We start from the raw sequence: 49,275 nt of genomic DNA, 5'->3' as shown, positions 1-49,275 counted from the left end.
GGCTCCCAGTAGACGACTGGGTTGATAGGCCGGATATGGAAGCCCTGTGAGGGGTGGAGTTGACCGGTACTAATAGGCCGAGGGCTTGTCCTCAGTTGCTCGCGTCCACTGTGTTGTTCTGAAACAACGACCCCCACCGTCACGGGTGGGCGGTACACAGTTTCACCGTGTTTCGGTGGTCATAGCGTGAGGGAAACGCCCGGTTACATTCCGAACCCGGAAGCTAAGCCTCACAGCGCCGATGGTACTGCAGGGGGGACCCTGTGGGAGAGTAGGACGCCGCCGAACAATCTTTCAAGAAAGGGCTCCAGCCTCACGGCTGGGGCCCTTTCTGCATTTCCGGAACGGGACAGGACGGAATAGGCCGGCGGCAGCGGAGTATTGCCGGGTGGAGCGGTGCACGGCACACTGTGGCGTCATGGTCGTGGAGCAGGGCGAGGGGGCCGGTGGCAGAGCCGGGCGGGGCGACGACGACTTTCGGGCGTTCTACGAGGCGGCGTACGGGCAACTGGTGGCGCATCTGTACGCGCTGACGGGCGATCTGGGGGAGGCACAGGACGCGGCTCAAGAGGCGTTCGTCCGGGCCTGGAACCACTGGGGGCGGCTGGTGTCGCACGAGAATCCGGTGGCCTGGGTGCGGTTGACGGGGCAGCGGATCGCGATCAGCCGGTGGCGGCGGGCCCGGACGGCGTTGCAGAGCTGGATCCGGCACGGGGACGGGCAGTCGCCGGTCCCGGGGCCCGGGCCGGAGACGGTGGCGTTGGTGGAGGCGTTGCGGCGGTTGCCGGAGGCGCAGCGGTCGGCGTTGGTGTGGCACCACATGGGGGGTCGTTCGGTGGCGGAGATCGCCGCGGACGAGGGGGTGCCGGTGGGGACGGTGAAGGCGCGCCTGCACCGGGGGCGGCAGGCGTTGGCGGTGTTGTTGGGGGAAGAGCCGGCGGCGGTCGTCGAGGAGCCGGTGGTCGCGCCGCTGCGGCCGGTTCGGGCGGCTGCCGCGGGTGAGCGGGAGCAGCGGGTGGCGGGGGCCGGCCGTGCTGAAGGGGGGCCGGTCGCGGTGGAGTTGACGGAGGAACGGGCGCGGGTGGCGGAGGACTGCGGGTCGCATGTCTAGGTCCGAGGTACCGGAGGTGGACGAGACGGAGGACCGTCCGGCGATCGGGGCTGCCCGGTTGGAGGCGATGTTCGACGGGCTGCGGCGTGAGGTGGTGCTGGGGGTCCCGGTGCCGGAGAGCACGGAGGTGGCCCGGCGGGGGGCGCGGCGCAAGCGCCGGCGGCGGGCGGGTGCGGTGGCCGGGGCGGGGGCGCTGGGTGCCGCGGTGCTGTGGACGGCGGTGGCGCTGGTGCCGTTGCAGGGTGGGCACGGGGCGGCGGGGGTGCCGGTGGAGCAGTCGGCGTTGCCGCGTCCGAAGGAGACGGTGACGTTGGCGCTGCCGGTGCCGCCGCTGCCGTCGGCGAGCGGGAGCGCGAGCACGAGTGCGAGCACCAGTGCGGGTACGGGGGCGTCGGCTCCGGCCTGGGAACTGCTGTCGCTGGCGTCGGCGGAGCCGGAGGTACGGGCGTTGGCGCTGGGGGCGACGCGGATGCCGAGCGTGCTGGGCGGGTACGGCCCGTGGACGGCGGTGTCCCCGTCGGCGAGTGCCGCCGGTGCGTCGCCCTCCTCGTCCGCGCTGGCCTCCGCGTCCGCGTCCACCTACGCGTCCACCTCCGTGTCCGTCTCCCGACGGTCGCGCTCGGCACCGGCACCGGCGTCCGCGTCCGCGTCCGCTTCGGCGTCCGCGCAGTGGGGCGCGGGGTTCCGGGAGGGGTGTGTGTCGGGGCTGGTGGCGTCGGCGGGGGCGGTGCGGGTGTGGGGGGAGACGTACACGGACGGTGGGGACCTGGAGGCGTCGGCGCACCAGTACGTGCTGGGTTTCCGGACGGTGGCGGACGCGGAGGTCGCCGGTGCCCGGCTGTTGGCGGGTGGGGAGTGCGTGGGGTCGGGCGCGGGCTGGGCGGTGGAGGAGCGGTCGGTCGGGGTGGCGGCGTTGGGGCTGCGGCAGCCCTCGGTGCTCGCGGAGGAGGTCGCGGTGCACGTCCGGGGGTCGATGGTGGCGGTGCTGACGGTGTGTCGGGGCGGGCGCGGGGTGGTGCCGGAGGTGGGGTTGTCGCAGGCGTTCCGGGCCTCGGCGGCGGAGTTCCTGTCCTTGGGCGAGCCGGTGGCGGGGACGGGGACGACGATCGTGCCGGTCGGCTGAGCGGCAACAGCGGTGGTGGCGCCGGACGGACCGCGGGGAGAGGATGGGAGGTTTCGAAAAAAGTTCGGAACCCCGTGCAACCCCCCTGCTGCGGGCGGCGTTGGAGTGGTGGGGCCGTCACCGTGCGGGTGGCGGTCGCCGGGGGTGCCGGATCGGTCGGCCGGGGCGGAACAGGGGACCGCCCCGCCCGTCCGGTTCGGTGCCGGCCCGGCGGGACGAGGCCGTGCCGAGCCGTGGGGCTCCCGGGTCGAGGTCGGAGGGGAGCGGCGTGGGGGTCGAGGCGGTGGGCGTGGCGGCCGGGCCGGATTTCGCGGAGCTGCGCGGTCGGGCGGCCGAGCCCGGGCCGCCGCCCGTGGCGGGGACGGTGGTGTGCGAGGACCTGGTGCGCGTCCACCGTTCCGAGGGGGGCGAGGTGCGGGCCCGGCGGGGGCTGGACCTGGTGGTCGAGGACGGCGAGTTGATCGCGGTGGTCGGTGCCTCGGGTTCGGGGAAGTCGACGCTGCTGGGGATCCTCGCGGGGCCGGACGTGTCGACGGCGGGCAGGGCCCGGGTGGCGGGGCACGACCTGTTGGCGATGGGCGGGCGCGAGCGGTTGGACTTCCGGCGTCGGACGGTGGGCTTCGTGCGGCAGCAGACGGCGCGCGACCTGCTGCCGTACCTGACGGCGGTGGAGAACGTGATGCTGCCGATGGGGTACGCGGGCGTGCCGCGGCGGGACCGGCGGCGGCAGGCGGCGGAGTTGCTGGAGCTGCCGGGGGCCGGTCACCTGGCGGGGCGGCGTCCGGCCGAGACGTCGGGCGGTGAGCGGCCGCGGGTGGCGGTCGCGGTGGCGGACGCGAACTCCCCGACGCTGCTGCCGGCGGACGAGCCGACGGGCGAGCTGGACGGCGCGACCCGGCGAGGAGATCTTCGCGGCGCCGCGTTCGGTGAACGAGGAGCTGGGGTGACGGCGCTGATCGTCACCCATGACCTGACGGCGGCGCGGGGAGTGCGCCGGACCGTGCGGATCCGCAGCGGGCGGACCTCGACGGAGGTGCTGCGTCCCGAGCGGGGCGAGCCGGGCGTGGCGTACGCGGTGCTGGACCGGGTGGGCCGGTCGCAGCTGCCGGCGGACTCTGCGGAGGCGTTGCGACTCAGCCGCCGGGTGCGGTTGGCGTTGGAAGAGGACCACATCGCGGTGTGGCGGGCCGAGGAAGAGGTGCACGGATGAGTGGTGGCGCGATGGTGGTCGTGGAGGACGTGCACCGGACGTTCGGGGAGGGCGACCGGGCGGTGCACGCGGTGCGCGGGGTGTCGTTCACGGCGCGGGCCGGGGAGTTGACGGCGCTGCGCGGGCGGTCGGGTTCGGGCAAGACGACGTTGCTGAACCTGGTGGGCGGGCTGGACACGCCGTCCGCGGGGAGGATCAGCATCGCCGGGACGGACCTGGCGGGGCTGGACGAGGCGGGCCGGTTGGAGCTGCGGCGGGACCGGATCGGGTTCGTGTTCCAGTCGTTCGGCCTGATCTCGGTGCTGACGGCGGCGGAGAACGTCGGGGTGCCGATGCGGCTGCGCAGGGTGGCGGTGCGGGAGCGCGAGGAGCGGGTCCGGACGCTGCTGGCGATGGTGGGGCTGGCGGAGCACGCGGAGCAGCGGCCGACCGAGATGTCGGGCGGTCAGCAGCAGCGGGTGGCGGTGGCGCGGGCGTTGGCGAACGAGCCGGCGCTGCTGATCGCGGACGAGCCGACCGGGCAGCTGGACTCGGAGACCGGTCTGGCGATCATGCAGTTGCTGCGCGCGGTGGTGCGCAGCGAGGGGGTGACGGCGCTGGTGGCGACGCACGACCCGCAGTTGATGGAGCTGGCCGACCGGGTCCTGGAGCTGCGGGACGGCCGGATCGTGGAGTCGTAGGCCCGGAGGGGCGGAACATCCCCCCTCCGGGCCGTCGGCTCAGCTGGTCCAGAGGGCGCGGACCTGGTCGGCGATCCGGCGGCCCTGGGCCCGGCCGGCTTCGGCGGAGGGGGTGCGGACGGCGGTGTCGAGCGGGTTGGGGCCGGCCGCGGCGAGGGAGTCCTCGTCGGGGGAGACGGCGAGGACGCGCTGCCCGGCGGCTTCGAGGCGGGCGAGTTCGGAGCCGAGGAACAGGTCGACGACCGGGGCGAGGACCAGGACGGTCCGCTCGCCGGTCATCAGGTCGGCGTTGTTCGAGCTGCGGGTGCCGCCGTCCATGTAGGGGCGGCCGTCGATCTCGACGGTGGGCCAGATGCCGGGGACGGCGCAGCTGGCGGCGACCGCGTCGACCAGGGGGACGCCGCTGTGCCGGTCGAAGGTGCGGGGTTCGCCGGTGCCGGCGTCGACGGCGGTGAGGGTGAGCGGCCAGGCGGGCCAGTCGTGGCCGGGGAGGCGGCCGGCGATGACGGCGAGCCGGTCGGCGGCCGGGACGGTGTCGGCGGCGAGGGCGAACTCGCCGACGCGGCGGCGGAGTTCGGCGGGGTCGGTGATCTCGGTGACCAGCTGGTGGAAGGTCTCGAAGAGCGCGCCGACGGTCTCGGCGGGCGGGACGAGCTCGTGGTTCTGGGCGGCCGGGTCGGCCTGGCGGCGGTAGAGCTCGGCGAGCGGGAGGCCGGAGGCGAGCTGTCCGGCGACGGTGGCGCCGGCCGAGGTGCCGAGGACGTGGTCGGCGGTGGCGGGGAGGTCGAGTCCGGCTTCGGCGAGGCCGTGCAGCAGGCCGGTCTCCCAGGAGATGCCGGCGAGGCCGCCGCCGCCGAGTACGAGTCCGCGCATGGTGGTTCCCCCTCGGGTCGTCCGCTGTCCCCGGCATTGTGACCCGATCGGCGGCGGTGGGCGTCAAGAAGTCGTCAATTCTCCGTCCGGACCCGTCTGATCAGCGGATATTGCGATCGCGGACCGTAGGCTCGGAGCATGGTGCACACGGCCCGCGGCAGGCTGCGGATCTACCTCGGGGCGGCCCCGGGCGTCGGCAAGACCTACGCCATGCTGGCCGAGGCGCACCGCCGGACCGGCCGCGGCGCGGACGTGGTGGTCGGCTTCGTGGAGACCCACGGCCGGGCCCGCACCGCCGCGTTGCTGGACGGGCTGGAGACCGTCCCGCGCCGGACGGCGACCCACCGCGGCGCCGAGTTCACCGAGCTGGACCTGGACGCGGTGCTGGCCCGCGACCCGGCAGTCGCGCTGGTCGACGAGCTCGCGCACACCAACGTCCCGGGCTCGCGCAACGCCAAGCGCTGGCAGGACGTCGAGGAGCTGCTGGCGGCCGGGATCGACGTGGTCTCCACCGTCAACATCCAGCACCTGGAGTCGCTGGGGGACGTGGTCGAGGGCATCACCGGCGTCCGGCAGCGGGAGACCGTCCCGGACGAGGTGGTGCGGCGGGCCGAGCAGATCGAGCTGGTCGACATGTCCCCGCAGGCGCTGCGCCGCCGGCTGGCGCACGGCAACGTGTACGCGCCGGAGAAGGTGGACGCGGCGCTCGCGCACTACTTCCGGCCCGGGAACCTGACCGCGCTGCGCGAGCTGGCGCTGCTGTGGACGGCCGACCGGGTCGACGAGTACCTCCAGCGCTACCGGGCCGAGCAGGGCATCCAGGGCACCTGGCAGGCCCGGGAGCGGATCGTGGTCGGCCTGACCGGCGGCCCGGAGGGCGCCACGCTGATCCGCCGGGCGGCCCGGATCGCGGCCCGCAACAGCGCCGGCGAGCTGCTGGCGGTGCACATCTCGCGCTCCGACGGGCTGTCCGGCTCCTCCCCGCGGGCGCTGATCGAGCAGCGGGCGCTGGTGGAGAGCCTGGGCGGTAGCTTCCACCCGGTGCTCGGCGACGACCCGGCGGCCGGGCTGCTGGACTTCGCGCGCGGCGTCAACGCCACCCAGATCGTGATCGGTACCAGCCGCCGCAAGGTCTGGCAGTACGTGTACGGGCCTGGCGTGGGCTACACGGTGACCCGGGACTCCGGGGACATCGACGTCCACATGGTCAACCACGAGCACGCGGCGCGCGGCCGGGGCCGGATCCCGATCCGCCGGGTGACCGACCTGGGCCGGACCAGGACGGTCGCGGGCTGGGTGATCGGGGTGGCCGGGCCGCCGCTGCTGGCGCTGGCGCTGACCCGCACCGGCGGGCCGGGGCTGTCCACCGAGATGCTGCTGTTCCTATCGCTGACGGTGGGCGCGGCGCTGGTGGGCGGGCTGTTCCCGGCGATCGCCTCCGCGCTGGTCTCCTCCTCGGCGCTCAACTACTACTTCGCGCCCCCCGTGCACACCTTCACCATCGCCCAGCCGGAGAACATCGCCGCGGTGGTGATCTTCGCCGCGGTCGGCATCGCGGTCGCCACCGTGGTCGACCTGGCCGCCCGGCGCAGCCACCTCGCGGCCCGGGCCCAGGCCGAGGCGCAGACGCTGTCCGCGCTGGCCGGCACGGTGCTGCGCGGCGCGCCCAGCGGCGAGGGGGTGCTGACGGCGCTGCTGGAGCAGGTCCGGGAGACCTTCCAGCAGGAGGCGGTGGCGCTGCTGGAGCGCACCGACCCGCCCGGCCCGCACGGCCGGTGGCAGGCCGCCGCCGCGGTCGGGCCGCGGCCGCCCGCCGGGCCGGAGCAGGGCGACGTGGACGTCCCGGTCGGCGAGCGGCTCGCGCTGGTGCTGCGCGGCCGGGTGCTGCCCGCCGGGGACCGGCGGATGCTCGGCGCGTTCGCCAACCAGGCGGCCGTCCTGCTGGAGCGCCGCCGACTGGCGGGGGAGGCCGCGGCGGCCCGCCGGGAGGCGGAGGGCAACCGGATCCGCACCGCGCTGCTGGCCGCCGTCTCGCACGACCTGCGCACCCCGCTGGCCGGGATCAAGGCCGCGGTCTCCTCGCTGCGCGCCGAGGACGTCGAGTGGGACCCGGAGGACGAGGCCGAGCTGCTGGCCGGGATCGAGTCCGGCGCGGACCGCCTCGACCACCTGATCAACAACCTGCTGGACATGAGCCGCCTGCAGACCGGCACCGTCACCCCGCTGCTGCAGCCCACCGACCTGGACGAGGTGGTGCCGTTCGCGCTCGGCGGCGTGCCGCCCGGCAGCGTGCGCCTGGACGTGGCGGAGTCGCTGCCGATGGTGCGGGCCGACGCCGGGCTGCTGGAGCGGGTGCTGGCCAACCTGGTGGAGAACGCCGTCAAGTACGGGCCGTCGCAATCACCCGTCCTGGTGAAGGCGGACCTGCTGGAGCGGGACGGCCGGGTCGAGCTGCGGGTGGTCGACCGCGGCCCGGGCGTCCCCGAGGAGGCCCGGGAGCGGATCTTCGCCCCGTTCCAGCGCTACGGCGACGCCCCGCGCGGCGCCGGGGTCGGCCTCGGCCTGGCGGTGGCGCGCGGCTTCGCCGAGGCGATGGGCGGCACCGTCACCGCCGAGGACACCCCCGGCGGCGGACTGACCATGGTGGTCTCGCTCCCCGCCGTCGAACTCCCCGCCGCCGAACCGCCCGCCGCCGGGCTCCCGGCCGCCGAACCGCCCGTCGTCGAGCCGCCCGCCGCCGAACCGCCCGACCGCGCCCCCCGGAGTCCCGACGTGGGCTCCCCCGACAAGCGAAAGGCCGGTCCCGCATGACCCGGGTCCTCGTGGTGGACGACGAGCCGCAGATCGTCCGCGCCCTGGTGATCAACCTGAAGGCCCGCAAGTACGAGGTGGACTCCGCGCACGACGGCGCGAGCGCGCTGGAGCTGGCCGCCGCCCGCCACCCCGACGTGGTGGTCCTCGACCTGGGCCTGCCCGACATGGACGGCGTCGAGGTGATCCGCGGCCTGCGCGGCTGGACCAGGGTGCCGATCATCGTGCTGTCCGCCCGGCACGCCTCCGACGAGAAGGTCGAGGCGCTGGACGCCGGCGCCGACGACTACGTCACCAAGCCGTTCGGCATGGACGAGCTGCTGGCCCGGATGCGGGCCGCCGTCCGCCGGGCCGAACCGGTCGCCGCCGAGGGCGAGCCGGTGATCGCCACCGAGGGCTTCACCGTCGACCTGGCCGCGAAGAAGGTCAACCGTCAGGGGGCCGACGTGCGGCTCACCCCCACCGAGTGGCACCTGCTGGAGGTGCTGGTGCGCAACTCCGGGCGGCTGGTCAGCCAGACCCAGCTGCTCCAGGAGGTCTGGGGACCGGCCTACCGCAAGGAGACCAACTACCTGCGGGTCTACCTGGCGCAGCTGCGCCGCAAGCTGGAGGCGGACCCCTCGCACCCCCGGCACTTCATCACCGAACCGGGCATGGGCTACCGCTTCGAGCCGTGACCCGGCCGCGGGTCGGACCCTCGGCCCTGCCGCCCGGCACCGGCGAACCGGTACCCTTCCGGCATGAGTGGTGACAACATCGGCGACCAGCCGCAAGGCCGTTTCCGCCGCATGCTGAGCCGGTTGACCTCCTCCTCCGAGGAGCTGGAGGCCGAGGAGCTGCGGCAGGACACCGCGGAGGCGGGCTGCACCCCGATCGCCGCCTGCGGTGACCGCGAGGTCGTCACCGTCGCCGGCACCCTGCGCACCGTCACGCTCCGCCCCCGCGCGGGAGTGCCCGCGCTGGAGGCCGAGCTGTTCGACGGCACGGAGGCGCTGGACGTGGTGTGGCTGGGCCGCCGCTCGATCGTGGGCATAGAGCCGGGCCGCCGCCTGATCGCCAGCGGCCGGATCAGCCACGCACGCGGGCGCCGCGTGCTCTTCAATCCCCGCTACGAGCTGCGTCCGGTGGGACACGGGAACGAGTCCGCGTGAGCAATGAGGCGACCAGGGTGACCGCGCACGGTCCGCAGGACGAGGAGCGGCCCGGCGGGTACAGCCCGGCCGGCGGGTACGGGCAGCCGGACGGTCCCGGGCCGGCCGGTGCCGAGCCGGAGCGCGACGCCTCCAAGGAGGCCGCCGAGACGGTGCTCAAGGCGTTCGGCGGCATCCGCGGCATGGTCGACATGACGCTGCCGGGCCTGGTGTACATCGTCGCGTTCAACATCACCCACAAGGTGCCGGTGGCCGCCTGGTCGGCGCTCGCGCTGTGCGCGGTGTTCGTGGTGGTCCGGCTGGCCCGCCGGGAGACCATCCAGCACGCCTTCTCCGGCGTGTTCGGCGTGGCGATCGGCGCCTGGATCTCGATGAAGACCGGCAAGGCCGAGGACTTCTACCTGCCGGGCCTGCTGTGGAACGTCGGCTACTGCCTGGCGCTGGCGGTCTCCGCGCTGGTGCGCTGGCCGATGATCGGACTGATGCTCGGCCCGATCACCGGCGAGATGTTCACCTGGCGCAAGCAGAACCCGGGCCGGCTGGCCGCCTACACCAAGGCGACCTGGGCCTGGGTGCTGATCATGGGCCTGAAGCCGGTGGTCCTGTTCCCGCTGTACTTGGCCCACAACATCAACCTGCTGGGCTGGCTGAAGGTCGCGCTCGGCATCCCGCCGCTGCTGCTGGCGATGTACGTGACCTGGCGGATCCTGCTGACCGCGCCGCCGCCGATCAAGGCGGAGCCGGACGAGGAAGAGCCGGAGGAGTGACCGGAGGGCCCCGCGCACCGCGCGGGGCCCTCCGTCGTCACGGGAGCGGGTCAGCCGGCCAGCAGCGTCTCCAGCTCCTCCTCGCGCTCCTGGGCGGCGACGAACAGCAGCTCGTCACCGGCCTCCAGGGTGTCGCTGCCGCCGGGCACCAGCACCCGGCCCTCGCGGATGATGGTGACCAGCGCGGTGTCCACCGGCCAGGCCACGTCGCCGACCCGGGTGCCGACCAGTTCGGTGTCGGCGGCCAGGGTCAGCTCGACCAGGTTGGCGTTGCCCTGGGAGAAGCGCATCAGGCGGACCAGGTCGCCGACGCTCACCGCCTCCTCGACCAGCGCCGACATCAGGCGCGGGGTGGAGACCGCGACGTCCACGCCCCAGGACTCGTTGTACAGCCACTCGTTCCGCGGGTTGTTCACCCGGGCGACCACCCGCGGCACGCCGTACTCGGTCTTGGCGAGCAGCGACACCACCAGGTTGACCTTGTCGTCACCGGTGGCGGCGATCACCACGTGGCAGCGCTGCAGCGCGGCCTCGTCCAGCGAGGTGATCTCGCAGGCGTCGGCGAGCAGCCACTCGGCGAGCGGGACGCGCTCCACCGAGATGGAGTTCGGGTTCTTGTCGATCAGCAGGACCTCGTGGCCGTTCTCCAGCAGCTCCCCGGCGATCGAACGGCCGACGGCTCCGGCTCCGGCGATGGCGACGCGCATCAGTGACCAGCCTCCTCGGGGCCCTTGGCGAACGCCGCCTCGACCGCGGTCAGTTCGTTGCGGCGCAGCATCACGTGGATCAGGTCGCCCTCCTGCACCACCATCTGCGGGGTGGGCAGCACGCCCTCGCCGACCCGGGTGACGAACGCCACCCGGACGCCGGCGGCGGCCTCCAGGTCGGCGAGCCGGTGGCCGATCCAGTCCGGGGTGAACGCGACCTCGGCGAGCTGCACGGAGCCCGACGGGTCCTGCCAGACCGGCTCGGCGCCGCTGGGCAGCAGCCGGCGCAGCATCTGGTCGGCGGTCCAGCGCACGGTGGCGACGGTCGGGATGCCCAGGCGCTGGTAGACCTCGGCGCGGCGCGGGTCGTAGATGCGGGCCGCGACGTGCTCGACGCCGAAGTTCTCGCGGGCCACCCGGGCCGCGATGATGTTCGAGTTGTCACCGCTGGAGACGGCGGCGAAGGCGCCCGCCTCCTCGATGCCGGCCTCCTTCAGGGTGTCCTGGTCGAAGCCGACGCCGGTGACCCGGCGGCCGTTGAAGCCCGCGCCGAGCCGACGGAAGGCGGTCGGGTCCTGGTCGATGATCGCGATCGAGTGGCCCTGTTTCTCGAGCGCTCTGGCGAGGGCGGAGCCCACGCGTCCGCAGCCCATGATGACGATGTGCACGCGCCTACCTCACCCGGTCCGTTGGGGTCATGACCTGCGTAAACACCGCTCATCGTCCTTCCGTGCCCCCGATTGGGGGAGCCACTTGTCGGCCGCGCCTGGGATCCGACGCGAGGGGGCAACCCGGTGTTGCCCGCAAACCCTTCTGTCGACACGCTAGCCGGTCCGCCGAACACAGTCGCGAGCAAGGTGGCCCCGCGCGGCATCGGGTGCCAGCCGGAGCCCTTACGATTCCTTGCTGTGCCTATGCCTGCTGACCTACCGAAACGCATCCTGATCGGGCGTGCGCTGCGCAGCGACAAGCTGGGGGAGACGCTGCTCCCCAAGCGGCTCGCCCTGCCGGTGTTCGCCTCGGACGCGCTCTCCTCCGTCGCCTACGCGCCGGAGGAGATCCTGCTGACGCTGTCGCTGGCCGGCGCCTCGGCGATCCACTTCTCCTGGCAGATCGGCGTCGTGGTCGCCATCGTGATGCTCACGGTGGTCGCCTCGTACCGGCAGAACGTGCACGCCTACCCCAGCGGCGGCGGCGACTACGAGGTCGCCACCGTCAACCACGGGCCGAACTCCGGCCTGGTGGTGGCGAGCGCACTGATGGTCGACTACATCCTCACCGTGGCGGTGTCGACCACCTCGGGCGTGGCCAACGTGGTCTCGGCGGTGCCCGCGCTGCGCGGGCACGAGATGGCGCTGTCGATCTTCCTGGTCATCGTGCTGATGGGCATGAACCTGCGCGGCGTGCGCGAGTCGGGTTCGGCGTTCGCCGTCCCGACGTACGCGTTCATGGTCGGCGTGCTGGGCATGGTGGTCTACGGCCTGGTCAGGCACTTCGGGTTCGGCTCCGCGCTGCCCGCGGAGAGCTCCGCGTACCACCTGGAGGCGACGCCCGGGAACGGGTCGCTGGCCGGGTTCGCCATGGTGTTCCTGCTGCTGAAGGCGTTCTCCTCGGGCTGTGCGGCGCTGACCGGCGTGGAGGCGATCTCCAACGGCGTGCCGGCGTTCCGCAAGCCGAAGAGCAAGAACGCGGCGACCACGCTGCTGATGATGGCCAGCATCGCCGTGACGATGTTCATGGGCATCATCTACCTGGCCCACCTGACCGGCACGCAGATGGCCGAGAACCCGGCGGAGCAGCTGGTCGGCGCGCCGGCGGACTACCACCAGAAGACCGTGCTCGCGCAGATCTCCGAGGCGGTGTTCTCCAACTTCACGCCCGGCTTCTACTTCGTCGCGGCGACCACCGGCCTGATCCTGGTGCTGGCCGCGAACACCGCGTTCAACGGCTTCCCGGTGCTCGGCTCGATCCTCGCCCAGGACCGCTACCTGCCCCGGCAGCTGCACACCCGCGGCGACCGGCTGGCGTTCTCCAACGGCATCGTGCTGCTGGCCGGCGCGGCGATCCTGTTCATCGTGGCGTTCGGCGCCAACCCGAACCGGCTGATCCAGCTGTACATCGTCGGCGTGTTCGTGGCGTTCAACATGAGCCAGTCCGGCATGATCCGGCACTGGACCAGGCTGCTGCGCACCGAGACCGACCCGAAGAAGCGCGCCCACATGCAGCGCAGCCGGGCGATCAACACCTTCGGCCTGGTGATGACCATGGCCGTGCTGATCGTGGTGCTCGCCACCAAGATCAGCCACGCCTGGATCGCCATCGCCGCGATGGTCGTGCTGTTCGTCGTGATGAAGGCGATCCGCCGCCACTACGACCGGGTCAGCGCCGAGCTCAAGGCCGCCGAGGAGCCCGACGACGCCGCGCCGCCGACCCGGGTGCACGCCATCGTGCTGGTCTCCAAGCTGCACAAGCCCGCGCTGCGCGCCCTCGCCTACGCCCGCCTGGCCCGGGCCCAGACCCTGGAGGCCGTCACCGTCAACGTCGACCCGGTGGACACCGCGGCGCTGCGCGAGGAGTGGGACGAGCGCGGCCTCGACGTGCCGCTGAAGGTCCTCGACTCGCCGTACCGCGAGATCACCGGGCCGGTGCTGGAGTACGTCAAGAACCTGCGCCGCTCCAGCCCGCGCGACGTGGTCGCGGTCTACATCCCCGAGTACGTGGTCGGCCACTGGTACGAGCACCTGCTGCACAACCAGAGCGCGCTGCGGCTCAAGGGGCGGCTGCTGTTCAAGCCCGGTGTGATGGTGACCTCCGTACCCTGGCAGTTGGAGTCCTCGGAGCGACGCAAGGCGCCCAAGGCGTGGTCCGCGCCCGGCGCGGTGCGCCGCGGCGAGCCGCGCCGGCGGCCGGCCCCGCCCGCCGAGCCGGGCGCCGGTGCGGCCGGCGAGGGCCCGGGCGGGTCGGACGCCGCGCCGCGCGACTGAGCGCCCGCGCGGCCCGTCCGGCCTCCCGATGGCCTTCAATGGGCCCGTGGCGGACCGTTCCCGGTCCGTCGCGGGCCGCCGTGCTCGCCGCACGGCGCCGCGCCCCGTCCGTGCGTCCGTCCGCTTCTCCGTCCGTGCCCGCGTCCCAGCCGCCCCACCCCGTTCGTGATCCGTCCCCGCACCGCTGTCTCCCGTAAGGAAGCGACCCCCGTGACCCGCAACAACCCGCCCCGCTCCTCCGGTCGCCAAGGCCGGCCCGGCCGCACGTCCGGCGCCAAGCCGGGGCAGGTCGCGCACCCGCGCTGGAGCAGCCGGCCCGCCCGGCCCGAGGCCACCGACCGGGAGGGCAACACCGCCCGCAGCCTGCCGCCGGTGCCGGGCGAGGCACCGAAGGACCGGGCGCCCAAGGAGCGCGAGCCGAAGGACCGGGCGCCGAAGGGCGCGGCCGAGGACCGTGCGCCGAAGGGTCAGGCACCGAAGGACCGGGCGCCGAAGGGCGAGGGCGGCGGCGGGCGGAAGCCCGCCCGGCAGGGGCGCAAGCCCGGAGCGGTGCGCCCGCCCAAGGTGCTGCGGCCCGCCCAGCCGGTGCCGCGGCAGCCCTCCGGGGACCCGCTGGTCGGCGAGCGCTACGAGGTCGAGGTCGGGCCGGTCGCGCACGGCGGGCACTGCGTGGCCCGGCACGAGGGGCGGGTGCTGTTCGTCCGGCACGCGTTGCCCGGCGAGCGGGTGGTCGCGCAGGTCACCGACGGCACCACCACCTCGCGCTTCCTGCGGGCCGACGCGGTGGAGGTGCTGGAGGCCGCCAAGGACCGGATCGAGGCGCCCTGCCCGTTCTCCGGCCCCGGCCGGTGCGGCGGCTGCGACTGGCAGCACGTCACCCCCGGCGGGCAGCGCAAGCTCAAGGCCGCCGTCCTCACCGAGCAGCTCGCCAAGCTGGCCGGCCTCACCCCCGAGGAGGCCCGCTGGGACGGCTCGGTCGAGCCGGTCGGCGGCAAGCTCCCGCCCGGCGAGGTCCCGGCCTGGCGCACCCGGGTGCAGTACGCGGTCGACGAGGAGGGCGTGATCGGCCTGCGCAAGCACCGCTCGCACGACGTCCAGCCGATCGACCGCTGCCTGATCGCCGCGCCCGGCGTCACCGAGCTCGGCGTCGAGTCGCGGGACTGGACCGGGGTGGCCTCGGTCGAGGCGGTCGCCGCCTCCGGCTCCTCGGACCGGCAGGTGATCCTGCGGCCGCGGCCCGGCGAGCAGCTGCCGCTGGTCGAGCTGGACCGCGAGACGTCCATCGCCCGGATCGACGAGCAGGAGCTGTTCCACCGCGTCCACGGCCGCGCCTTCGTCCGCGAGCGCGCCGCCGGGCGCACCTGGCGGGTCTCCAACGGCGGCTTCTGGCAGATCCACCCCGAGGCCCCCGACACCCTGGTCGACGCCGTCCTCACCGGGCTCGACCCGCAGTGGGGCGAGAGCGCGCTCGACCTGTACTGCGGCGTCGGCCTGTTCGCGGGCGCGCTCGCCGAGCGGGTCGGCGAGGACGGCGCGGTGCTCGGCATCGAGTCCGGCAAGCAGGCGGTCGCCGACGCCCGGCACAACCTGGCCGCGCTGGAGAACGTCCGGATCGAGTGCGACAAGGTCGAGACCCTGCTGCCCCGCACCGGCATCACCTCCACCGACCTGATCGTCCTCGACCCCCCGCGGGCCGGCGCCGGCCGCGACACCGTCGCCCACCTCAGCTCCCTGGAGGCCCGCCGGATCGCCTACGTCGCCTGCGACCCCGCCGCCCTCGCCCGCGACCTCGCCTTCTTCCGCGAGGGCGGCTACCGCCCGGTCTCGCTGCGGGCGTTCGACCTGTTCCCGATGACCCAGCACTTCGAGTGCGTCGCGATCCTGGAGCCGACCGGCTGACGGCGGTCCGGAGCACGCAGCACGGAGCACGGGCGCGGGATCCCTTCCCGCGCCCGTGCGGCGTTCCCGGGGGCGGACGGGGGCGGTGCGGGACGCCCGGGTGTTGCCCGCGGGGCGGTCCCGGGGACGGCTCCGTTCGAGGGGATGGCGTGAAGATCCGGAAGGAGTACCATCCTCGAAACGTGTGGGCATGGTGACGCTGCGCACACGTCGTTCGCCGTGCTCAGGAGGGGAAGCCGTGCACCAGTTGACCAAGGGCGCCAACGCCGAACTGTTCGCCGAGGGGGACGAACCGGGGCCGGTCACGGTCGCGCTGAGCTGGACCGATCCGACCGGGGCGGGCGACGCCGACGTGTCGGTGCTGCTGCTGGGCGCGGACGGAAAGGTGCGCCAGGACGCGGACTTCCTCTTCTACAACTGCCCCACCACCCCCGACGGCTCGGTGCAGTTGCTCGGAAAGGTGCCGACCGGCAGCGGCACCCAGGACCGGATCCTGATCGACCTCGCGGCCCTGCCCGCCGAGGTGCACCAGGTGGTCCTGGCGGCCAGCCGCCACGCCGGTGCCACCTTCGGCGAACTCGCCGAGCTCCGGCTGGCCGTGCTGGACGGCGGCGGGGACGCCCTGGCCGCCTTCGACATCCCGGACGCCGGGGAGGAGACCGCGTTCGTCTTCGGCGAGCTCTACCGGCGCGGCGGCGCGTGGAAGTTCCGCGCGGTCGGCCAGGGCTACCGGTCCGGACTCGGCGGTCTCGCCGGGGACTTCGGCATCAGCGTCGACCAGGACGAGAACGAGAACGAGGACGAGAGCGGAGGCGGGGCCGGGGCCGCCGGGCGGGCCGCGAAGGCCGAGGCCGCGGGAGCTGCGGCCGTGGGGACGGGTGCGGTGGACGCGGCGGGTGCGGCGCCCGTTCCGGCCGTCGAGCCGCCGGCCGCGCCGAAGCGGGCGGTGCGCACCGCCAAGAAGCGGGTCACCCTGCCGAAGGCCGCGAAGGTCGACCTCGCCGACCACCCGTCCTGGAGGCAGGCCCGGCTGTTCTCGGTGGCCGGGCTGAAGAACGAGCTGGACCGGGAGAACCGGGCCACCGCCACCCTGCTGGCGGTGATGGCCGAGGTGCCGGAGTTCGGGCGCCGGATCACCGCCATGTTCAACGCCCCCGCGGGCACCGTCCAGACCTTCACCGAGACCAGCTTCAAGCACGGCGACGGCACCGTCCGCCCCGACGGCACGGTCCGGGTCAGCCGGGCCGGGAAGATCTGGACCGCCCTGGTGGAGACCAAGACCGGGGGCAGCCCGCTCAAGTCCGAGCAGGTGCAGGCGTACCTCGACGTCGCCCACCGGCACGGCTACGAGACGGTCATCACGCTCTCCAACGACCTCGCCCTGGACGGCGAACCCCCGGTGACGGTCGACCGGCGCCGGGCCCGCAAGGTCGCGCTGCGGCACCTGTCCTGGGCCGAAGTGGCGCACGAGGCCCACCTGCTGTGCCACCACGACGGCGTGGTCAACCCCGCGCACGCCTGGCTGCTGAACGAGTTCCTGCACTACCTCCGGCACGAGAACTCCGGCTGCCACGGCTTCCAGAACATGGGCCCGGCCTGGGTGACGGTCCGCAACGCGATCTCCGAGGGCACCCTGCGGCCCGGGGACCGCAACGCGCTGCGGGTGGTCGAGAACTGGGAGCGGCTCACCCGGCAGCTGTGCCTGCGCCTGGGCGGCGAGCTGGGCGTCCCGGTCTCCCCGGTGCTGCGCGGCAAGCGGCGCACCGAACCGGCCGTCCGCCGGGCCCAGGCGGTGGACGAGCTGGCCGTCGGCGGCCGGATGCGCTCCGAGCTGGCGGTGCCCGGCCTGCCCGGGCCGATCGTGCTGGAGGCGGACCTGCGCACCGGCCGGATCGAGACCACCGTCGAGGTGGCGGCCGCCGAGCGCTCCCGGGCGCTCACCCGGGTCCAGTGGCTGCTGCGCCGGCTCGCGGACGCCCCCGCCGAGCTGCGGATCGAGGCGCTCACCACGGACGGCGGGCCCGGGCCGTGCGAGCTGCTGCGGGCCCTGCGGGTCGAACCCGGCCTGCTGGTCCCCGCGGACGGCGCGGAGATCCGGGCGTTCCGGCTCACCCTGCCCGTCGGCATGGGGACCAGGCGCGGCGCGGAGGAGACCGGGTTCATCCGCAGCGTGGACACCGTCGTCGACCGCTTCCTGAACGAGGTCGTCCGGGTGCTGAAGCCCGCCGAGTAGCACGCCGCGGGCGCCGTGCGGGTGTCGTGCGGGTGTCGGCGGATCGGGACGGGTGGCCGGTTTTCGCGGGGGCGTGGGCGGACATGGTGGGGGAGCGGGGAGCGGCCGGTTTGCGCCCTTGTTGTGCTAGCACGTCGGCGCTAGCTTTGAAGGATGGCCAAGAAGCAGCTGAACGTCAGGGTGGACGCGACCACCGCCGAGATGGCCCGCGAACGGGCGGAGCAGCAGGGGATCAGCATGAACCAGTACATCGAACGGCTGGTGCAGCAGGACATGGGCGAGGCCGGACGCAACTTCGTGGACGCCGCGGCGCAGTTCATGAAGGAGCACGAGGCGGTGTTCCTCGCCGAGTTCGGCTCGCCCAGCGAGCTCCAGGACGTGCGCCGTTGAAACTTGAGGTCGACCTCTCGTGGCTGCTCATGACGGCCGAGCAGTACACGCCCGGTGACCCGCAGGTCACCGACTACGGATCGCTGCTCGCGGCGATCACCAGGCACCAGGCCGAGGTCTTCGACATCGCGGTCTACCCCGAGCCGCAGGACCGGGCGGCGGCGCTGATGCACCAGCTGATCCGGGTCCCCGCGCTGGAGCGCAACAACGAGCTGTTCGCCACCGCCGTCGCCTACGCGTACCTGGTGGCCAGCGGCTGCCGGGTGGCGACCACCGCGCGGGAGGTGCGCAGCCTGGCCCGGGCGATCCGGGAGGGCAAGCTCGGCATCACCGGCGTCGCGGAGCGGTTGGCGATGTGGGTGGTCGACGAGTCGGAGGAGGAAGAGGTCGGCGACGACGGCGAGGAGTGAGGCACCGCGCCGTACGGGCGGGGCGTCAGGGGCCGGGAGAGCGACGAGGCGCCCGCGGGCGGGATACCCTCGACGTTCCCCCGGCCCCTGACGGTCCTCGGCCCCCTTCCGACGGCTCCCGCCAGGGCCGCCGACGATCTCCGCGAGGAGACGACCTCCGCGAGGATGCGAGCGAGTTGCTGCAGGACATCGAGCCCTACCTGGTCTGCCCGCACTGCGCCCGCCCGCTGGCCCTGGACGGCCGCACCCTGCGCTGCGCGGACGGCCACAGCTTCGACCAGGCCCGGCAGGGCTACGTGAGCCTGCTGGCGGGGGACGCCAAGGCCGGCACCGCCGACACCGCCGAGATGGTCGCGGCCCGCGGCGACTTCCTGGCGGCCGGCCACTACGCGCCGCTGGAGCGGGCGCTGGCCCGGGCCGCGACCGGCGTCCCGGCGCTCGGCGGACTGGTCGCGGACCTCGGCGCGGGCACCGGCCACTACCTGGCCCGGGTGCTGGAGGCCCGGCCGGACGCGGTCGGCGCGGCGCTCGACCTGTCCAAGTACGCGCTGCGGCGCGCCGCGAAGGCGCACCCGCGGATCGGCGCGGTGGTGTGCGACGCCTGGCGCCCGCTGCCGCTGCGGGACGGCGCCGCGGACGTGCTGCTGAACGTGTTCGCGCCGCGCAACGGGCCCGAGATGCGGCGGGTGCTGCGCCCCGGCGGCCGGCTGCTGGTGGCCGCCCCGACCTCCCGCCACCTGCGCGAACTGGTGGGCGCGCTGGGCCTGCTGTCGGTGGACGAGGACAAGGACCGGCGGATCGGCGAGAAGCTCGGCCCGTGGTTCACGCCGGTGGAGCGCACCGAGGTGGAGTTCGCGCTGTGGCTGTCCCGGACGGACGCCGCCGCCGTGGTCGGGATGGGCCCGAGCGCCTGGCACACCGACCGGGCCGCGCTGGCCGCCGCGCTGGCGGCGCTGCCCGAACCGGTCGAGGTCACCGGATCGGTGCTGGTCACCGCGTACGAGTGACACCGGGCGCGGCGGCGGGGCCGGCGGGGCCGACGGGGGACTCGAAGGGGTGAAAGGGCGTCAGGAGCGACGTTTCTGCACCTCAGGGCGGACTTAAAGTGCTCCGGGTGACCAGCGAAGCCCCCTTGGCCCCACCCCCGGCCGCCACCCGCGAGGTGCGGCAGGCACCCGTTCCGACGGTGAAGCGCCCCACCATCGAGGAACTGCGGCTGACCTCCTTCAAGTCCTACCGGCGGGCCGTCCTGCCGCTGTCGCCGCTGACCGCGCTGCACGGGCCGTCCGGAGCGGGCAAGTCCAACGCGCTGGACGCCCTGACCGTGCTCTCCCGGCTCGCCCTCGGGGAGGAGATCAGGCCCTCGCTGGACGGCGTCGGCGGCCCGCGCGGCCCGCTCGCCGCCCCGGTGCGCGGCGGGCTGGTCGGCTGCGTGCCGCACGGGCGCAACGCGATCATCCTGGGCTGCACCGTGCGCTCCGGCGTCGGGGCGGTCCGGCTCGAAGTGGTCGTGCGCACCGACGAGCGGGTCCGGATCGCCCGCGAACGCCTCACCCTGGACGGCCACCCCCTGATGTCGACCGGCGAGCAGGACCTCGCCCGCGGCCGGGTCAACGTCACCTGGCACAACGACTCCCGGCAGGGCGACATCCGCGCCCCGCTGCCCAGCGACAGCCTGATCACCGCCCAACTCCCGCTGCGGGTCGCCGGGTCCTCCAAGGGCGAGCGCAAGGTGCTGGCCGCCGCCGAGCAACTGCTCACCGCACTGCGCGAGATGTTCGCGCTGCACCCCGTGCCGGCCGCGATGCGCGGCTGGGGACGGCCCGAACCCCAGGCCCGGCTGCGCGGCACCGCCGCCAACATCTCCGCCGTGCTCCACCGGCTGGAGCACGAGTGCCCGCGCCGCTGGGCCCGCCTGCTGCGCGCCGTCCAGGCCGCCGCCCCGCACCCGCTGCTCGGCCTCGGCGTCGCCCGCCGCGGCGAGGCCGAACGGCAGCGGCTGATCGCCGTCTTCGACGAGGGCGTGCTCGGCCGCACCGGCGCCGACCAGGCCGCCGACGGCATGCTGCGACTGCTCGCCTTCGCCGCCGTCCTGCTCACCGGCGCGGCCGTGCTGGACGTCGACCCCGCCATCGAAGTACCGGACGCGCACCGGCAGTTGGTGCTGCTCGCCGAGGACATGGGCGCGGGTCTGGCGGCCGACCAGATCACCGCCCTGCTCCGGCTGGCCCGCGAGGTCACCGGCAAGGGCGACATCCGGCTGCTCGCCACCCTCCAGGACCCCGGCCCGGCGCTCGGCCTGGACGGCGTCGAACTGGTCGAGTGCCGACGCGATCCGGCCACCGGCCACAGCCTGCTGCGCCGCGCCGAACCCGCTGCCCGGGTGCCGGTGCAGGGCGCGGCGCGTGGCGAGGGCGTGGTGGTAGACCTGGGGGAATGAGCGACGAAGCAGAACCGGCGAGGCCGGACGCGGAGACGGCGGTGTCCGGGACGACGGCGGGTGGGACGGTGGTACCCGGGACGGTGGCGGGCGGAACGGGGGCCGGCGGAGGGGCGGCCGGGCTGACGGTGCCCGAACTGCAGCGGCGGCTGGCCGAGTTCGCGGCCGCCCGGGACTGGCAGCAGTACCACACCCCGAAGAACCTGGCCTCGGCGCTGACCGTCGAGGCGGGCGAACTGCTGGAGGTCTTCCAGTGGTTGACGCCCGAGCAGGCCGCCGACGTGATGGCGGACGCGGAGTCGGCGCACCGGGTCCGCGACGAGGTGGCCGACGTGCTGGCCTACCTGCTGCAGCTGTGCACCGTGCTGGAGGTGGACCCGCTGCGGGCGCTGGCGGAGAAGATCGAACGCAACGAGAGCCGGTTCCCCGTGCCTTAGCCGGATTCCCGGCGGGCCCGGAAATCATCCGGAATTCACCCGGGCAGGGGACCCGGGTTGTCCACAGGGCCGGGTTTTCCACAGGTGCGCCGAACCCGCTGGGAGCATCCCGCGACCGGCGGCACGCTGATCCCCGTGACCGACCGCCGAAGGACGGCGGCGGTGGACGAGGGGAGCGCACCATGGAGGCGCTGCGACTGATCAAGACCGTCCGGCACGCCCTGGCCGAGGCCCGGACGACCGGCGACATCCTGCACGAGGCCTGGCAGTCCGGGCTGCTCACCGAGGCGGTGGGGGCCCGGATCGCCGACCACGACGGGGAGTCGTTCGCCACCCTCGGGCAGCTGCTCTGCGAGGCCGGCGCGCACACCGCGAGCTGCCTGCGCCAACCGCCCGAACCCGGCCTGGACGACCTGCCCGGCGGCCCGGTCGGCGTGTACCCGGAGTGGTCCGGGCCGACGCTGGTCGAGCGGTTCAGCGCGCTCGGTGAGCTGGAGCCGGTGCTGGCCGAACTCGCCCTGCTGCTGGCGGAGATGAGCGAGAGCCTGGTGGTGCTCGCCTGCGGGGCGGAGACCGAGAGCCTGTACTGGAGCTGCATCGACGGGCTGGACGCCGGTTCCGAATGCCGCGACCTGGTGGCCGAACTCCTGCGCGAGCAGCGGAGTTCGACGGACGCGCGGGCCCCCGACGACGAGCCGGGGCAGCCGGGGCGCCGGGAGCCGGAGGCGTGGGAGTCGCAGGAGTCGCGAGAAGGGGAGTGGGCGGAGCCGGCCGACCCGGGAGCCCCGGGCGGGGCCCGGCGGGAGGAGCCCAGGCTCGTGATCCCGCTGGGCCCGCCGGTCCCGGTGGCGGGCGGCGCTCAGGTGCGGGGCGAGTCGTCCGGCGGGGTGTCCTGCGCGCGGCGGACGGGGGAGGAACGCAGGTCGGAGTCGAATCCGGCCAGGTCGGTGTTGATCGAGGCGAGCAGTTCCTGCATCTGCTCCAACAGCGACTTCGGGGTGGCGGGCACGCCGTCCGCGGCGGTGTCCGCGGTGGTGTCCGCGGTGGGCGGGTCGGTCCAGGGCTCGGACATGAGGGGGCCCCTTCAGCTCGGTGGTGCGGTGTGAAGCGCCGGGTGTCGGCACCGCCGGTCCAACGAGCCCCCGCCGCGCGCGGTCACCCCGGACCACCCGTTGAGGTCCAACCGGCGGTCCCGGTCAGCCGCAGGAGTGAGCCGGGTTTGCGGGGCCCGCCCCCGCTCGGCTACGGCGCCGGGCCACGGCGTCCGCCGGCTCACCGGGCTCACCGGGCGCACCGGGCGCACCGGGTCCGCAGGACGGGCCGGGCGACCGGGCTGCTGGGAGCAGCGGTCCGGCCGCCCGGCGGAAACCACCTGACAGGAGGTCAGTTGTGCGCGTGCAGATCCGTGTTCAGACCGCCCCACGAGCCGGAGCGGGCGATCACCTCGACCGCGCCGGACTGCGAGTTGCGGCGGAACAGCAGGTTGTCCTGGCCGGACAGCTCCACCGCCTTGGCCACCGAGCCGTCCGGCGCGGTGACCCGGGTGCCGGCCGTCACGTACAGACCGGCCTCGACCACGCAGTCGTTGCCCAGCGAGATGCCGATGCCCGCGTTGGCGCCCAGCAGGCAGCGCTCGCCCACCGAGACGACCTGCTTGCCGCCACCGGACAGGGTGCCCATGATCGAGGAGCCGCCGCCGATGTCGCTGTGGTCGCCGACCACCACGCCGGCGCTGATCCGGCCCTCGACCATCGAGGTGCCCAGGGTGCCCGCGTTGAAGTTGACGAAGCCCTCGTGCATCACCGTGGTGCCCTCGGCCAGGTGCGCGCCCAGGCGCACCCGGTCGGCGTGGGCGATCCGGACGCCGGACGGCGCGACGTAGTCGGTCATCCGCGGGAACTTGTCGATGCCGTACAGGGCGAGCTGCCCGCCCTGGGCGCGCACCGCCAGCCGGGCCTGCTCCACGTTGGCGACCGGGGTCGGGCCGATCGAGGTCCAGGCGACGTTGGCCAGCAGGCCGAAGATGCCGTCCAGGTTCTGGCCGTGCGGCTTCACCAGGCGGGAGGAGAGCAGGTGCAGCCGCAGGTAGACGTCGTACGCGTCCAGCGGCTTCTCCTCCAGGGAGGAGATCGTGGTGCGCACCGCCACCACCTCGACGCCGCGCCGGGCGTCGGTGCGGAGCGCCTCGGCGGCGCCCGGGCCGAGGGCCAGTTCGGCCTCCTCGGCGCTCAGTCGGACGGTGCCGGACGGGCCGGGGGCGGCGGCCAGCTCGGGCGCCGGGAACCAGGTGTCGAGCACGGTGCCGTCGGCGGCGATGGTCGCGAGGCCGGCGGCCACCGCGCCACTTGCGGGGGTGGAGGTTTCAGCAGTCACATCCCGCACCGTAACGAATCAGGCCGAGGGCTGACCAACACGCTCACCGGACGGACAAAACCTGGTGCTCCCGCACAGACCCGCAGGTCATACTCGGTCGGGTGTTCGTATCCATCTCCACCACCGGCACCGCCGAGAACCCCGCCTCCGACCTTGGCTTCCTGCTGCACAAGCACCCCGACAAGGTGCAGCGGTTCACCACCACGCACGGCACGGCGCACGTCTTCTACCCCGAGGCCGGGGAGCAGGTGTGCACCGCCGCGCTGCTGCTGGAGGTGGACCCCACGGCGCTGCTCCGCCAGGGGCGCGGCCAGGGCCGGTCCGGCTCGCCCGACCTCGCGCTCGCCCAGTACGTCAACGACCGCCCGTACGCTGCCTCCTCGCTGCTCGCGGTGGCGCTGCGCACGGTCTACCGGTCCGCGATGAAGGGGGAGTGCGCCCACCGGCCCGAACTGCCCGGCCGGGCGATGCCGCTGCGGATCGCCCTGCCCGCCGTCCCGGTGGCCGGCGGCGAGGGCCCCGCGCTGGTGGAGCGGCTGTTCGCCCCGCTGGGCTGGCAGGTCGACGTGCGGTCCGTCCCGCTGGACGAGTCCTTCCCGGAGTGGGGCGACTCCCGCTACGTGCGGCTCGAACTGACCGGCACCCTGCGGCTCGCCGACGCGTTGCAGCACCTCTACGTGCTGCTGCCGGTGCTCGACGGGGCCAAGCACTACTGGGTCGCCCCCGACGAGGTCGACAAACTGCTCGCGGCCGGTCAGGGCTGGCTGGCCGAGCACCCCGAACGGGCCCTGATCATCCGTCGTTACCTGGCCCGCCGCTGGTCGCTGACCAAGATCGCCATGGAACGCCTGGCCCTGGCCCGCCTGGCCGAGGCCGACGACCGCGAGGCCGAGGAGATCGACAACGCCGTTCCGGACGTGCCGGACACCCCGGACACCACGGAGGCCGCTGAGGAGGTGGACGTCACCGGATCGACCGACCTGACCGACCTGACCGGCCTGACCGGCCGGGTTTCGGCCACCGCCACCGCCACCGACGCCGAGCGCGCCGGTGACGCGGCGGGCGGCCGGGAGCGCGGGGGGCCGCTCGCCGTGCAGCGGCGGACGGCGATCCTGGCGGCGCTGGCCCGCACCGGCGCGGCCCGGGTGCTCGACCTGGGCTGCGGGCAGGGCGAGCTGGTGGGCGCGCTGCTCAAGGAGCCGCGGGTGACCGAGGTGCTCGGCGTGGACGTGTCCTCCCGCGCGCTGTCGATCGCCGCCCGCCGGCTCCGCCTGGACCGGCTGCCGGAGCGGCAGGCCCGCCGGGTCAGGCTGGTCCAGGGCGCGCTGACGTACACCGACGCCCGGCTGAAGGGCTACGACGCGGCGGTGCTGTGCGAGGTCATCGAGCACCTCGACCTGCCCCGGCTGCCCGCGCTGGAGTACGCCGTGTTCGGTGCGGCCCGGCCCGCCTCGGTCGTGGTCACCACCCCGAACGTCGAGTACAACGCCCGCTGGGAGAGCCTGCCCGCCGGGCACCGGCGGCACGACGACCACCGCTTCGAGTGGAGCCGCGCCGAGTTCGCGGCCTGGACGGAGCAGGTCTCCGCCGCTTACGGCTACCGCGTCGAGCTGGAGCCGGTCGGCCCGGTCGACCCCGAGGTCGGCGCGCCCACCCAGCTCGCGCACTTCCGCATCGTCGAACCCGACCCGGCCGACAGCACCACCGCGACCGGCACCACCCGCACCACCCACCACACCGCCGACACCACCGCGACCGGCGCCGCCGGCACCCCGTCGTACGACTCCGCCCCGGAAGGGAGCGCCCACCGATGACCACCGAAACCCCGGAGACGACCCCCGCCCGGGCAGGCCGCCGACTGCCCGTCACCGACGTCTCGCTGGTGGTGCTGATCGGCAGCACCGGCTCCGGCAAGTCCAGCTTCGCCCGCAAGCACTTCAAGCCCACCGAGGTGGTCTCCTCCGACTTCTGCCGCGGGCTGGTCGCCGACGACGAGAACGACCAGTCCGCCTCCGCCGACGCCTTCGACGTGCTGCACTACATCGTCGGCAAGCGGCTCGCCGCGGGCCGGCTCACCGTGGTCGACGCCACCAACGTCCAGCAGGAGGCCCGCCGCCAGCTGGTCGCCCTCGCCCGGGAGCACCACGTGCTGCCGATCGCGATCGTGCTGGACGTCCCGGCCGAGGTGTGCGCCGAGCGCAACCGGGCCAGGCCGGACCGGCAGCTGCCGGCCCACGTGATCCCCCGCCACCAGCGCGAGCTGCGCCGCTCGCTGCGCGGGCTGGAGCGCGAGGGCTTCCGCAAGGTGCACGTGCTGCGCGGGGCCGAGGAGGTCGAGCGCGCCGAGATCGTCCCGGAGAAGCGGTACAACGACCTGCGGCACCTGACCGGTCCGTTCGACATCGTCGGCGACATCCACGGCTGCCGCTCCGAGCTGGAGACGCTGCTGGAGCGGCTCGGCTACACGCTCACCCGCGACGAGCGGGGCCGCGCCGTGGACGCCGCGCACCCCGAGGGCCGCACCGCGGTCTTCGTCGGCGACCTGGTCGACCGCGGCCCGGACACCCCGGGCGTGCTGCGCCTGGTGATGGGCATGGTCGAGGCCGGCCACGCCCTCTGCGTCCCCGGCAACCACGAGAACAAGCTCGGCCGCTGGATGGGCGGCCGCAAGGTCACCGTCTCGCACGGCCTCCAGGAGTCGATCGACCAGCTGTCCGCCGAGAGCGACGAGTTCCGGTCCCGGGTGCGGGAGTTCATGCGCGGCCTGGTCAGCCACTACCTGCTGGACGGCGGCGCGCTGGTGGTCTGCCACGCCGGTCTGCCGGAGAAGTACCACGGCCGCGCCTCCGGCCGGGTCCGCTCGCACGCGCTGTACGGCGACACCACCGGCGAGACCGACGAGTACGGCCTGCCGGTGCGCTACCCGTGGGCCGAGGAGTACCGCGGCCGCGCCCTGGTGGTCTACGGCCACACCCCGGTGCCGGTGGCGAGCTTCCTCAACAACACCATCTGCCTGGACACCGGCTGCGTGTTCGGCGGCAGCCTGACCGCGCTGCGCTACCCGGAGCGGGAGATCGTCGCCGTCCCGGCCGAGCAGGAGTGGTACGAGCCGGTCCGCCCGATGCACACCGACGCGCCCGGCGGCCGGGAGGGCCGCCCGCTCGACCTGGCGGACGTGGCCGGCCGCCGGGTGGTGGAGACCGCTCGGTTCGGCAACGTCGCCGTCCGGGAGGAGAACGCCGCCGCCGCGCTGGAGGTGATGAGCCGTTTCGCGCTCGACCCGCGCCTGCTCGCCTACCTGCCGCCCACCATGGCCCCCTCGCCGACCTCCCGGCGCGAGGGCCTGCTGGAGCACCCCGAGGAGGCGTTCTTCGCCTACCGGCACGACGGGGTGCGGCAGGTGGTCTGCGAGGAGAAGCACATGGGCTCGCGGGCCGTCGTCCTGGTCGCCCGGGACGCCGCCGCCCTGGAGAAGCGCTTCGGCCTGCCCGGCCCGGGCGCGATCTGGACCAGGACCGGCCGCGCCTTCCTCAGCGACGAGCGGCTCACCGGCGCGATCCTCGACCGGCTCCGGGCCGCCGCCGAGGACGCCGGCCTGTTCGACGAACTCGACACCGGCTGGCTGCTGCTGGACGCCGAGCTGCTGCCCTGGTCGCTCAAGGCGGTCGAGCTGCTGCGCCGCCAGTACGCCGCCGTCGGCGCGGCCGCCGGAGCCGCGCTGCCCGCCGCGCTCGACGCCCTCGCCCGGGCCGCCGACCGCGGGCTGGACGTGGCGGAGCTGGCGGACCGCCAGCAGGAGCGCGCCGCCGACGCCCTGGCCTTCACCGAGGCGTACCGGCGCTACTGCTGGCCCACCGAGGGCCTCGACGGCATCCGGCTGGCCCCGTTCCAGCTGCTCGCCGCCGAGGGCGCCAACCTGGCCCTGCGCCCGCACACCGAGCACCTCGCCCTGATCGACCGGCTGGTGGAAGCCGACCGGACGGCCGCTGACCTGGCCGCCGCGCAGCCGGTGCTGCACCGCACCGGGCGGCTGCTGGTCGACACCGGGGACGAGTCCTCGGTCGCCGCCGCCGTCGCCTGGTGGGAGGAGCTGACCGGCGCCGGTGGCGAGGGCATGGTGGTCAAGCCGGTCGACCCGCTGCACCGGGACGGCTCCGGGCGGCTGGTCCAGCCCGGGTTGAAGGTCCGCGGCCGGGAGTACCTGCGGATCATCTACGGCCCGGACTACACCCGGCACCTGGACCGGCTGCGCCAGCGCTCGCTCGGCCACAAGCGCTCGCTCGCCCTGCGCGAGCACGCGCTCGGCCTGGAGTCGCTGGACCGGCTGGCGGCCGGCGAGCCGCTGTGGCGGGTGCACGAGGCGGTGTTCGCGGTGCTGGCCCTGGAGTCCGAGCCGGTCGACCCCCGGCTCTGACACCCGGACGGCACGGACGGACCCGAGCGGCAGGGATGCGCCCGAGCGGTGCGGGGCCGGTGCGGCACACGGACGGGAGCACCCTCGGGGGCCCCGTCCGTGTCCGTCCGTGTGCAGTCCGTACGCGGTCCCTGCGCGGTTCCTGCGCGGTCCGTGCGTTCTCCTGGCCCGGTCACGCGTCGGCCATCGAAGTGTTGCATGAATATTCGACTCCTCGTATACACTTCCCGTCTCAGTCCGCTGATCGACCCAGGAGACCGGTATGGCGTTCAACCTCCGGAACAGGCACTTCCTCAAGGAGCTCGACTTCACTCCCCAGGAGTTCCGTCACCTGATCGACCTGGCGGCCCAGTTGAAGGCCGCCAAGTACGCGGGCACCGAGCAGCCCCGGCTGCGCGGCAAGAACATCGCGCTGATCTTCGCCAAGACCTCCACCCGCACCCGCTGCGCCTTCGAGGTGGCCGCCCACGACCAGGGCGCGACCACCACCTACCTGGACCCGGCCGGATCGCAGATGGGACACAAGGAGTCGATCAAGGACACCGCGCGGGTGCTGGGCCGGATGTACGACGGCATCGAGTACCGCGGCGACGGGCAGGCGATCGTCGAGGAACTGGCCGCGTACGCGGGCGTCCCGGTCTGGAACGGCCTGACCGACGAGTGGCACCCGACCCAGCTGCTGGCCGACGTGCTCACCATCCAGGAGCACTCCACCAAGCCGCTGAACGAGACCACCCTGGTCTACCTCGGCGACGCCCGCTTCAACATGGGCAACTCGCTGCTGATCACCGGCGCGCTGCTGGGCATGGACATCCGGATCGTCGCGCCGTCCTCGCTCTGGCCCGCGGAGGAGATCCGCAAGGCGGCCGAGACGCTGGCCGAGACCAGCGGCGCCCGGATCACCCTGACCGAGGACGTCCCGGCCGGGGTGGCGGGGGCGGACTTCCTCTACACCGACGTCTGGGTGTCGATGGGCGAGCCCAAGGAGGTCTGGGCCGAGCGGATCGCGCTGCTCAAGCCCTACCAGGTCTCGATGGACACGGTGCGCGCCACCGGCAACCCGGCGGTCAAGTTCCTGCACTGCCTGCCCGCGTTCCACGACCTCGGCACCGAGATCGGTCGGCAGATGCACGAGCTCACCGGCATGACGGAGCTGGAGTGCACCGACGAGCTGTTCGAGTCCGCGCACTCCGTGGTCTTCGACCAGGCCGAGAACCGCCTGCACACCATCAAGGCCGTGATGGTGGCGACCCTCGGCTCCTGAGCCGGGGCGCCCGGCCCGCGTTCGCGCTCCCGCAGGTGGCTCAGAAGCCGACGTCCACGCAGGCCGCCCGGTCGGCCGCGGCGTACGGCCCGACGGGGGTCCCCGCGTGCAGCACCAGCGAGTGCGCCTCGTCGGGCCGGAACCCCCACGGGACGGTCGCCGAGGCGGTGCCCGTCCCGCCCGGGTCGGTGCGCACGGTCATCCGCACCTCGTTGTCGACGGCCTCCGACCCGGCCACCTGCTGGTAGTGCGGCCCGGAGGACGCCGGGTCGGCGCCGCAGTGCCCGGTGTGCACGTGCGCGGGGAACTCGTGCGCCCCGGCCACCCCGGCGAGCCGCACCGTGACGGAGGTGCGCCCGGCCGCCCGGTCGACGGTGACCCGCACCCGCGAGCCGTACGGCACCAGGTCGGGCGCGTGGGTGATCGCCCGGGCCGGGACGAAACCGTCCGCCCGGTCGAACCGGGCGTCCACCACCCGGTCGACCCCGGCCCCGGCCGGTCCGACCGGCGCGGAGGAGCCGGCCGGCCCGGCCGGGCCCTGGGCGGCGGGCGGGCCGATCGGCAGCAGGGCGAGCGGCACCAGCAGCGCACCGACAGCGGGGGACAGGGGCATCGCGGACCTTCCGACGGGCGTGCGGGGACGACACCCGCCACGGTGGCCGCCCCCGCCGCGCCGCGCACGCCGCCGTGCCGCACCGCCGCCCGCCGTCACCCGTACGGGAAGCGGCGTTCGAACAGCAGCACCGGTGCGGCGGGGCCGGTCGCCCGGTCAGCCCGCCGCGGTGATCCCGCGGATCTCGCAGCGCGGCCCGCTGGCGCGCATCAGCCGCAGGTCGGCGGTGACCAGCGGGGCACCGTGGAGTTCGGCGACCGCGACGTAGGCGGCGTCGTCCGGGGTCAGGTTGTCCCTGAGCTCCCAGATCCGGCCGAGCAGCGGGGCCACCTCCACCTTGCGGATGGCCAGGCCGGGCAGTCGGCGGGTGATCCCGGCGACCTCCTCGGCGGTCAGCTCCTTGGCGAGGTACAGGCCGCGCAGCGACTGCATCACCTCGATCACCACGTGCTCGGGCGCCACCCACTCCGGGTCGGCGGCCAGCGCGGCCCGGGCCGCGTCGCCCCGGGGGCCCCGGTCGGAGAGCGACAGCACCACTGCGGAAGCGTCCACCACGATCACCCGGCACACGCTAGTCCGCCCGCCCCGCCGCCCCGCCGCAGGGGTGCCCGCCCCACCGGCCGCCCGCGGGCCCTTGCCGTCGTCCGAAGTCCGCCCGCGCACCCTCCCGCCCGTGCATCCGCCCCACCACCGGGACGGACGCGCGGGGCGGAAGGCTGCGTTGTCCCCGCAAGGCGACCGGTAGGCGCCCGGTAGGCGTCGGAAGGCGCCCGCAAGGCGTCCGGAGCAGTCGGGGCGACGTTCCGGCAGGGGTGCCCGAGGGGCGAAGTGGGGCCCCGTGGTGGGAGGCTGTGGGTGTCGGCGCTCCCGCGGCATGGCGGGGTGAGCCGGTGGAGTGCGGCCGGAGCCCATGCACTATGGTTTATCTCGACATCGAGATACATTCCGCGCTACGCTTTATCTTGACGTCAAGATACTTACCGAGAGGCGCAGGCCTTCCATCATCGGCTCGGTAGGCGGCGGCAGGCAGGTTAGCCAAGGCTTACCTTACCACCGGGTGGACCAAGAAGGAGTCAGTCGTGTCCGCGAACAGCTTCGACGCCCGCAGCTCGCTGCAGGTGGGCGACGAGTCGTACGAGATCTTCAAGCTCTCCGCCGTCGAGGGTTCCGAGCGGCTGCCGTACAGCCTCAAGGTCCTGCTGGAGAACCTGCTCCGCACCGAGGACGGCGCCAACATCACCGCCGACCACATCCGCGCCCTCGGCGGCTGGGACCCGACGGCCGAGCCGTCCGAGGAGATCCAGTTCACCCCGGCGCGCGTGATCATGCAGGACTTCACCGGCGTGCCCTGCGTGGTCGACCTGGCCACCATGCGCGAGGCCGTGAAGGAGCTGGGCGGCGACCCGTCCAAGATCAACCCGCTGGCGCCGGCCGAGCTGGTCATCGACCACTCCGTCATCGCCGACAAGTTCGGCACCCCGGACGCCTTCGTCCAGAACGTCGAGATCGAGTACGGCCGCAACAAGGAGCGCTACCAGTTCCTGCGCTGGGGCCAGACCGCGTTCGACGAGTTCAAGGTCGTCCCGCCCGGCACCGGCATCGTCCACCAGGTCAACATCGAGCACCTGGCCCGCACCGTCATGGTCCGCGGCGGCCAGGCGTACCCCGACACCTGCGTCGGCACCGACTCGCACACCACCATGGTCAACGGCCTGGGCGTGCTGGGCTGGGGCGTCGGCGGCATCGAGGCCGAGGCCGCGATGCTCGGCCAGCCGGTCTCGATGCTCATCCCGCGCGTGGTCGGCTTCAAGCTGAACGGCCAGCTCCCGGCCGGCACCACCGCCACCGACCTGGTGCTCACCATCACCGAGATGCTGCGCAAGCACGGTGTGGTCGGCAAGTTCGTCGAGTTCTACGGCGAGGGCGTCACCTCGATCCCGCTGGCGAACCGCGCCACCATCGGCAACATGTCGCCGGAGTTCGGCTCGACCTGCGCGATCTTCCCGATCGACGCCGAGACCATCAGCTACCTCAAGCTCACCGGCCGCGACGAGCAGCAGCTCGCCCTGGTCGAGGCGTACGCCAAGGAGCAGGGCCTCTGGCACGACCCGTCGGTCGAGCCGGTCTACTCCGAGTACCTGGAGCTGGACGTCTCCACCGTCGTCCCGTCGATCTCCGGCCCGAAGCGCCCGCAGGACCGGGTGGTCCTGGCCGAGGCCGCCGCCAAGTTCGCCGAGGCGCTGCCGGCCTACTCCGCCGAGGCCTCGAAGCCGACCGCCGTCACCGCCCCCGACGGCTCGACCTACGAGATCGACAACGGCGCGGTCGTGATCGCCTCGATCACCTCCTGCACCAACACCTCCAACCCCTCCGTCATGCTGGGCGCCGCCCTGCTGGCGAAGAAGGCCGTGGAGAAGGGCCTCTCGGTCAAGCCGTGGGTCAAGACCACCCTGGCGCCCGGCTCCAAGGTCGTCATGGACTACTACGAGAAGGCCGGCCTGCTCCCGTACATGGAGAAGCTGGGCTTCAACCTGGTCGGCTATGGCTGCGTCACCTGCATCGGCAACTCGGGCCCGCTGCCCGAGGAGGTCTCCGCCGCGGTGAACGAGTCCGACCTCGCGGTCGTCTCGGTGCTCTCCGGCAACCGCAACTTCGAGGGCCGGATCAACCCCGACGTCAAGATGAACTACCTGGCCTCCCCGCCGCTGGTGGTCGCCTACGCCCTCGCGGGCAACATGAACGTCGACATCACCAAGGACGCCCTGGGCCAGGACGCCGACGGCAACGACGTCTTCCTCGCCGACATCTGGCCGTCGGAGCAGGAGGTGGCCCAGGTGGTCGCCGGCTCCATCGACCAGGACATGTTCACCAAGGACTACGCGGACGTCTTCGCCGGCGACCACCGCTGGCAGTCGCTGCCCGTCCCGACCGGTGACACCTTCGAGTGGGACGCCGAGTCCACCTACGTCCGCAAGCCCCCGTACTTCGAGGGCATGGCCAAGACCCCGAGCCCGGTGACCGACATCTCCGGCGCCCGGGTGCTGGCCAAGCTGGGCGACTCGGTCACCACCGACCACATCTCCCCGGCCGGCAACATCAAGCCCGGCACCCCGGCGGCGCAGTACCTGACCGCCAACGGCGTGGAGAAGCGCGACTTCAACTCCTACGGCTCGCGCCGCGGCAACCACGAGGTGATGATCCGCGGCACCTTCGCCAACATCCGCCTGCGCAACCAGATCGCGCCGGGCACCGAGGGCGGCTACACCCGCGACTTCACCCAGGCCGACGGCCCGGTGTCGTTCATCTACGACGCCTCGCAGAACTACCAGGCCGCGGGCGTCCCGCTGGTGGTCCTGGCGGGCAAGGAGTACGGCTCCGGCTCGTCCCGCGACTGGGCGGCCAAGGGCACCGCGCTGCTCGGCGTCAAGGCCGTCATCGCCGAGTCCTACGAGCGCATCCACCGCTCGAACCTGATCGGCATGGGCGTCCTGCCGCTGCAGTTCCCGGCCGGCGAGAACGCCGACTCGCTGGGCCTGACCGGCGAGGAGACCTTCGAGTTCACCGGGGTCACCGAGCTGAACGAGGGCCGCACCCCGAAGACCGTCAAGGTCAAGGCGGTCGGCCCGGCGGGCGGCACCGTCGAGTTCGACGCCGTGGTGCGCATCGACACCCCCGGCGAGGCGGACTACTACCGCAACGGCGGCATCCTGCAGTACGTGCTGCGCAGCCTCATCGGCTGAGCAGGCACGGCGGCTGTTCCGGCAGCCGGTGGGCCGAGGGGCCGGACCGCATCGAGCGGTCCGGCCCCTTGTGCGTTCCGGTGTCGATGGACTAAACCTCTCCCTCAGCACATGGTCCATACCAATTGACGCTGAATCGGAGAGATTCACGGAATGACCAGACGCACATCTGCGGTCCTCGCGGCCGTCCTGATCGCCTCCTTCGCCGCCACCCCGGCCCAGGCCCACGGGAACGACGACCACGCAAGGAACCACCGGCTGGAGGGCCAGCGGGTCGGCTACTTCACCCAGTGGGGCATCTACAGCGGCTTCACGGCCAAGAGCGTCCAGACCAGCGGCCAGGCCGGCAAGCTGACCGTGATCAACTACGCCTTCGGCAACGTCTCCGCCGACGGCACCTGCTTCGAGGCCAACGGGGCCGGCCTGGGCGACGCCTGGGCCGACTACCAGCGCCCGGTGGGCGCCGAGGAGTCGGTGGACGGCGTGGCCGACACCGCGGAGCAGCCGCTCAAGGGCAACTTCAACCAGCTCCGCAAGCTCAAGGCGCAGAACCCGCAACTGCGCGCGGTGGTCTCGCTGGGCGGCTGGAGCTGGTCCAAGTACTTCTCGGACGCGGCGCTCACCGACGCCTCCCGGAAGAAGTTCGTCTCCTCCTGCATCGACCTGTACCTCAAGGGCGACCTGCCGCAGCTGGGCTCGGTCGAGGGCGGCGCGGGCGCGGGCGCCGGGGTGTTCGACGGCATCGACATCGACTGGGAGTACCCGGGCGGCGGCGGTGACGCGGGCAACGTGGTGCGCCCGGAGGACAAGCGGAACTACACCCTGCTGATGCAGGAGTTCCGCCGCCAGCTGGACGCGCTGTCCGGCCGGAAGGGCCCGCACTACCTGCTCACCGCCGCGGTCCCGGCCGGCGAGTCGAAGATCGACCAGCTGGAGGTCGGGAAGGTCGCCAAGTCGGTGGACTGGCTGAACCTGATGACCTACGACCTGCACGGCCCGTGGGAGGCCCAGGGCCCGACCAACCACGACGCCAACCTGTACGCCGACCGGGCCGACGCCTCCGGGCAGCAGCTCAGCGTCGACCGGGTGGTGCGGACCTACCTGGACCGCGGCCTGCCCGCCAAGAAGGCCGTGGTGGGCGTCCCGTTCTACGGCTACGGCTGGACGGGCGTGCCGGCCGGCCCGAAGAAGAACGGCCTGTACCAGTCCGCCACCGGCCTGTCCCGGGGCGGGAACCTGCCCTACAACCAGATCAAGGACCTGCCGGGCACGGTCTTCACCGACCGCGCGCACGGGGCGACCTGGAAGTACGACGGCACCGAGTTCTGGACGTACGACACCCCCGACCTGCTGACCCGCAAGGCGCGCTACGTCGAGGAGAACGACCTGGGCGGCGTGATGGCCTGGTCGCTGGACAACGACGACGCCCGGGGCAGCCTGGTCTCCGCCCTGGACAAGGGCCTCCGGGACGACTGATCCCGGGCCGGACCCCCGGCCGGGCTCCCGCTGACCCCCGCTGACCCCCGCTCACCCCTCGCCGGGGCAGCCGACGCGCAGCTTCGCGCATCACAGTTAGAGCACTGTGATGCGCAGAGCTGCGCGTTTCTATGTTCTTTCGAGCAACAACGCGCTAGATTCCCCTTCATGCCTGGCGCGGACACGTAATTCGCAGGGTTCCTGCACATTGCACATGCTGCATCGCGAACAACGGTTCAGTCGTCAGGTTTGTTATCCGACCTGCTGACTATTGCCGCTGGGTGAACAGTGGACTATACCTTTGCAGCATCATCACACCGCCTCTGACCGGCACCTTCGCCGCTGGGCACCTTTCGGGCCGCGGGAGTTGACGTGACGTCAGCTCCGGTCCACTTCTTCTGGAACTGAGGGGTTAGGGCACTCATGGGCTCTGCAACTGAGTACAACCGTCGCGACCTGTTCAAGCGCGCGGCCGCGATCACCGTCCTCGCCGCGGGCGGCACCTCGCTGCTCGCCGCCTGCGCCGGCGGTTCCGGCAGCGGTGACAGCAAGTCCAGCGCCGCTCCGACGCTCGGCGGCGACAGCAAGAACCCGTTCGGGGTCAAGGACAGCGACCCGCTGGACGTCGTGATCTTCAAGGGCGGCTACGGCGACGACTACGCCAAGGTGTTCGAGGACGCCTACAAGAAGGCGTACGCGGGCGCGACCGTCTCGCACCTGGGCACCCAGGAGATCAGCGGCAAGCTGCAGCCGCGCTTCAACGCCAACACCCCGCCGGACGTCTTCGACAACTCCGGCGCCCAGGCGATGAAGGCGGACGTCCTGGTCAGCGCCGGCCAGCTCACCGACCTGTCGGTGCTGCTGGAGGCCCCGTACCTGGACGACCCGACGAAGAAGATCAAGGACGTCCTGCTGCCCGGCACCGTCGAGCAGGGCACCATCGACGGCAAGATGTACTCGCTGAACTACGTCTACACCGTGTTCGGCCTCTGGTACTCGGCCAAGCTCTTCAAGGACAAGGGCTGGACCCCGCCGAAGACCTGGGACGAGTTCATCACCCTCTGCGGCACCATCAAGGCCGCCGGCATCGCCCCGTTCGCGCACCAGGGCAAGTACCCCTACTACGCGAACTACGTGATCTTCAGCCTGATCGCCAAGCAGGGCGGCCTGGACCTGGTCAAGAAGATCAACGCCTGTGACACGGCGGCCTGGGACGACCCGGCGGTGCTGGCCGGCGTCAGCGCGTTCAACAAGATCATGGAGGGCGACTTCCTCCTCCCCGGCACCAACGGCATGACCCACACCGAGTCGCAGACCGCCTGGTGCCAGGGCAAGGCCGCCTTCATCCCGTCCGGCTCCTGGCTGGAGAACGAGATGCTGGCCTCCACCCCGGCCGACTTCGACATGGCCTTCCTGCCGATCCCCTCGCTGCCCGGCGACAAGCTGCCCGGCACCGCGCTCTGGGCCGGCGCCGGCGAGCCGTTCATGGTCCCGAGCAAGGCCAAGAACAAGGCCGGCGGCCTCGAGTTCCTGCGCATGATGCTGACCAAGGACGGCTCCTCGAAGTTCGTGGCCACCGCGAACTCGCTGACCGTGCTGAAGGACGGCGTCAACCCCGACGTCGCCCTCAAGCCGGGCACCAAGTCCTCCGCCGACGCGGTCAAGGCGGCCGGCGACGTCACCTTCAACTTCAGCTTCCAGGACCTGCAGACCGCGTTCGACACCGAGATCGAGAACGCCACCAACGAGCTGGTCAACAAGCGCATCACCCCGCAGGAGTGGGTCGCCCGCGGCAAGGCCGCGACCTCCAAGAAGATCTGACACCCCAGCAGGCCGACGGCTTGTCACCGCAAGGCCGGGGCCCGCTCGCGGGCCCCGGCCGTTCCACGCGCTACCGCAGTTCCAGGCCTGTCTGACCACAGGCTGTCGGCGGACAGGAGCAGCTCCCATGCGACACCGTAAAACACCCTTCATCTTCGGGTTCCTCGTGGTTCCCGTCGTGCTGTACATCGCCCTGGTCATCTGGCCCTACCTGCAGACCTTCGGCTACTCGCTGACCGACTGGTCCGGCGCCTCGCCCGACATGAACTTCATCGGGCTGGACAACTACACCGCGCTCTTCAAGGACAGCGCCTTCCTCGGCGCGCTCCAGCACAACCTGCTGCTGCTGATCGTGCTGCCGATCACCACCATCCTGCTGGCGCTGTTCTTCGCCTTCATGCTCAACGTGGGCGGCAAGAGCGGCACCGGCGGCGTGCAGGGCGTGCGCGGCTCGGCCTTCTACAAGATCGTCTTCTTCTTCCCGCAGGTGCTGTCGGTCGCCATCCTGTCGGTGCTGTTCCAGGGCGTGTACCGGACCGACAAGGGCGGTCTGCTCAACGGCGTCCTGATCGGGCTCGGCATCGTCGACAAGGCCCACCCCTGGGACTTCGCGTCCAACCCGACCTTCGGCCTGTGGTGCGTCATGGGCGTGCTGATCTGGTCCGGCGTCGGCTTCTACCTGGTGCTGTTCTCGGCCGCCATGCAGAGCATCCCGAAGGACATCTACGAGGCCGCCCTGCTGGACGGCGCCAAGCGCGGCACCACCTTCTTCAAGATCACGCTGCCGCTGCTCTGGGAGAGCATCCAGACCGCCTGGGTCTACCTGGCGATCGCCGCCATGGACGCCTTCGCCCTGGTCTCCACCATGACGCCCGGCGCCTACTACGGCGGTGGCCCGGACCACCACAGCGAGATCATGGCGACCTTGCTGATGCGCAACTTCCTGATCTTCGGCAAGGCCGGTTACGCCTGTGCCATGGGTGTGGTGATCTTCTTCATCACCCTGGTCCTGTCCGTCGTCTCGCTCCGGGTCACCCGGCGCGAGAAGATCGAGTTCTGAGGTTCCCGGCATGAGCACCAACACCGACGCGACCACCGCCGTCCCGGCCCAGCGCAGCGGCGGGAACGACCGGCCGGGCAAGCCCGGCAAGGACCAGCGCTTCGCCGACGGCGGGGGAGTCCTCAACGTCTTCTCGCACGGCTTCCTGGCCCTGTGGGCGGTGCTGATCATCGTCCCGCTGCTCTGGATCGTCCTCGGCTCGTTCAAGAACAACACCGAGATCGGCGACAGCGCCTGGAGCTGGCCCTCGCACTGGAGCCTCGACGCCTTCACCCGCGCCTGGGACAAGGGCATCGGCGACTTCTTCCTCAGCACCGTGATCGTGCTGGCGGGCTCGCTCACCCTGACCATGCTGCTCGGCTCGATGGCCGCCTACGTGCTGGCCCGGTACGAGTTCCGCGGCAACCGGACCATCTACTACTTCTTCGTCGCCGGCGCGATGTTCCCGGTGTACCTGGCGCTCGTCCCGCTGTTCTTCATGGTGAAGAACCTCGGCACGGTCATCCCCTGGCTCGGCCTGAACCAGTACGTCGGCCTGATCCTGGTCTACACGGCCTACTCGCTGCCGTTCACCGTGTTCTTCCTGCACTCGTTCTTCCGGTCGCTGCCCAGCGCCGTCCACGAGGCCGCGATGATCGACGGCTGCTCGCACAGCCGGGCGTTCTTCCAGGTCATGGTGCCGATGGCGAAGTCCGGCCTGATCAGCGTGTTCATCTTCAACGTGCTCGGCCAGTGGAACCAGTACCTGCTGCCGCTGACCCTGATGCAGCAGCAGAGCGGCACCGACCCGGACCGCTCGATGCTCGCCCAGGGCCTGATGAACCTGGCCCAGCAGTCCGGCTACGCCAGCGACTTCCCCGGCCTGTTCGCCGGCATGACGATCGCGATGCTGCCGGTGCTGGTGGTGTACCTGTCCTTCCAGCGCCAGGTCCAGGCCGGTCTGACCTCGGCCACCCTGAAGTAGCCGCACCCGCCGCACCACCCTCGCACGTGGGGCGGCTCCCTCTCCAGAGGAGGGAGCCGCCCCACTCCGCGTCACCGGCCCGTACGACCGGCCCGTACGACCGGCCCGCGCTACCGGGCGTCGCACTCCTGGGCCCGCAGCGCCCGGGCCAGGTCGTCCCGGCACTCCAGCACCAGCCGGCGCAGCGCCGGGGCGGCGTCCGGGTGGGCGGACAGCCAGGCGTCGGTGGCCGCCAGGGTCCGCGGGGTGGTCTGGTGCCGGGGGAAGAAGCCGCCGACGATCCGCATCGCGATCTCGATCGAGCGCTCCGCCCAGACCGACTCCAGCGCGGCGAAGTACCGCTCGGCGTAGGGAGCCGTCAACTCCCGCTGCCCGGGCTGGTCGAAGCCCGCGATCCGGGCCTCGACCAGGGCGTTGGGCAGCTCGTCGGAGTCGACCACCGAGGACCAGGCCTCGGCCTTGGCCTCCGGGGTGGGCAGCGCGGCCAGGCACTGGGTCTGCCGGCGGCGGCCGCCGGCCGTGTTGTCGCGGGCCAGTTCGGCGGCCAGCTCCTCGGCGGAGGCCCGCCCGTGCGCGGCGAGCGCCAGCCAGAAGTTCCAGCGCAGCTCCTGGTCGACCGTCAGGCCGTCGATCCGGTCGGTCCCGTCGAGCAGGCCGCGCAGCAGCCGCAGGTGGTCGGCGCGCTCGGCGGTGTCGGCCAGGAACCGGGCCCAGGCCAGCTGGTGGTCGCTGCCGGGGGCGGCCCGCTCCAGCTCGCGCAGCGCGCACTCGGCCAGCGCGGTGCCGTACTCGGCGCGGCGGGCCGGGTCGGCGTACACCGCCAGCGCGACGCCGGCCTGCTGGTGCAGGGACTGCAGGACGCCGACGTCGGACTCCCGGCCGGCGAAGCGCAGCACCAGGTCGAGGTAGTCCCGGGTGGGCATCAGGCCGTCCCGGGTCAGGTTCCACACCGCGGACCAGGCCAGCGCCCGGGCCAGGCTGGGCGCGTCCGCGTCCGCGCCGGGGCCGTCGGCCGGGGTGTCGGCGAGGTCGCCGAGGCCGGTGCGCAGGGTCTCCAGCGAGCGCTCGTCGAAGCGGACCTTGCCGTACGTCAGGTCGTCGTCGTTGACCAGCACCAGCGCGGGCACCGGACGCCCGGCGGCCGCGGCGACCACGGTCCGCTCCCCGGCCACGTCCAGCTCGTAGCGGTCGGTGCGGCGCAGCGCGCCGTCCTCGGCCCGGTCGTACAGGCCGACCGCGATCCGGTGCGGGCGCGGCGGCGTGCCGTCCTGGCGGATCGCCAGCTCGGTGATCCGGCCCTCGGCGTCGTGCGCCAGCTCGGGGGTCAGGGTGTTGACGCCGGAGGTCTGCAGCCAGGCGGCGGACCAGGCGCGCAGGTCGCGGCCGCTGGTCTCCTCCAGGGCGTCCAGCAGGTCGTCCAGCACGGTGTTGCCGAAGGCGTGCTTCCTGAAGTAGGTGCGGGCGCCCTCGAAGAAGGCGTCCCGGCCGACGTAGGCGACCAGCTGCTTGAGGACGGCGGCGCCCTTGGCGTAGGTGATGCCGTCGAAGTTGAGCTTGGCGTCCTCCAGGTCGCGGATGTCCGCGGTGATCGGGTGGGTGGTGGGGAACTGGTCCTGCCGGTAGGCCCACGCCTTGCGGCGGTTGGCGAAGGTGATCCAGGCGGAGCGGTACTTCGTGCCGGCGCCGATCTGCGCGTAGGAGCCCATGAAGTCGGCGAACGACTCCTTCAGCCACAGGTCGTCCCACCACTTCATGGTGACCAGGTCGCCGAACCACATGTGCGCCATCTCGTGCAGGATCACGTTGGCCCGGGACTCGTACGCGGCCTCGGTGACCTTCGAGCGGAAGACGAACTCCTCGCGGAAGGTCACGCAGCCGGGGTTCTCCATCGCGCCGATGTTGTACTCGGGGACGAAGCACTGGTCGTACTTGCCGAACGGGTACGGGTAGTCGAACTCCTGGTGGAAGAAGTCCAGGCCCTGCTTGGTGACGGTGAGGATCTCGTCGGCGTCGAAGTACGGGGCCAGCGAGCGCCGGCAGGTGGCGGCCAGCGGGATCTCCAGCCGGCCGCCGTCCGGCAGTTCGCGGGTGTAGTGGTCGCGCACCACGTGGTACGGGCCGGCCACCACGGCGGTCAGGTAGGTGGAGATCGGCTGGGTCGGCGCGAACTCCCAGGTGCGGGCGGCGCCCTCGTCGACGATCTGCCCTCCTCGCCCGCCCCCGGGCAGGAGGGGCCTGGTCGCGCTGACGCGCTCGGCCACCGCGTTGGCGTACACGTCCCAGGCGGCGGGGGCGGTCACCGTGAAGGTGAACGGGGCCTTCAGGTCCGGCTGTTCGAAGTTGGCGAAGACCCGGCGGGCGTCGGCCGGCTCGTAGTGGGTGTACAGGTAGGTCTCGCCGTCCGCGGGGTCGACGAAGCGGTGCAGCCCCTCGCCGGTGCGGCTGTACGCGCACTCGGCGACCACGGTCAGCCGGTTGTGCGCGGCCAGCACCGGCAGCGCCACCCGGGTGCCGTCGAACACCTCGGCCGGGTCCAGCGGCAGGCCGTTCAGCTCGACCGAGACCACCTCGGGGGCCAGCAGGTCGGCGAAGCTGCTCGTGCCCGGCTCGGCGCAGTCGAACGAGATCCGGGTGGTGGAACGGAAGGTGGGCCGGCCGGGGTCGGCCGCCGCGCTGACGTCCAGGTGGACGCGGTAGCTCTCCACCCGGATGATCGCGGCCCGGTCTCGGGCCTCCTCGCGGCTCAGGTTCTTGCCGGGCACGTCGGTACTCCTCTGTACGGAACACGCGGTCGCGGAACGTTCATGGCGCTCCTTCGGGGGCATCCTTTCACGCCGTCCGACCTGTGCCATTGCACTGGCGCGGAATCATCGCGGGCGCCCGGCGGTTGCATTCCGGGGGACACCCCGACCACTCCTGCCCGCCGACTCCGAAGGACGCCGTCCGTGACGACCGCAGCCTCCCGCAAGACCGCCGACTTCTGGTTCGACCCGATCTGCCCCTGGGCCTGGATGACCTCCCGCTGGATGCTGGAGGTCGAGAAGCTCCGCCCGGTGGACACCCGTTGGCACGTGATGAGCCTGTCCGTCCTCAACGAGAACCGGGACGACCTGCCCGAGCAGTACCGCGCGCTGCTGGCCGCCGGCTGGGGCCCGGTCCGGGTCCTGATCGCCGCCGCCCAGGCGCACGGCGACAAGGTGCTCGGCCCGCTCTACACCGAGCTCGGCACCCGCTTCCACAACCAGGGCCTGCCCAACACCCGGGAGACCGTCGTCGCCGCGCTGCGCGCCGCCGACCTGCCCGAGGAACTGGCCGACGCCGCCGACACCGACGCGTACGACGACGCGCTGCGCGCCTCGCACGCCGAGGGCATCGGCCTGGTCGGCGAGGACGTCGGCACCCCGGTGATCGCCGTCGACGGCCCGGACGGCGACCGGGTCGCCTTCTTCGGCCCGGTCGTCACCCCCACCCCGCGCGGCGAGGCCGCCGCCCGGCTCTGGGACGGCACGGTCCTGGTCGCCTCCACCCCCGGCTTCTACGAGATCAAGCGCACCCGCACCGCGGGCCCGTCCTTCGAGTAGGCCCCGCAGAGCGGAGTCGGACCCCGCGTCCCGTCAGGGGCGCGGGGTCCGCGCCGTCCGGGCCCCCCGGCCGCGCAGCGCGCCCGCCGCCGCCAGCACCAGCGTCAGCCCGGCCGTGAAGTAGAGCTGCACGCGGTTGGCGGAGTCCAGCGTCATCAGCACCAGCACCGCCAGGATCGCGGCCAGCGCCAGGTACGTCAGGTACGGGAACGCCCACATCCGGACCGGGAGTTCGGCCGCCGACAGGTGGCGGCGCATCCGCAGCTGGGCGACGCAGATGAACGCCCAGACCACCAGGACCGCCGCGCCCACCATGTTCAGCAGCCAGGAGAAGACGGTCTCCGGCCACCAGTAGGACAGCAGCACCGCGAGGAAGCCGAACGCGCAGGAGGCCAGCACCGCCCGGCGCGGCACGCCGCCGGAGAGCCGGGACAGCGCGCGCGGGCCGTGGCCGCGGGCGATCAGCGAGTGCGCCATCCGGGACGAGCCGTAGATGTTGGCGTTCATCGCGGACAGCAGCGCGATCAGCACCACCGCGTTCATCAGCTGGGCCGCGCCGGGGATGCCCAGCACGTCCAGCACCGCGACGTACGGGCCGGGCCGCACCACCGCCTGGTCGTCCCACGGCACCAGCGTGACGATCACCGCCATCGAGCCGACGTAGAACAGCGCGATCCGCCACATCGCGGTGCGCACCGCGATCGCCACGCTGCGCCGCGGGTCCTCGGACTCGGCGGCGGCGATGGTGACGGTCTCCAGCCCGCCGTACGCGAAGACCGAGGCGAGCAGACCGGTGATCAGGCCGCTCGTCCCGTGCGGGAGGAAGCCGCCGTGGCCGGTGAGGTTGGCCGCCCCCGGGGCGGCGGTGCCGGGCAGCAGGCCGCAGACCGCCAGCACGCCGATCACCAGGAAGGCGGTGATGGCCAGCACCTTGACCGCGGCGAACCAGAACTCGAACTCGCCGAAGTTGCGCACCGCCGCCAGGTTGGTCAGGCAGAAGAAGGCCATGAAGACCGCCACCCAGGCCCAGGACGGCACGGCGGGCAGCCAGCCGGAGACGATGCCGGCCGCGCCGATCGCCTCCACCGCGACACCGACGCACAGCAGCACCCAGAACAGCCAGCCGACGGTGAACCCGGCCCAGCCGCCGATCTCCCGGTCCGCGTGCACCGAGAAGGAGCCGGAGGCCGGGCGGGCGGCGGACATCTCGCCGAGCATCCGCATCACCAGCATGACCAGCAGCCCGGAGGCGGCGAAGGCCAGCACCACGGCCGGACCGGCCGCGGCGATCCCGGCGCCCGAGCCGACGAACAGCCCGGCGCCGATCACCCCGCCGAGCGCGATCATCGACAGGTGGCGCTGCTTGAGCCCGTGGGCCAGGCCCGCGTCCTCGGCGGCCGGCTCCCGGGCGGGCACGGTCTCGGGGGTGGGGGTGCGGGACATGCGGAGGGTTCCAGACTGTTCGGTTAGCGGACGCTTTCGCGGGGGTCCGTCCACTATTCGGCATCCGGCGGGGGCCTCCCAGGCGGGACCGCCATCCGGACGGCCGCCCGACGGACGGTGACCGCACCCGCACCCACGGTGCGGATGAGGGCTCGGTCACAGGCCGGACCCGACAAGCCGGGGCGGTCGGCTTTTGTCGCGGCCGACGCGGCGGCGGGCGCCGGGCAGCGCGTAGGTTCACAGGTGATCACCCGCATCGGACCCCCGGGAGCAGCCATGGCCATCGCCGCGCCGACACCCTCCACCGCCGTCCTCGCCGACCTGCTGCCGCAGGCGTCCACCCGGCTCGGTGCGCGCGCCCGCGACCTGGCCCTGGTGGCCGGCGGCGCCGCGCTGACCGGCCTGGCCGCGCAGCTGTCGGTGCCCGTCCCCGGCTCGCCGGTGCCGGTGACCGGGCAGACCTTCGCCGCCCTGCTGGTCGGCACCGCGCTCGGCGCCCGCCGCGGCGCCGCCGCCCTCGGCCTCTACCTGCTGGCCGGCGCGGCCGGCCTGCCGTGGTTCGCCCAGGGCACCTCCGGCGCGGGCCTGGCCACCCTCGGCTACGTGATCGGCTTCGTGGTCGCCGCCGCGCTGACCGGCGCGCTGGCCCGCCGCGGCGCCGACCGCGGCCCGCTGCGCACCGCGGGCGCGATGGTGCTCGGCAGCCTGGCCATCTACGCCGTCGGCGTGCCCTACCTGGCCTTCGCCCTGGACGTCCCGCTGTCCGAGGCCGCCCACCTCGGTCTGTACCCGTACCTGGTCGGCGACGCGCTCAAGGTGGTGCTCGCGATGGGCGCCCTCCCGCTCACCTGGAAACTGCTCGGCCGCCGCTGACGCCGCGTCACCGCCGCCGGGTCCGCGCCCCTGCCGGGGAGCGGACCCGGCGGCATGTCACACTCGTGGTCATGCGCGTCTACCTGGGCTCCGACCACGCCGGATACGAACTGAAGAACCACCTCGTCGAGTGGCTGAAGGGGGCCGGGCACGAGCCGGTCGACTGCGGCCCGCACGTCTACGACGCCGAGGACGACTACCCGCCGTTCTGCCTCCGGGCGGCCGAGCGCACCGCCGCCGACCCCGAGGCGCTGGGCGTGGTGATCGGCGGCTCCGGCAACGGCGAGGCGATCGCCGCCAACAAGGTCAAGGGCGTCCGGGCCGCCCTCGCCTGGAGCGAGCAGACCGCGGCCCTCGGCCGCGAGCACAACAACGCCAACGTCATCTCGGTCGGCGGCCGGATGCACACCCTGGACGAGGCCACCAAGTTCGTCGAGGTCTTCCTCAACACCCCGTACAGCGGCGAGGCGCGGCACACCCGCCGGATCGACATGCTGTCCGAGTACGAGACCACCGGCGAGCTCCCGCCGATCCCGGCCCACCACCCGCAGGGCTGAGCCGACGGGGGACGCCCGCCCGGGCGTCCCCCGCCGCACCCCGCACCGCAGCAAGCACGGCTCGGGCGCACCGCGCCCAACTCGCGGACGTCCGGCCCCGGTTCGGCCGCTCCGCCGGTCCGCCCGCGGAGGACCCCCGCCCCCGGACACGTCCCGGGCGGCCGAAACCCGCCGGGCCCGCCGCCCCGCGTTGCACCCGGTGCCACCCGCCCCGTCGACGCGGGCACCGGCGGTGGATAAGGTCGGTCCCCATGGCCGGCAGCGCGCGTCCCAGTGCGACGGGCCGGGACGGCGGACCGTCCCGCGAACCCGTGACGGCCCGGCTGCGCACGGCGCTGTACCGGGCCCGGCGCAGGCTGCGCCGCACCGGGGTCGACTACTTCCGCGGCGACGGCGCCGACTGGTGGGCGTTCGCCGCGCTCGCCCTGGCCGTCCCGCTGCTGGTGCTGCTCAACATCCTCGTCCCGGACTGGGCGCCGCCCACCGCCCTGGTCCTGCCGGTGCTGGCCGGCGCGCTGCTGCTGCGCCCCGGCACCCTGGTGCTGCTGTACGCCGCCGCGGCCGCCGGGCTGATCACCGAGTCCCTGGTGCACACCGGCGAGCGGGTGGCCAGCCGGCAGCCCGAGGCGTACGCCCACGGCGTCACCCCGGGCGCCGCCCTGGTGGTCGGCGCGGTCGGCGTCGCCGGACTGCTGGTCGCCCAGTTCCGCCGCCGGATCGGCGTGCCCTGGCGCGGCGGCTCCACCATGCTCTTCGACCTGCGCGAACGGATCCGGGTCCAGGGCCGCGTCCCGCAGCTGCCCGACGGCTGGCACACCGACACCGCGCTCCGCCCGGCCGGCGGCCAGTCCTTCTCCGGCGACTTCATGGTCGCCGCCCGCACCGGCCCGGTGCTCGAAGTCGTCCTCGCCGACGTCTCCGGCAAGGGCATGGACGCCGGCAGCCGCGCCCTGCTGCTCTCCGGCGCCTTCGGCGGGCTGCTCGGCTCGCTGCCCGCCCACGACTTCCTGCCCGCCGCCAACGGCTACCTGCTGCGCCAGGACTGGGAGGAGGGCTTCGCCACCGCCGTCCACCTGGTCCTCGACCTGGACACCGGCGAGTACGAACTCCTCTCCGCCGGGCACCTGCCCGGCATGCACCGGCTGGCCGGGGCCGGCCACTGGGAGGTCAAGGAGGCCGAGGGCCCGCTGCTCGGCGTCTACGACGGCGCCAAGTTCGAGGGCGCGCGCGGTACTTTGGGCCCCGGCGACGTGCTGATGCTCTGCACCGACGGCATGGTGGAGATCCCCGGCCGGGACTTGGGCGAGGGCATGGACCGGCTGATGGGCGAGGCCGACCGGCTGGTCGCCACCATCCCGGCGGCCGGGCGCCCCGGGGCCGCGGTCCGGCTGATCGACAGCGTGGCCAAGCACGTCAACGACGACCGGGCGGTGCTGCTGGTCTGGCGCCGCTGACCCCGCCGGGCGCGGACGCGGCGGGCGCGGTGAGCACGGAGCGCCCACGGAGTGTCAAACCCCGACGTTGATCTTCGGCCAATTCCCCTGGCATACCCGGCCGGTGGGCACCGACCCGGTCTGCCTGCCGGTTTGCCGCGGCAGCTGCCGCGAACCGCCTCCCGCCGACGCCCCGTCAGGACCCGTCCGCTATCGTCGCGGTCGGCGAAAATCAGTCCCACCACCCGGGTTGGGGCCCCCGGTGACGGGGCAAGTCCTTTACGCAGTCCGCACGAGCGACCACACTGAGTCCGGATGGAGTGGTGGGGACACGGGGGGCAGGGGCCGGTTTCCGCCTGGAGCCGTCGCCGGTTCCGACCTGAACCCCCGCCATGAATCGAGGAAGTGAGTCCCGGTGGCCTTCTCCGTCTCCGCCCTTGTCCTGTTCGGCGTCATCGTCTTCATCTTCATCCGCAACAAGCAGTTGAAGGGCGGACACGCCATCATCGCCGCGCTGTTCGGATTCATGCTCAGCCAGTCGACCATGGCCGGGCCGATCCAGCAGTTCCTCAACTCGATCTCCAAGGCCATCTCCGGCATCGCGGGCTGACCACCCCGTCCGGCCTCGGGGAGCACGTTCCGACGGGCGGGGGCACCCCCGTTCCGGACCGCACCGCTGCCCGCGGGTGACCAGGCTCACCCGACCCGTCACGCCAGGTCAGCGCCCAGGTGCACGCAGTGGCCGACGTCGCCCGCTGTGTGCGGTTCGTGGGCGCACCGTCATGATCCCGTACGCGCACCGCAGCCCGTCGTCGGCGGAGCGTGACCTGGCGTACCGTCAGCCCCCTCCCGATCACGGGAACGGGGCTCTTCGGCGCTTGCCAGCTCCGCGAGCCGTGGGTTTTGCTTCCTCCGCAGCCCGGACATCGGCCGGGCTGGCCATCGAGCGGAACGCCTAGTCCTGCCGCCGTTCGGTGCCGACCAGACACCACGCCACGGCAGGAGCGGGGGAACCACAGGTAGTACGCCGGGCCCGGAACGCACGGGACGGCTCGGGGTGAAGCCGCGGAGACGCGGCCGGGCAACTCTCGCCCGAACCCGACAGCTCACCTCGTAGGCGTCGGAGAGGAACAGCTTCATGTCCGTCCAGGGCAAGCACCGCAAGCCGCGCCTGACCACCATCGCCCGCATCGCCATCGCCGCCGGCGTGGTGGGTGCCGCGGTCGGCCTCCCGGTCTCCGCCGCCTCCGCGCACGGCACCGCCGACCACCAGGACGGCGGCCGCCAGTGGGCCAACGTCTCGGTCGACGCCACCCCCGTCGCCGACACCACCGGCCACCCCGCCGGTGACGCCGCCGCGCAGACCTACAAGGTCGCCGCCGGCGACACCCTCTCGAAGATCGCCACCGCGAAGAACGTGGACGGCGGCTGGGAGAAGCTCTACCAGGACAACCGCTCGGTCATCGGCGGCAACCCGAACCTGATCTACCCCGGCCAGCAGCTGAGCGTCAACGGCCAGGCCGCCCCGGCGACTTCGGCCACCACCTCCTCGGACGCCGCGGCCACCGCCGCCGCCCCGAAGGCGCAGGCCAAGACCGAGGCCCCGGCCAAGGCGAAGGCCGAGACCCCGGCTCCGGCCCCGGCCAAGGTCGAGGCCAAGACCGAGAAGTCGTCCTCGGCGAAGTCGTCGACCGCCACCGCCTCCACCGGTTCGAGCAGCGCCGGCTCCGCCGCGAGCTCCTCCTCCGGCTACGTCGCCCCCGCGCCGGGCAGCGTCACCACCGGTTACAAGGTGGCGGGCTCCAGCTGGTCCAGCGGCTACCACACCGGCATCGACTTCCCGGTCTCCACCGGCACCAGCCTGAAGGCGATCGCCAACGGCACCGTGGTCTCGGCCGGCAACGGCGGCGCCTACGGCAACCAGGTCGTCATCAAGCTCGCCGACGGCAAGTACGCCCAGTACGCGCACCTCTCCTCGATCTCCGTCTCGGCCGGCCAGTCCGTGACGGCGGGGCAGCAGATCGGCCTGTCCGGCGCCACCGGCAACGTCACCGGCCCGCACCTGCACTTCGAGATCCGCACCACCCCGGACTACGGCTCCGACATCGACCCGGTCGCCTACCTGGCGGCCCACGGCGTCAACGTCTGATCCCCGGCACCACCCCCCGGAGGCCCCGCGCGACCCACCGCGCGGGGCCTCCGGGCCGTCCGCGGGGCGGGAGCGCGGGGCCGGTGCGCCGGAGGGGGAACGGCGACGGCCCCGACCGCTGGGCGGTCGGGGCCGTCGGCCTCGTGGAGCGGGTGACGAGAATCGAACTCGCGTGACCAGTTTGGAAGACTGGGGCTCTACCATTGAGCTACACCCGCAGGGAAGCGCCCTCCGCCACCGTGCGGTGGTGAGGACTGGCCCAGCGTACCTGGTCGGGTCGGTGGATTG

At 73.2% G+C, this 49,275-nt stretch carries 38 protein-coding genes, 1 tRNA gene, 1 rRNA gene, 1 pseudogene and 1 riboswitch; of the genes and pseudogenes, 32 read left to right on the top strand and 9 right to left on the bottom strand.

Annotation, left to right across the window (positions count from 1 at the left end; genetic code table 11):
- Nucleotides 1-171: 171 nt before the first annotated feature.
- The 5 genes and pseudogenes from rrf (at nucleotide 172) to ACIQVD_RS03935 (ending at nucleotide 4,124) form a co-directional block, all read left to right on the top strand.
- Nucleotides 172-288, top strand: a 5S ribosomal RNA gene (gene rrf, locus ACIQVD_RS03955).
- Nucleotides 289-418: 130 nt separating this feature from the next.
- Nucleotides 419-1,111, top strand: a complete 693-nt coding sequence (locus tag ACIQVD_RS03950) for a SigE family RNA polymerase sigma factor (protein WP_400686406.1) — start codon at nucleotides 419-421, stop codon at nucleotides 1,109-1,111.
- Nucleotides 1,112-1,127: 16 nt separating this feature from the next.
- Nucleotides 1,128-2,234, top strand: coding sequence for a hypothetical protein (locus ACIQVD_RS03945; RefSeq protein WP_402285815.1), 1,107 nt, complete (start codon nucleotides 1,128-1,130; stop codon nucleotides 2,232-2,234).
- Between the two features lie 289 nt (nucleotides 2,235-2,523).
- Nucleotides 2,524-3,444: pseudogene (locus tag ACIQVD_RS03940) on the top strand (ABC transporter ATP-binding protein).
- Nucleotides 3,441-4,124 (top strand): ABC transporter ATP-binding protein, encoded by a 684-nt coding sequence (locus ACIQVD_RS03935; RefSeq protein ID WP_402285812.1) that lies wholly within the window; start codon nucleotides 3,441-3,443, stop codon nucleotides 4,122-4,124. The pseudogene ACIQVD_RS03940 and the gene ACIQVD_RS03935 overlap by 4 nt, the downstream one beginning before the upstream one ends.
- A gap of 39 nt (nucleotides 4,125-4,163) precedes the next feature.
- On the opposite strand, the gene ACIQVD_RS03930 is transcribed toward ACIQVD_RS03935, so the two are convergent.
- The gene (locus ACIQVD_RS03930; protein WP_400686412.1) at nucleotides 4,164-4,997 is read right to left on the bottom strand and encodes a patatin-like phospholipase family protein; all 834 of its coding nucleotides are present in this window, start codon (nucleotides 4,995-4,997) and stop codon (nucleotides 4,164-4,166) included.
- 138 nt (nucleotides 4,998-5,135) lie between these two features.
- Between ACIQVD_RS03930 and ACIQVD_RS03925 the strand changes: the two genes are divergently transcribed.
- From ACIQVD_RS03925 to ACIQVD_RS03910, 4 genes are all read left to right on the top strand, one after another.
- Nucleotides 5,136-7,808, top strand: coding sequence for an ATP-binding protein (locus tag ACIQVD_RS03925; protein WP_402285808.1), 2,673 nt, complete (start codon nucleotides 5,136-5,138; stop codon nucleotides 7,806-7,808).
- A complete protein-coding gene (locus ACIQVD_RS03920; protein WP_376052885.1) occupies nucleotides 7,805-8,485 on the top strand; it encodes a response regulator in 681 nt (226 codons plus the stop codon). The genes ACIQVD_RS03925 and ACIQVD_RS03920 overlap by 4 nt, the downstream gene beginning before the upstream one ends.
- Nucleotides 8,486-8,548: 63 nt before the next feature.
- Nucleotides 8,549-8,959, top strand: coding sequence for an OB-fold nucleic acid binding domain-containing protein (locus ACIQVD_RS03915; RefSeq protein WP_100836172.1), 411 nt, complete (start codon nucleotides 8,549-8,551; stop codon nucleotides 8,957-8,959).
- Nucleotides 8,956-9,726, top strand: a complete 771-nt coding sequence (locus ACIQVD_RS03910; RefSeq protein WP_402285805.1) for a DUF3159 domain-containing protein — start codon at nucleotides 8,956-8,958, stop codon at nucleotides 9,724-9,726. Before ACIQVD_RS03915 ends, ACIQVD_RS03910 begins: the two co-directional genes overlap by 4 nt.
- A gap of 50 nt (nucleotides 9,727-9,776) precedes the next feature.
- Here ACIQVD_RS03910 and ACIQVD_RS03905 read toward each other — a convergent pair whose 3' ends face one another.
- Nucleotides 9,777-10,433 carry a TrkA family potassium uptake protein gene (locus ACIQVD_RS03905; RefSeq protein ID WP_100836170.1) on the bottom strand — a complete coding sequence of 219 codons (657 nt, stop codon included), beginning with the start codon at nucleotides 10,431-10,433 and terminating at the stop codon, nucleotides 9,777-9,779.
- A complete protein-coding gene (locus ACIQVD_RS03900; RefSeq protein ID WP_100836169.1) occupies nucleotides 10,433-11,101 on the bottom strand; it encodes a TrkA family potassium uptake protein in 669 nt (222 codons plus the stop codon). Before ACIQVD_RS03900 ends, ACIQVD_RS03905 begins: the two co-directional genes overlap by 1 nt.
- Nucleotides 11,102-11,347: 246 nt before the next feature.
- On the opposite strand from ACIQVD_RS03900, the gene ACIQVD_RS03895 reads away from it, so the two are divergent.
- The 9 genes from ACIQVD_RS03895 to ACIQVD_RS03855 all read left to right on the top strand — a co-directional run bounded on the left by ACIQVD_RS03895 (nucleotide 11,348) and on the right by ACIQVD_RS03855 (nucleotide 22,332).
- Nucleotides 11,348-13,417 (top strand): APC family permease, encoded by a 2,070-nt coding sequence (locus ACIQVD_RS03895; RefSeq protein WP_402285801.1) that lies wholly within the window; start codon nucleotides 11,348-11,350, stop codon nucleotides 13,415-13,417.
- 567 nt (nucleotides 13,418-13,984) lie between these two features.
- Nucleotides 13,985-15,316: a class I SAM-dependent RNA methyltransferase gene (locus ACIQVD_RS03890; RefSeq protein WP_400687003.1), complete on the top strand. Its 1,332-nt coding sequence runs from the start codon at nucleotides 13,985-13,987 to the stop codon at nucleotides 15,314-15,316.
- Nucleotides 15,317-15,554: 238 nt separating this feature from the next.
- Nucleotides 15,555-17,549 (top strand): TerD family protein, encoded by a 1,995-nt coding sequence (locus ACIQVD_RS03885; protein WP_402285799.1) that lies wholly within the window; start codon nucleotides 15,555-15,557, stop codon nucleotides 17,547-17,549.
- A 153-nt stretch (nucleotides 17,550-17,702) separates the two neighbouring features.
- Nucleotides 17,703-17,939 (top strand): toxin-antitoxin system HicB family antitoxin, encoded by a 237-nt coding sequence (locus tag ACIQVD_RS03880; protein WP_014135783.1) that lies wholly within the window; start codon nucleotides 17,703-17,705, stop codon nucleotides 17,937-17,939.
- Nucleotides 17,936-18,349, top strand: coding sequence for a hypothetical protein (locus ACIQVD_RS03875; RefSeq protein WP_030458279.1), 414 nt, complete (start codon nucleotides 17,936-17,938; stop codon nucleotides 18,347-18,349). Before ACIQVD_RS03880 ends, ACIQVD_RS03875 begins: the two co-directional genes overlap by 4 nt.
- A gap of 176 nt (nucleotides 18,350-18,525) precedes the next feature.
- A complete protein-coding gene (locus ACIQVD_RS03870) occupies nucleotides 18,526-19,356 on the top strand; it encodes a putative RNA methyltransferase (RefSeq protein ID WP_402285795.1) in 831 nt (276 codons plus the stop codon).
- Nucleotides 19,357-19,463: 107 nt separating this feature from the next.
- Complete coding sequence (locus ACIQVD_RS03865) at nucleotides 19,464-20,789, top strand: AAA family ATPase (protein WP_402285793.1); 1,326 nt, start codon at nucleotides 19,464-19,466, stop codon at nucleotides 20,787-20,789.
- 128 nt (nucleotides 20,790-20,917) lie between these two features.
- Nucleotides 20,918-21,226, top strand: a complete 309-nt coding sequence (locus tag ACIQVD_RS03860; RefSeq protein ID WP_400687005.1) for a nucleotide pyrophosphohydrolase — start codon at nucleotides 20,918-20,920, stop codon at nucleotides 21,224-21,226.
- 182 nt (nucleotides 21,227-21,408) lie between these two features.
- Nucleotides 21,409-22,332 carry a DUF6099 family protein gene (locus ACIQVD_RS03855; protein ID WP_402285791.1) on the top strand — a complete coding sequence of 308 codons (924 nt, stop codon included), beginning with the start codon at nucleotides 21,409-21,411 and terminating at the stop codon, nucleotides 22,330-22,332.
- Between the two features lie 277 nt (nucleotides 22,333-22,609).
- On the opposite strand, the gene dapD is transcribed toward ACIQVD_RS03855, so the two are convergent.
- The gene (gene dapD, locus ACIQVD_RS03850; RefSeq protein ID WP_402285788.1) at nucleotides 22,610-23,599 is read right to left on the bottom strand and encodes a 2,3,4,5-tetrahydropyridine-2,6-dicarboxylate N-succinyltransferase; all 990 of its coding nucleotides are present in this window, start codon (nucleotides 23,597-23,599) and stop codon (nucleotides 22,610-22,612) included.
- Between the two features lie 101 nt (nucleotides 23,600-23,700).
- On the opposite strand from dapD, the gene ACIQVD_RS03845 reads away from it, so the two are divergent.
- The 3 genes from ACIQVD_RS03845 to argF all read left to right on the top strand — a co-directional run bounded on the left by ACIQVD_RS03845 (nucleotide 23,701) and on the right by argF (nucleotide 29,277).
- Entirely contained in the window at nucleotides 23,701-25,413 is a 1,713-nt protein-coding gene (locus ACIQVD_RS03845) for a 3' terminal RNA ribose 2'-O-methyltransferase Hen1 (protein WP_402285785.1), read from the top strand.
- The gene (locus ACIQVD_RS03840) at nucleotides 25,410-28,013 is read left to right on the top strand and encodes a polynucleotide kinase-phosphatase (protein ID WP_400686435.1); all 2,604 of its coding nucleotides are present in this window, start codon (nucleotides 25,410-25,412) and stop codon (nucleotides 28,011-28,013) included. Before ACIQVD_RS03845 ends, ACIQVD_RS03840 begins: the two co-directional genes overlap by 4 nt.
- 262 nt (nucleotides 28,014-28,275) lie before the next feature.
- Nucleotides 28,276-29,277: an ornithine carbamoyltransferase gene (gene argF / locus ACIQVD_RS03835; protein WP_402285781.1), complete on the top strand. Its 1,002-nt coding sequence runs from the start codon at nucleotides 28,276-28,278 to the stop codon at nucleotides 29,275-29,277.
- A 40-nt stretch (nucleotides 29,278-29,317) separates the two neighbouring features.
- Here argF and ACIQVD_RS03830 read toward each other — a convergent pair whose 3' ends face one another.
- Together ACIQVD_RS03830 and ACIQVD_RS03825 are read right to left on the bottom strand one after the other, a co-directional pair.
- A complete protein-coding gene (locus tag ACIQVD_RS03830) occupies nucleotides 29,318-29,890 on the bottom strand; it encodes a superoxide dismutase (protein WP_402285779.1) in 573 nt (190 codons plus the stop codon).
- A gap of 156 nt (nucleotides 29,891-30,046) precedes the next feature.
- Complete coding sequence (locus ACIQVD_RS03825) at nucleotides 30,047-30,442, bottom strand: type II toxin-antitoxin system VapC family toxin (RefSeq protein ID WP_400686441.1); 396 nt, start codon at nucleotides 30,440-30,442, stop codon at nucleotides 30,047-30,049.
- Nucleotides 30,443-30,969: 527 nt separating this feature from the next.
- Between ACIQVD_RS03825 and acnA the strand changes: the two genes are divergently transcribed.
- From acnA to ACIQVD_RS03800, 5 genes are all read left to right on the top strand, one after another.
- On the top strand, nucleotides 30,970-33,630 hold the full coding sequence (gene acnA / locus ACIQVD_RS03820; RefSeq protein WP_400686443.1) for an aconitate hydratase AcnA: 2,661 nt from the start codon (nucleotides 30,970-30,972) through the stop codon (nucleotides 33,628-33,630).
- Nucleotides 33,631-33,783: 153 nt separating this feature from the next.
- Nucleotides 33,784-35,106, top strand: coding sequence for a glycoside hydrolase family 18 protein (locus tag ACIQVD_RS03815; RefSeq protein WP_402285775.1), 1,323 nt, complete (start codon nucleotides 33,784-33,786; stop codon nucleotides 35,104-35,106).
- 423 nt (nucleotides 35,107-35,529) lie between these two features.
- Nucleotides 35,530-36,927 (top strand): N-acetylglucosamine/diacetylchitobiose ABC transporter substrate-binding protein, encoded by a 1,398-nt coding sequence (ngcE, locus tag ACIQVD_RS03810; RefSeq protein ID WP_400686447.1) that lies wholly within the window; start codon nucleotides 35,530-35,532, stop codon nucleotides 36,925-36,927.
- A 127-nt stretch (nucleotides 36,928-37,054) separates the two neighbouring features.
- Nucleotides 37,055-37,987, top strand: coding sequence for a carbohydrate ABC transporter permease (locus ACIQVD_RS03805; RefSeq protein ID WP_100836155.1), 933 nt, complete (start codon nucleotides 37,055-37,057; stop codon nucleotides 37,985-37,987).
- 10 nt (nucleotides 37,988-37,997) lie between these two features.
- Nucleotides 37,998-38,951 carry a carbohydrate ABC transporter permease gene (locus ACIQVD_RS03800; RefSeq protein ID WP_400686450.1) on the top strand — a complete coding sequence of 318 codons (954 nt, stop codon included), beginning with the start codon at nucleotides 37,998-38,000 and terminating at the stop codon, nucleotides 38,949-38,951.
- A 110-nt stretch (nucleotides 38,952-39,061) separates the two neighbouring features.
- Here the strand turns inward: ACIQVD_RS03800 and pepN are convergent, their stop codons facing one another.
- Nucleotides 39,062-41,713: an aminopeptidase N gene (pepN, locus tag ACIQVD_RS03795; RefSeq protein WP_402285771.1), complete on the bottom strand. Its 2,652-nt coding sequence runs from the start codon at nucleotides 41,711-41,713 to the stop codon at nucleotides 39,062-39,064.
- Between the two features lie 183 nt (nucleotides 41,714-41,896).
- Here pepN and ACIQVD_RS03790 point away from each other — a divergent pair, with 183 nt between their 5' ends.
- Nucleotides 41,897-42,532 (top strand): disulfide bond formation protein DsbA, encoded by a 636-nt coding sequence (locus ACIQVD_RS03790; RefSeq protein ID WP_400686454.1) that lies wholly within the window; start codon nucleotides 41,897-41,899, stop codon nucleotides 42,530-42,532.
- Nucleotides 42,533-42,565: 33 nt separating this feature from the next.
- Here the strand turns inward: ACIQVD_RS03790 and ACIQVD_RS03785 are convergent, their stop codons facing one another.
- Nucleotides 42,566-43,975 carry an amino acid permease gene (locus tag ACIQVD_RS03785; RefSeq protein ID WP_402285768.1) on the bottom strand — a complete coding sequence of 470 codons (1,410 nt, stop codon included), beginning with the start codon at nucleotides 43,973-43,975 and terminating at the stop codon, nucleotides 42,566-42,568.
- Between the two features lie 276 nt (nucleotides 43,976-44,251).
- On the opposite strand from ACIQVD_RS03785, the gene ACIQVD_RS03780 reads away from it, so the two are divergent.
- The 5 genes from ACIQVD_RS03780 (at nucleotide 44,252) to ACIQVD_RS03760 (ending at nucleotide 48,987) form a co-directional block, all read left to right on the top strand.
- Nucleotides 44,252-44,848 (top strand): biotin transporter BioY, encoded by a 597-nt coding sequence (locus ACIQVD_RS03780; RefSeq protein WP_400686458.1) that lies wholly within the window; start codon nucleotides 44,252-44,254, stop codon nucleotides 44,846-44,848.
- Nucleotides 44,849-44,919: 71 nt separating this feature from the next.
- On the top strand, nucleotides 44,920-45,405 hold the full coding sequence (locus ACIQVD_RS03775; RefSeq protein WP_400686460.1) for a ribose-5-phosphate isomerase: 486 nt from the start codon (nucleotides 44,920-44,922) through the stop codon (nucleotides 45,403-45,405).
- 251 nt (nucleotides 45,406-45,656) lie between these two features.
- On the top strand, nucleotides 45,657-46,859 hold the full coding sequence (locus tag ACIQVD_RS03770; RefSeq protein WP_400686462.1) for a PP2C family protein-serine/threonine phosphatase: 1,203 nt from the start codon (nucleotides 45,657-45,659) through the stop codon (nucleotides 46,857-46,859).
- A gap of 394 nt (nucleotides 46,860-47,253) precedes the next feature.
- Nucleotides 47,254-47,448, top strand: coding sequence for a hypothetical protein (locus ACIQVD_RS03765; protein ID WP_100836148.1), 195 nt, complete (start codon nucleotides 47,254-47,256; stop codon nucleotides 47,446-47,448).
- A 371-nt stretch (nucleotides 47,449-47,819) separates the two neighbouring features.
- A riboswitch (cyclic di-AMP (ydaO/yuaA leader) is annotated at nucleotides 47,820-47,971 on the top strand.
- Between the two features lie 5 nt (nucleotides 47,972-47,976).
- The gene (locus ACIQVD_RS03760; RefSeq protein WP_402285763.1) at nucleotides 47,977-48,987 is read left to right on the top strand and encodes a peptidoglycan DD-metalloendopeptidase family protein; all 1,011 of its coding nucleotides are present in this window, start codon (nucleotides 47,977-47,979) and stop codon (nucleotides 48,985-48,987) included.
- Between the two features lie 144 nt (nucleotides 48,988-49,131).
- On the opposite strand, the gene ACIQVD_RS03755 is transcribed toward ACIQVD_RS03760, so the two are convergent.
- A tRNA-Gly gene (locus ACIQVD_RS03755) sits at nucleotides 49,132-49,205 on the bottom strand.
- Between the last annotated feature and the right edge of the window lie 70 nt (nucleotides 49,206-49,275).

The organism is Kitasatospora sp. NPDC090308, from assembly GCF_044769485.1.
GTDB lineage: Bacteria > Actinomycetota > Actinomycetes > Streptomycetales > Streptomycetaceae > Kitasatospora > Kitasatospora fiedleri.
Note: the sequence above shows the minus strand (reverse complement) of the source record. Positions and strands in the feature narration are given on the sequence as shown.

Coding starts and splice junctions, on each gene's coding strand:
- ACIQVD_RS03950 (WP_400686406.1), top strand. CDS start 419: ATGGTCGTGGAGCAGGGCGAGGGGGCCGGTGGCAGAGCCGGGCGGGGC.
- ACIQVD_RS03895 (WP_402285801.1), top strand. CDS start 11,348: ATGCCTGCTGACCTACCGAAACGCATCCTGATCGGGCGTGCGCTGCGC.
- ACIQVD_RS03915 (WP_100836172.1), top strand. CDS start 8,549: ATGAGTGGTGACAACATCGGCGACCAGCCGCAAGGCCGTTTCCGCCGC.
- ACIQVD_RS03780 (WP_400686458.1), top strand. CDS start 44,252: ATGGCCATCGCCGCGCCGACACCCTCCACCGCCGTCCTCGCCGACCTG.
- ACIQVD_RS03760 (WP_402285763.1), top strand. CDS start 47,977: ATGTCCGTCCAGGGCAAGCACCGCAAGCCGCGCCTGACCACCATCGCC.
- ACIQVD_RS03830 (WP_402285779.1), bottom strand. CDS start 29,890: ATGCCCCTGTCCCCCGCTGTCGGTGCGCTGCTGGTGCCGCTCGCCCTG.
- ACIQVD_RS03840 (WP_400686435.1), top strand. CDS start 25,410: ATGACCACCGAAACCCCGGAGACGACCCCCGCCCGGGCAGGCCGCCGA.
- ACIQVD_RS03935 (WP_402285812.1), top strand. CDS start 3,441: ATGAGTGGTGGCGCGATGGTGGTCGTGGAGGACGTGCACCGGACGTTC.
- ACIQVD_RS03855 (WP_402285791.1), top strand. CDS start 21,409: ATGGAGGCGCTGCGACTGATCAAGACCGTCCGGCACGCCCTGGCCGAG.
- argF (WP_402285781.1), top strand. CDS start 28,276: ATGGCGTTCAACCTCCGGAACAGGCACTTCCTCAAGGAGCTCGACTTC.
- ngcE (WP_400686447.1), top strand. CDS start 35,530: ATGGGCTCTGCAACTGAGTACAACCGTCGCGACCTGTTCAAGCGCGCG.
- ACIQVD_RS03925 (WP_402285808.1), top strand. CDS start 5,136: ATGGTGCACACGGCCCGCGGCAGGCTGCGGATCTACCTCGGGGCGGCC.
- ACIQVD_RS03770 (WP_400686462.1), top strand. CDS start 45,657: ATGGCCGGCAGCGCGCGTCCCAGTGCGACGGGCCGGGACGGCGGACCG.
- ACIQVD_RS03775 (WP_400686460.1), top strand. CDS start 44,920: ATGCGCGTCTACCTGGGCTCCGACCACGCCGGATACGAACTGAAGAAC.
- ACIQVD_RS03880 (WP_014135783.1), top strand. CDS start 17,703: ATGGCCAAGAAGCAGCTGAACGTCAGGGTGGACGCGACCACCGCCGAG.
- ACIQVD_RS03920 (WP_376052885.1), top strand. CDS start 7,805: ATGACCCGGGTCCTCGTGGTGGACGACGAGCCGCAGATCGTCCGCGCC.
- ACIQVD_RS03815 (WP_402285775.1), top strand. CDS start 33,784: ATGACCAGACGCACATCTGCGGTCCTCGCGGCCGTCCTGATCGCCTCC.
- ACIQVD_RS03785 (WP_402285768.1), bottom strand. CDS start 43,975: ATGTCCCGCACCCCCACCCCCGAGACCGTGCCCGCCCGGGAGCCGGCC.
- ACIQVD_RS03930 (WP_400686412.1), bottom strand. CDS start 4,997: ATGCGCGGACTCGTACTCGGCGGCGGCGGCCTCGCCGGCATCTCCTGG.
- ACIQVD_RS03805 (WP_100836155.1), top strand. CDS start 37,055: ATGCGACACCGTAAAACACCCTTCATCTTCGGGTTCCTCGTGGTTCCC.
- ACIQVD_RS03800 (WP_400686450.1), top strand. CDS start 37,998: ATGAGCACCAACACCGACGCGACCACCGCCGTCCCGGCCCAGCGCAGC.
- ACIQVD_RS03905 (WP_100836170.1), bottom strand. CDS start 10,433: ATGCGCGTCGCCATCGCCGGAGCCGGAGCCGTCGGCCGTTCGATCGCC.